Consider the following 57,324-nt stretch of genomic DNA (forward strand, 5'->3'; position numbering starts at 1 on the left):
GCGGTGTGTCAGCTGATATCCATGTCACTGAAACACCGCTTTCGCGAGCAAGCTCGCTCCCACAAGAGATCTAGGTTTGGCGGTAGGGCAACGCTGTTTTTGCTTCTTCGGCGTAGGCGAGGATGCCGGCGCGTTCCTGTTGCAGGAAATCTTTCACTGCTGCTTTCAGACCTGGATGTCGCAGGTAATGCCATGAATGGGTGATCACCGGTTCGAACCCGCGAATCAGCTTGTGCTCGCCCTGAGCGCCAGCATCGAAACGCTGATAACCCTGCGCGATCGCATAATCCATCCCCTGATAAAAACAGGTTTCAAAGTGCAGCCGATCAAACTCGGCCAGACACCCCCAGTAGCGGCCGTAGAAACTGTCGCCACCGACCAGACTGAACGCCATCGCCACCGGCCGTGAGCCCTGTTTGGCCAGCACCACGCGGATTGCCTCGGGCATGCGCTCGGCCAGCAGACTGAAAAACTCCCGCGTCAGATACGGCGTCTGGCGCCGCACCGCGTAGGTGTTGGCGTAACAGGCGTAGACAAAATCCCACTGCGCCTCATCCAGCTCGCGCCCCTCCAGCCATTCAAACTCAAAGCCCTGCCCCGCCACTTGCTCGCGCTCCTTGCGCATCTGTTTGCGCTTGCGCGAACTGAGCACGTCGAGGAAATCCTGGAAGTCGCGATACCCGCGATTCTGCCAGTGATATTGACAGCCAATGCGTTGCAACCAGCCCGGTTGTTCGGCCACCGCCGCGTCGGTGAAGGCGTCGGTGAAATTGATGTGCGCGCTGGAAAGCCCTTCGATCTCCAGATAGCCGGGCAGGCTCTTGAGCAGTTCGAAACCGTCTTCGACATTGGCCGCCAACAAGCGCGGGCCGCTCACCGGGCTGAATGGCACAGCCGTCAAAAGCTTCGGGTAGTAATCGATACCGGCGCGGGCGCAGGCGTCGGCCCAGCCGTGATCGAACACGTACTCGCCGTAGGAATGCCACTTGCGATAACTGGGTAACGCGGCGATCAGACGATCGCCCTCGACGTGCAGCAAATGCTCCGGTTGCCAGCCGGTGTGGGGGCCAACGCTACCGCTGTCTTCCAGCGCACTGAGAAAGGCATGGCGCAGAAATGGCTGGCTTTCAGGGACCAGCGCATCCCAGCTTGCCGAGGCGATTTCCGACAGGTTTTGCAGGCGTTGCAACGGCATCAACAAGCTCTCCACAACAGGACTTCAGCGCCCGGCGAGTATCGCCGATTGCACGGCATTGCACACCCGCAATCGGCCGACAGCGCTCTAGATCAATAGTTCAGGGCGAATCGATATCGTCATCAACCTGCCATCACTGTGCCACTGCTCTGTCATAAACCATCGCGATACTGGCGCCTGTTTTTAGAGCGCCGGGTTCTACCCGGACACTGTTTTCCGACGCTCGAATCGTCGGTTGTGCCCCGGATGGCTGTGCCATCCCCTCTCATCTTCGGAGATTGCTATGCGTCTTGCTTCCACGAAAACTGCGGCGGCCCTGTGCGGTGGCTTGTTGCTGGCCATGAGTGTTCCGGCCAGTGCTGCAGTCGACGCCAAACTGCTCGACATGCTCAAGGCTAACGGTTCCATTTCCCAGGCGCAGTACGTAGAACTGCAAACTGAACTGGCCAAGGATCAGAAGGCTCAGCAAATCGCGCAGCAGGCGCAGCAAGAGACCAACGAACAAGTCGCCGCCGTTGCGAAGAAAACCAACGAACAAAGCGTCTTCGACCAGAAACTGGCCTGGGCGGCCAAGACCCAGTTCAAGGGCGATGTGCGTATCCGCCAGGAAACCATCAAGATCGACGGCGAGCCGAACAACGGCGGCCGCGACAAGGATCGTCAGCGCATCCGTGCCCGTCTGGGCGCCTACACCGAGATCAACCCACAGGTCGACACCGGCATCCGCATCGCCACCGGCGGCGGCGATGACGCCCGTTCGACCAACCAGGACCAGGACAACTACTTCGACAAGAAGCAGATCTGGCTGGATCTGGGCTACATCGACTACCACCCTGACCAGATCAAGAACCTGCACATCATCGGCGGCAAGATGCTCCAGCCGTGGGTCAGCATGGGCGACGTGATCTGGGATAGCGACATCAACCCGGAAGGTCTGGCCGTTACCTACAAATACCCGTTGGGCAGCAGCGCCGAACTGTTCGGCAGCCTGGGTAACTACAACCTCAAGGACAACGTCGACGGTGATGGCGTGCAATTCCGTCACGACCTGCGCCTGACCGCCGGCCAGTTGGGTAGCCGCTTCAACATCAGCGACAACCTGAAAGTGACCTTGGGCGGCAGCGTCTACGCCTACCAGAACGACGAAGACAGCCGCTGCACCGGCACTTCCACACCGTGCGCCCTGGCAGTCAATGGCAACTCGGCCAACAACGAATTCCGTCTGTATGAAGGGTTCAGCCAGGTCGACATCGGCGGTCTGCCGATGCCATTGTCGTTCTACGGCCAGTACGTGAAGAACAACGATGCCGTGACCGATCAGGACACCGCGTGGCTGTTGGGTGCCAAGTCGAAAGTCTTCGGCCTGAACCTCGATTACAACTATCGTGACGTGCAGCGCAACGCCGTGGTCGGCGCCTTCACCGACTCCGACTTCGCCAACGGCACCACCGGTTCCCGTGGCCACAAGTTCAAGGTCGGTTACGACATCGACAAGAACTTCGCCATTGGCGCGACGTACTTCCTGACCAAGGCCGACTTCGCCAGCCGTACCCAGCGTGACGCTGACGCCAACACCCTGCAGCTGGATGCGGAAGCCAAGTTCTAAAAACAGCAGTTGCAAGCTTCGAGCCTCAAGCTGCAAGTCAAAGCATTACTTGCAGCTTGAGACTTGGCGCTTGCAGCTGACTCTCTTATAGCCCGGTGCGGGCGGAACGATCCCCATCATCCGTTCGTTTCGCTCGCGCCGGGCTATTTCTGCAGGATGCGAAAATCCCCTGTAGGAGCTGCCGAAGGCTCGGGCCGCGATCAGACGATCTTTTGATCTTGATCTTAAAAAAGATCAAAAGATCGCAGCCTCGTTTCACTCGACAGCTCCTACAGGGGATTATCTTTTCGTCGTTGCTCGGCCAGGCGTTCGGCCAGGTCATCGATGCCTTCTACCGGTTGCTCCGGCAGCGCCTTCAAGGTGGCTTGCATCAAACGCATCTGGCGAATGAAACGCCGGCAGTTCGGGCAAAACATCAGGTGATGACGCACCATCCACTTTTCGCGAAAGCTCAACTGGCCATCGAGATAATCGCTGGATCGTGCCACTTGCTCCTTGCAGGTCAACATTCTCCTGTCTCCTCAAAATGTTCTACGGTCGCGAAGACCTTCAAACGTGCCCGATGCAGCAGCACGCGGACATTGGAGAGCGAGATCTCCAGAAGATTACAGATTTCCTCCAGCTCCAGCCCCTGCCGCTCGCGCAACAGCAAAACGCTGCTTTGCAGCTCCGACAGATTCAACAAGGTGTGCTCAAGACAGTCGCGCAATTCGCTTTCGGTCAGCAGCGCTTCCGGTGTGTCCTGGTGCCAGGCGAACGGGGCGACCAGCCAATGGCCGTCACCGGGAGAAAAACGGTCGTCGTCGATCGTGCCATGGGGCGATGGCAGATCATCCATCAACACTTCGCGGCGATTCTGTTTATAGCGACTTTTCGCTGAGTTGGCGGTGATGGTCAGAAGCCAGGTCTTGAGACTGGAGCGACCTTCGAAGCTGCCGATGTGGCGCACTACGGACAGCCAGGCGTCCTGCACCACTTCTTCGACATGGCGCTGCCCGACAATCGCATACGCCACCGCGCGCATGGCGCTCTGATACGTCGTCACCAGTTCCTTGAAAGCCTGTTGCTCGCCGGCCAGCAGGCGCGCAAGCAGTTGGGTGTCGTCAGCCGCCATCCAAAAATTTCCTTGTGCCGATTCCGAAAATGACGGCGGCAGGTCTTCACCTGCCGCCATTTCCGAAAAATTACAGCGTTTGAGCCGATTCGGATGTAGGAAAAGTCGGCGCGATTAAGAGGAAATTAAACCTCTTTTCAACGCTTGCGCAGAATGACGCTGCCGATCGAATAGCCGGCACCGAACGAACTCAAGACAGCCAGCGAACCGGCAGCCAGATCGTCCTGATATTTGTGGAAAGCAATCACCGAACCTGCGGAGCTGGTGTTGGCGTAGGTGTCGAGAATCACCGGCGCTTCTTCTTCGGTGGCCTCACGGCCCAACAGTTTGCGCACGATCAGGTGGTTCATGCTCAGGTTAGCCTGGTGCAGCCAGAAGCGCTTCACGTCGCCGACGTTGAGCTGGTTCTCTTGCAGATGTTCGCCAATCAGCTCGGCAACCATCGGGCAGACATCCTTGAACACCTTGCGGCCTTCCTGCACGAACAGCTTGTCGCGGGCACCGATGCCCTCTTCCGCCGCGCGGTTGAGGAAGCCGAAGTTGTTGCGGATGTTGTTGGAGAACTTGGTCAGCAGTTTGGTGCTGACCACGTCGAACTGGTGCTTGGACGTCGCGGTGTCAGCGCGCTCGATGACCACTGCAGTCGCAGCATCGCCGAAGATGAAGTGGCTGTCGCGGTCACGGAAGTTGAGGTGACCGGTGCAGACTTCCGGGTTGACCATCAGGATCGCCCGGGCCTGGCCGAGTTGCACGCTGTTCGCCGCTGCCTGAATGCCGAACGTCGCCGAGGAGCAAGCGACGTTCATGTCGAAACCGAAGCCTTGAATGCCCAGCGCTTCCTGAACTTCGATGGCGATGGCCGGGTAGGCGCGCTGCAGGTTGGAGCAGGCGACGATCACGCCGTCGATGTCAGCGGCGGTTTTGCCGGCGCGTTGCAGGGCTTGCTCGGCTGCGCCGATGGCCATCTGGCAGAGCACCGACCATTCGTCGTTGGAACGCTCCGGCAAGCGCGGAGCCATACGTTGTGGATCGAGGATGCCGTCCTTATCCATGACAAAGCGGCTCTTGATGCCGGAAGCCTTTTCGATAAACGCAGCGCTGGATTCGGTCAGGGCCTGGACTTCGCCGCTGGCAATGGCCTCGGCGTTGTCGGCGTTGAACTGGGCGACGTAGGTATTGAAAGACTGCACCAGCTCTTCGTTGGAGATGCTGTTGGCCGGGGTGTACAGGCCGGTGCCGCTGATGACGACGTTATGCATGGTCGTTTCTCTAATCTGTTCAGGCAGAAAGTGCTGGAACCGTCGTACCAACACACAAAGGGTCTATTCCCATCCGGGGGACGCAAACCTGGCATCGCTTTATTCCGTTGCGCGACCCGGCCGAAGGCTCTGGGGCGCGAAACAGGCGTTTATGGTCGCGAAGTTTGCCATAAACGTGGACTTTTGGCGCCTTTCTCAAGCACAACCCAAATCCCAATGTGGGAGCGAGCCTGCTCGCGATTGCGTCGTATCAGTCGCTATTGAGTTGACTGACACTCTGCTTTCGCGAGCAGGCTCGCTCCCACAGGGGATTGCGCATGGCTCAAGGTCAGGGTTCGACCTGGCTCCACTGCTTGTTCAGGCGTTTGTCGGAGATCGGGACCTTGGTGCCCAACTGTTGAGCGAACAGTGAGACCCGATATTCCTCGAGCCACCAGCGATACAGCTCAAGTTGCGGGTCGCGTTTGCCTTCCTGCGCATGTTTCGCCGCGCGGGCCTGATATTGCGCCCAGAGGCCAGCGAGTTCACCGCTCCAGACGCGATCCTTCTGCACCTGCGCACCGAGTTTCTCGAAACGCTGCTCGACCGCCTTCAGGTAACGCGGCAACTCCTTGAGCCACTGCATCGGCGTCTCGCGGACAAAACCCGGATAAACCAGATTATTGATCTGCTGCTTGATGTCATTCAGCGCCACGGCTTGCGCCAGATCGATCTTGCCCTTGAAGCGTTTTTGCAGACCGTGCCAGAGCTTGAGAATCTCCAGCGTCAAGCGGGCCACGCGCTCGGCGTGCTCGGTCCAATTGCCGCGTTTGCGCTCGGCCAACGCCGCCAACCCGGCACCGTCACGGGGCAGTGGGTCTTCACCTTCAAGAATGCAGCTGTCGAGGCTCGCCAGCAGAATGTCTTCGACCAGCGCATCGACCCGGCCCAGCTCGCGATAGAGCAGGCCCAGCTCGGTCTGCCCCGGCAACTTGCCGCGCAGGAACTTGGCCGGTTCCGCCAGTTGCTGCATCAACAGACGCTGCAAGGCGCGACGATGCTGGAACTCGGCTTCAGCCGGGGTCGAGAAGCGCCCTTCCTTGACCGTGCCGCCCTCTTCGACCAGCGCCGGATACACCGTCATCGATAGCCCGGCGATCTTCTGCTGAGTCTTTTCCGCCACCGGCGCGAAGACTTTCGCCTCCACCGGTTGCTGGCTTTTCGCGCTCTGCGGCACCGCCAACGCGGCCTGACTGGCTTCGGCAAACCGTGCGGTCAGCTCGGCCAGATCGCGGCCTTCGCCGAGGAACTTGCCTTGGCCGTCGACGATTTCCAGGTTCATCCGCAGATGCCCCTCGACGCCTTGCTCGGCTTCTGCCCACGCCTCGTCGCTGACCCGCGCGCCGGTCATGCGCAGCAATTCGCGGCCCAGCGCTTGCGGCAACGAACCCTCAGCAAAGGTCATGCGATGCAATGCAGCCTTGATGAAGTCCGGCACCGGCACAAAATTCTTGCGCAGCGCTTTCGGCAGGTTGCGCACAAGGGCGATGCACTTGGCCTCGATCAGCCCCGGCACCAGCCACTCCAAGCGCTCCGGCGGCAGCATCGGCAGCAGCGGCGCCGGCACGCGCAGGGTCACGCCGTCGCGCGGGTGATTGGGTTCGAAGTGATAGGTCAGCGCCAGTTCCAGATCGCCGATGTGCAGCGTGTCCGGGTAATCGCGCGCGGTGACTTCACTGGCCTCGCGGGCCAGCACGTCTTCCTCGCGCATGATCAATAGTTGCGGGTTCTTCTGACTGTTGATGCGATACCAACTGTCGAAGGTCGCGGTCTGGTGAATCTCCGCCGGCAGCCGCGCATCGTAGAACGCATATAGGGTTTCTTCGTCGGCGAGGATGTCGCGACGCCGGGCCTTGGCTTCCAGTTCGTCGAGCTGTTCCAGCAGTTGCTGGTTGGCCGTCAGGCACTTGGCTTTGGACTGAATCTCGCCACGCACCAGACCTTCGCGGATAAACAGCTCACGGGAAACCACTGGATCGACCGGGCCGTAATGCACCGGGCGGCGGCCGACCACGATCAGCCCGAACAGGGTGATCTGTTCGAACGCCACGACCTGGCCGCGCTTCTTTTCCCAGTGCGGTTCGAAATGGTTTTTCTTGATCAGGTGCCCGGCCAGCGGCTCGATCCAGTCGGCATCGATCTTGGCGACCATGCGCGCGTAGAGCTTGGTGGTTTCCACCAGTTCGGCGGTCATCAGCCACTGCGGACGCTTTTTGCCGATGCCCGACGACGGGTGAATCCAGAAACGCCGCTGACGCGCACCAAGATAATCGCCGTCCTCGGTTTTCTGACCGATCTGGCTGAGCAGACCGACCAGCACCGCTTTGTGCAGTTTCGGATAATCCGCCGGCTCTTTATTCAGGCTCAACTGCATGTCGCGGCAGATCAGGCTCAACTGGCGGTGAGAATCACGCCACTCGCGCAGACGCAGGTAGTTGAGGAAGTTCTTGCGGCACCAGTTGCGCAGCGGGCTCGCGGTCAATGCTTGGCGCTGCTCTTCGAAACCGCGCCACAGATTCACCAGTCCGGCGAAGTCAGAATCAACGTCTTTCCATTGCGCGTGGGCCTGATCGGCCGCTTGCTGACGTTCCGGCGGACGCTCGCGCGGATCCTGAATCGACATGGCACTGGCAACGATCAGCACTTCCTGCAGGCTGCCGAGCTTGGCCGCTTCGAGCAGCATACGGCCCATGCGCGGGTCGACCGGCAGGCGCGCAAGTTGACGACCGAGCGGGGTCAACTGACTGTTGCGGTCCACCGCCGAGAGTTCTTGCAGCAGATTGAAACCGTCGCTGATCGCCTTGCCATCCGGCGGTTCGATAAACGGGAACGCGGTGATCTCGCCGAGACGCAGATGCAGCATCTGCAAGATTACGGCGGCGAGGTTGGTGCGCAGAATCTCCGGATCGGTGAATTCCGGGCGCCCATTAAAATCTTCTTCGCTGTACAACCGAATGCAGATACCCGGCTCGACCCGGCCGCAACGGCCCTTACGCTGGTTGGCGCTGGCCTGGGAAATCGCCTCGATCGGCAGACGCTGGACCTTGGCGCGATAGCTGTAACGGCTGATGCGCGCGGTGCCGCTGTCGATCACGTAACGGATGCCCGGCACCGTCAGCGAAGTCTCGGCAACGTTGGTTGCCAGCACTACGCGACGGCCCGGGTGCGACTGGAAAATCCGCTGCTGCTCGGCCGGCGACAGACGCGCGTACAGCGGCAGGATTTCAGTGTGTTTGATCTGCGCCTTGCGCAGCATGTCGGCAGCGTCACGAATCTCGCGCTCGCCTGGCAAGAACACCAGCACATCACCGGGGCTGCGGCGTTCGCTGCGCTCGTAAGCGGCGATTTCATCGAGGGTCGCGAGGATCGCCTGATCCACCGTCAGGTCATCTTCGACGCGGTTGCCCTCTTCGTCCTGCTCAAGCGTTAGCGGGCGATACCAGGTGTCCACTGGGAAGGTACGACCGGAGACTTCAACAATCGGCGCGTCATCGAAGTGCTTGGAGAAACGCTCCAGATCGATGGTCGCCGAGGTGATGATGACCTTCAGGTCCGGACGACGCGGCAGCAGGGTTTTCAGGTAACCGAGCAGAAAATCGATGTTGAGACTGCGTTCGTGGGCTTCGTCGACGATGATCGTGTCGTAGCGTTCGAGGTAGCGGTCATTCTGGGTTTCCGCGAGCAGGATGCCGTCGGTCATCAGTTTGATCAGGGTGTTGGAATCGCTCTGATCTTCGAAACGCACCTGATAGCCAACCAGCGCACCGAGCGGCGTAGCGAGTTCTTCGGCGACCCGGCTGGCGACGCTGCGGGCTGCGATTCGACGTGGCTGGGTGTGGCCAATCAGACCGTGCTGGCCGCGACCGATTTCCAGACAGATTTTCGGCAACTGGGTGGTTTTACCCGAGCCGGTTTCGCCGGCGATGATCAGCACTTGGTGTTTTTCCAGCGCTTTTTTGATCTCGTCGCGCTTGGCCGCGATCGGCAGACTGTCGTCGTAACGAATCACCGGCAGGCTGGCACGGCGCGCCAGCACCTGATCACAGGACGCCTGCATGCGCGTCACCCACTGAGCCAGTTTGGCCTCGTCGGGTTTCTTGCGCAGCTCAAGCAACTGCCGCCGCAGCCGGTGACGGTCGGCGAGCATGGCGTGATCGAGGTTTTTCAGCAGTTTGTCGATGGAGGGCGATTCGTCGGTCATCGGGTAGGCAATTCGGTCGTCTATTTATGCAGGGGGCGGATTGTCGCAGATTTGGCGGATTTGTGGCGTATCAGGGGGATTGCGGCCCTCACCCTAGCCCTCTCCCGGTGGGAGAGGGGACCGACCGAGTCAACTTTGCCAGCCTCGCCGACCTGAACGCGCATCACCGAATCCATAATCGCCAAGCTCTTTCAGGTCGATGCTTGACGCAAGACACCTCGGTCGGCCCCCTCTCCCTCCGGGAGAGGGTTGGGGTGAGGGTTTCTGGCTTATTCGTTATCCAACCCTTTACGCCGATAGGGAAAGACGTCTATGACCTTGCCGGCCCGAATCGCCTCTTGCAGGCTCTTCCAGTAATCCGCGTTATACAACTCGCCATGCAACTGATCGAACAACTTGCGCTGCCCCGAATCGGCAAACAAAAACGGTGGAAATTCCTCGGGAAACACATCCAGCGGCCCAATCGAATACCACGGCTCGGAAGCCATTTCATCCTCCGGTGTACGCGGCGCGGGAATGTGACGGAAGTTGGCTTCGGTCAGGAAACAAATCTCGTCATAGTCATAAAACACCACCCGCCCATGCCGGGTGACGCCGAAGTTCTTCAACAACATGTCACCGGGAAAGATATTCGCCGCCGCCAGTTGCTTGATCGCCAAGCCGTAATCCTCCAGCGCCTCACGCACCTGCGCATCGTTGGCGTTTTCCAGATACAGATTGAGCGGGGTCATTCGCCGCTCGGTCCAGCAGTGACGGATCAGCACCGTGTCGCCCTCGACCGACACCGTCGACGGCGCCACCTCCAGCAGTTCTTCAAGACACGCCGGATCGAACTTGCTCAACGGAAAACGGAAGTCGGCGAACTCCTGGGTATCGGCCATACGCCCTACCCGGTCGACACTTTTTACCAGCCGATACTTCTCGATCACCGTGGCGCGGTCGACGTTTTTCGACGGCGAAAAACGGTCCTTGATGATTTTGAACACGGTGTTGAAACCCGGCAGGGTGAACACGCTCATGACCATGCCACGCACACCCGGGGCCATGATGAACTGGTCATCGGTATTGGCCAGATGGTTGATCAGTGCGCGGTAGAACTCGGACTTGCCGTGCTTGTAGAAGCCGATCGAGGTGTACAGCTCGGCGATGTGCTTGCCCGGCAGGATGCGCCGCAGGAAACCGATGAATTCCGCCGGCACCGGCACGTCGACCATGAAATACGAACGGGTGAACGAGAAGATGATCGACACGTCGGCTTCGTCGGTGATCAGCGCGTCGATCTGAATCCCGCGCCCTTCGCGGTGCAGCAGCGGGATCACCAGCGGCCATTGCTCGTCGCGGGTGTAAATGCGCCCGACCAGGTACGCGCCCTTGTTGCGGTACAGCACCGAGGAAAACAGCTCGACGCTGAGTTCCGGGTCCTTGCACACCCAGTCCGGCAGGTTCTCGCGCAGTTGCGCTTCGAGGCGGCGCAGGTCGCCCGGCAGATCGGCGTAGTCCTCGCTGAAACGGTAGTCGGCAAAAATGCTCGCGAGCATCCCCGACAGCTGTCCCTGTGGTTTGTACGTGCGGGTTTGCGCAGCGCGGGCACGGCGCAGGCTCGGGCGGGTGGTGTGGATGAACATGCAACCGTCGCTGATCAGGTCGTGACTGAACAGCCCGCAGAAAATCGAGTTGTACCAGGTCTCGGACAACTCATCATCGAAGCGCAGGTCGATGACGCTGATGTAGGCACTTTTCACCAGCGGCCAGCAGCTGACGTTCATCAGCGTTTCATCGTCGAAGTAATCGCGCAGGCGGGCGATGGTTTCGCCGACCTTTTCTTCATAGAGATTGATCCGCGCCGCCGACGCCGTTTGCGTCTCCTGCCAGCGTGCCTGCTCAAAACGCTCGCGGGCGCCGTCGGTGATCCGCCGGAAATGCTCGCGATAATCGTCGAAGCCATCGAGGATCATCCGGGCGATGTCGGTGGCTGGCCATTGCTGCGGCATAGATAAGACCTCGGCGTGCGTTTGGAAATCTGTGCCTGAGCTTAGCCACGGATGCGCGCACAGGTGAAGTGCAATTTCTGCCAAATCTGCGCCGGGGTTGTACGCCAACAGCGTTTTTGCAAAGTTTTTTTAATCGACCGTTCGGTCAGTTAAGCGCCTGAGCGGTGCTGCCTCTCATCCTGCGCCAGCCCGCGAATTCTCTGGGCTTCGCATCCAATACAAAGCGGACGCGTCTAGTCCGTGGTTTTGCTGCAAATTCACGCACCCTCGGAGACGACGCCAGATTGGTCTTACCAAAATAATGGCACTTTGATATACAGCCCGCCATTACCCGCCTCATAACAAGATCCTCGCTGACGAGGACGACCTCCCCCCCTCAAAGATCAAGGAGCACACTGATGTCTATCCGGAATCTGCGCATAGGTTTGCGCGCCAGTTTGAGCTTTGCCGTTTTGGCCAGTCTGCTGGTGGTGGTCGGCCTGTTCGGTCTGGGCCAAATGAAAACCCTGCGCGAAAGTGCGGCAGTGATCGAAGAATCGTGGATGCCCAGCATCGAGAGCATTCATGACGCGGCGGCGAATATCGCCAGCATCCGCCTCGAATCCTTGCGTCTGATCGCCGTCACCCAACCCGCGGTGCGCGACAGAAGCAAAGGCATTCTCAAGGCGCAACGCGAGGAGTTGCTCAAGCGCCTCAACGATCACAAAGCCTTGATCGCCAGTGATCAGGAACAAGCGATGCTCGACGGCTTGAACGCGGCCGTCGGCAAATACCTGAGCATTCTCGATCAGATTGTCAGCCAGATTGACGCGGGGCAGAACGAGCAGGCTGCCACGCGTTTGAGCAATGAACTGGCACCGCAGGGCACTGTGCTCGACAAGACGCTGGAGCAGATGATCACCCTCAACCAACAAGGTGCGGATGCCGCAGCCGAAGCCGCTGCGGCGATGTATCAGCAGGCTTTGTGGATCGTCGCGTCGATCATCGTGGTCGCCCTGCTTGCCACCTTGCTATTGGCCTGGTTGCTGACCCGCAGCATTACCACCCCAATCAATCAGGCACTGGATGTGGCACGACGCATTGCCGCCGGTGACCTCAGCGGCCAGATCGTCAGTACTGGTAAAGATGAGGCTGCGCATCTGCTCGATGCGTTGGCCGAGATGCAGGGCAATCTGCGCTCGACCATTCGCGGTATCAGCGAATCGGCGCAGCAACTGGCTTCCGCGGCCGAGGAAATGAGTTCGGTGATGGAGCAAAGCACCCGCGGCCTGCAACAGCAGAACGACCAGATCGAACAAGCCGCCACGGCGGTCACCGAGATGAGCACGGCGGTGGACGAAGTCGCTGCCAACGCGGTGTCCAGCGCCGAGGCATCTGCTGCGTCGAACGAGGACAGCAAGCACGGCCATGTACAGGTCAGCGAAACCATCAGTTCGATTCAGGAACTGGTCGATGCGGTACTCGGTGCTTCCGAACAAGCCGAGGGCCTGGCCACTCAGGCGCAGGACATCAGCAAAGTGCTGGAGGTAATTCGCGGGATTGCCGGGCAGACCAATCTGTTGGCGCTCAATGCGGCGATCGAAGCGGCACGCGCCGGTGAAGCCGGGCGCGGTTTTGCCGTGGTCGCCGATGAAGTGCGTTCGCTCGCACAACGCACGCAGAATTCCACCGAAGAAATCGAGCTGATGATCAGCAGCATCCAGCAAGGCACCGGGGCAACAGTGGGTGCGTTGCAGAGCAGTGCCGAGCAGGCGGGTCAGACGTTGCGGCGCGCCAACAGCGCCGGGCAGGCGCTGGAGAAAATCACCGCCTCGATCTCGCAGATCAACCAACGCAACCTGGTTATCGCCAGCGCGGCCGAGCAACAGGCCCTGGTGGCGCGCGAGGTCGATCAGAATCTGGTGACCATCCGCGACCTCTCGACCCAGACCGCCGCCGGGGCGACTCAGACCTCGGCTGCGAGCCAGGAGCTTTCGCGTCTGGCGGTCGATCTCAACGGCCTGGTGACGCGCTTTGTGATCTGAGCAAAAAGTTGCATGCCCGAATAGCGGTTGCCATCGTCAGGGCACTCGGCAACACTCTCGTCCCGATCAAGGAAGGAGACCCGCCGTGAGCCCTGTCGATATTTTCCGTATGTTGTCGCTGGCAGCCATCTGGGGCGCGAGTTTTCTGTTCATGCGCATTATCGCGCCAGCGATCGGCACGATTCCGACCGGGTTCTTTCGCGTATCGATTGCGGCCGTTGGCCTGCTGGTGATCCTCGGGCTGATGCGCGTGCGCTGGGATTTCAAAGGCAAACTGAAAACCGTGATGCTGCTGGGCGTGATCAACTCGGGGATTCCAGCGACGCTGTATTCGGTCGCCGCTCAGGTACTGCCAGCCGGCTATTCGGCGATTTTCAACGCCACCACGCCGCTGATGGGCGTGCTGATTGGCGGGTTGTTCTTCAGTGAAAAACTCACCGCAGCCAAACTGGGCGGGGTGTTCCTCGGCCTGTTAGGCGTTGGCGTGCTGACCCGCGCCGGCCCCGTGGCATTTGACATGCAACTGTTGCTGGGCGCCCTTGCCTGCCTGCTGGCGACCACTTGCTATGGCTTTGCCGGTTTCCTCGCACGCCGTTGGCTCGACCAGGCCGGTGGACTGGACAGTCGTCTGTCGGCGCTGGGCAGCATGCTCGGCGCAACGTTGTTCCTGTTGCCGCTGTTCGGCTATAGCGTGATCACCGCGCCGCCGGTCAGCTGGGGCGGCTGGAATGTCTGGCTGTCGCTGTTGGGCCTGGGCCTCGGTTGCACGGCATTCGCCTACATCATCTACTTCCGCCTGCTCAGTTCGATCGGGCCGGTGAAATCGATGACCGTGACCTTCATGATTCCGCCGTTTGGCGTGCTGTGGGGGGCGTTGCTGCTGGATGAGCCGTTGTCGATGGCACATATCTACGGCGGGGTGTTGATTGCATTGGCGTTGTGGCTGGTGTTGAAGCCGGCGGTGGTGAAACCTTCGCAGGTGACAGCCCGCTAGACTTCTGGCGCTGCTGAAATGGCTATCGCGAGCAGGCTCACTCCTACAGGGGAATGCATTCCAATGTGGGAGCGAGCCCGCCTGTCGACTAGTCGAGCTTACGGAACACAAACGCCAGACCGATAATGATCAACAGCATCCCCAGCACACTCAACGCTGCAAGGCGATTGCCGAAAATCAGGTAATCCATCACCGCCGTCACCGCCGGCACCAGATAGAACAGACTGGTGACATTCACCAGATTGCCCCGCGCGATCAGCCGATACAGCAACAGCGTCGCCAGCACCGACACCACCAGCCCCATCCACAACACCGGCACGATGAAACCTGTGCTGTGTTCAAAATGAAATGGCTGGAACGGCACGAAAATCCCGCACAACAACAGCCCGGCCAGATACTGCACCGGCAGTGTGCCGAGGGGATTGTCGGTGATGCGTTTCTGCATGATCGAGCCCAGCGTCATGCTCGCCAGCGCCAGCAGACCAAACAGCATCCCCGCCCAGGACATCCCGGCCAGACCGATGCCCTGGTAAACCACCATGATCAGCCCCGCCAGCCCCAGGGCCAGACCGAACATCCGGCTCGCGGAGCGCTGCCGCTCCATCAACACCACGGTGAGAATCGGCTGCACACCCATGATGGTCGCCATCACCCCCGGGGTGACTTTGGTGTCGAGCGCCAGCAGATAGAAAATCTGGTAGGCCCCCAACAACACCACGCCCGTGGCAATCGCAAACTTCATCGGTTTGCCGCCCTTGGGCAGCTTCAGCTTGAGCAGCGGCGCCAGCAGCACGAGCCCGCACAAGGCAATCGCGAAGCGAATCAGCAGAAAGGCAAACGGCGAAGCGTGGGCCAGGCCCCATTTGGAGAAGATCGCGCCGCTGCTCCACAGCAGAACGAACAGGCTCGTGGACGTCGCCGCGAGCGCGGATTTTTTCGAAAGGACAAACATGAATACCACCTGTAGTCAGGCAAGAAGCCAACTCAGCCGAAGCTGAAATTCAGTAGGTTTTTCTGGCGGGCGCAGGGGTCAGCAAAAACTGCCGATCAGCCCGAAACGCCAACGCCCGGCGGTGATACGACTGCGCACACCGGCGTGCTACTGACAGGTGGAGGGTAATGACTGATCTGCTGGGGCTGCTGATTCCCGCACGGCACGACGCCAGCGTTGACCGCTGAATCGACTACCGCGTTGATGAGGGATGCAGGCATTTGCGCAGATCTTTTCTGAGGAGTTGGAGGGTGAGCCGTACGGCTCACGAGCGCCGACTATAACCAGCGGGTGACATGGATTGCAATGATTTGGACAAAGGGCCAGCAGGGACAGTTGGCTGCAAGGTGAATAGGCTGGATTGCAGTTGCGACACCCAACCATGGAGGACAAGGAATGCACGGGATCACATGCCAAGGGAACGGACGTATTTGCGCTACCAAGTGTATAAATCTCAGGCCAGGAAACAGGCTGGGGTTACTTTCGCAAAGCTGCACAAAGACTTATTGCAGCAAGGGATAGTGGATGTTGATCACTCCAGAGTTCGTTTCGAAGCAATCGATGCTCAAGCTCTGAGTGCCTATGAAGAGTGGTTTGATCCTCACTTCTCTTGGCAAGAAGTTGTCAGGTGGAAAGCCAAAGAACCACTTAGCTTCGATTTAGCAATCTGGTTTGATCAGGAGTTATGCGGACTTTGCTTTGCAAACCCTAATCAGAGCCGGTTGCGAGTGAAAATTGTGCGCCTGGAAGGAAAGCCCGATAACGATCACCCTCTCAAAAGCCGAGTAGCGACATTTGCTTTGACCGCCGTGACTCACTTCGCACGAATCATCGGCAGTACACAAATTGAAATTCAGGAGCCTCTCCCAGGGGTGATTTCTCTTTACCGGCAGCTGGGTTTTGAATTCGATTCGGAGGGTAGGCTTGTGAAGCTAATTTGGTAAGACTAGTATCGGACAACTGCTCATTTAATGATCAACGCCGGAGGCACCATGAAGGCTGCCATTGAAAAAAAGGCGCCAGGCGCCAGATCGATAAAAGCTGATAGAAAACGCTCTTCGGGAAAGTTGTCTGAACGGGAGTTGCACCGAATCAGAGAAGCATTGGTGAATCCAGCAGCGGAAGAGCCTGGAGGCGTCCTCGCTGGCGCCTCATTCACCTTTTCTTCATAAAAAAAACCGCTCACAAGGAGCGGTTCTTTATTGCCTGCGAATCAGCCTCAACCAAACAGCCAATACCCCAACAACGTCAACACCACCACCGCCAGCACTGGCCGCATCACGCGGTAGGCCTTCGGGTTACGGCGTTTCCACTGTTTGACCACACCACTGAACTTGTCGCTGAAGCTCTTGCTCCAGGCGTAGGCCTGGTTGATCCCGCCGACGCGCTCGTCATCAAGGTTCTGCGGTGCGGTGGCACGGCCGAGCCAGGCGCTGATCGAGCGGTTGATGCGGGTCATGAGGCGGTTGCTCAGCGGACGCTCGACGTCGCAGAACAGGATCACGCGGGTTTGGTCGGTTTCGTTCTTGACCCAGTGCACGTAGGTTTCGTCGAACATCACGTCTTCGCCGTCACGCCACGCGTACACCTGACCATCGACGAAGATCCGGCAATCGTCGGAGTTCGGCGTCGACAAGCCGAGGTGATAACGCAGGGAGCCGGCGAACGGATCGCGATGCGGATTCAAGTGGCTGCCACCCGGCAACAGCGCGAACATCGCGCCCTTGACGTTGGGAATCGCGCTGACCAGCGCCACGGTTTTCGGGCACAGGGTTTCAGCCGACGGCAGCGGTTTGTCGTACCACTTGAGGTAGAAACGCTTCCAGCCCTTCTTGAAGAACGAGCCGAAACCGGCGTCATTGTTCTTTTCCGCCGCGCGAATATAGCCTTCGTCGAACAGGTGCATGGCCTCGTCGCGAATGGTTTCCCAGTTGTCGCGCAGCACGTCCAGTTCCGGGAATTTGCTGCGATCCAGATACGGCTTCGACGGCACGCCGGAAAACAGGTACATCAAGGCGTTGTACGGGGCGAACAGCGCCGAGTGGTTGACGAACTGACGCAGAACCGGCAAACGCGCCTTGCCGCGCAAATGCACATAGAGCGTGCTGCCCAAAAAGAGCAGCAGCACAAACGCCTTGGCGGCAAACGAAAAGGTCATCAACAACTCCTTGAATAAAGACAACGCTGCGCAACGCCCTTTACCCGGCATGGCAGCCGGCCATGATAAACACTACCGGCGCCGGGCAAAACCCGCCTTACACAAGAATCAGTGTTAAGAATTGCGCAACAAAGCATTTATTAGCATAACGATCCTGAACCGCGGCTGACCTGAATCAACTGGATTACTGCTGAGTCTCCTGTTCAGTGAACAGATCGCTGAACAACATGCTCGACAGATAACGCTCACCCGAGTCAGGCAGAATCACCACGATAGTCTTGCCCTGCATTTCCGGCGTCTCCGCCAGACGCACTGCTACCGCCATCGCTGCACCGCAGGAGATGCCGCACAAAATCCCTTCTTCCTGCATCAAGCGCAGCGCCATGGCCTTGGATTCGTCGTCGGTGACCTGCTCGACCCGGTCGACCATCGACAGATCCAGGTTCTTCGGCACAAAACCGGCACCGATCCCCTGAATCTTGTGCGGACTCGGTTTGATCTCTTCGCCCGCCAGCGCCTGGCTGATCACCGGTGAGGAAACCGGTTCCACCGCCACCGACAGGATCGGTTTGCCCTGGGTATTCTTGATATACCGTGAAACGCCCGTGATGGTTCCGCCGGTGCCGACGCCGGCCACCAGCACATCGACGGCACCATCGGTGTCGTTCCAGATTTCCGGACCAGTGGTTTTTTCGTGAATCGCCGGATTGGCCGGGTTATCGAACTGCGATGGCATGAAGTACTTGTCAGCATCGCTGGCGACGATCTCGGCGGCTTTCTCGATGGCGCCCTTCATGCCCTTGGCCGGCTCGGTCAACACCAGCTCGGCGCCCAAGGCCTTGAGAACCTTACGGCGCTCGATACTCATCGAGGCCGGCATAGTCAGCATCAATTTGTAACCACGAGCGGCGGCAACAAATGCCAGGCCAATCCCCGTGTTACCCGACGTAGGCTCGACAATGGTCATGCCCGGCTTGAGCTTGCCGCTGCTCTCGGCGTCCCAGATCATGTTGGCGCCGATCCGGCACTTGACCGAATAACCGGGGTTGCGCCCTTCGATCTTGGCCAGAATGGTCACGCCACGCGGCGCGATGCGGTTGATCTGCACCAGCGGCGTGTTGCCGATGGAATGGGCGTTGTCAGCGAAAATACGGCTCATGGCTGGGTCCTTATGCAGCATTGAATTCAGCCTTTCAAGGTATGCCTGTTGCCTGGCGCAGTCCAGTCGGGTCGAACGACTGCGCGGCGTAATAGTCAATCGCTTACATCGTCAGGGAATTGCCGTCATGAAGCGTCGCTACAGTTGGCCACTAGGGATTTTCGTCGTCGTCGTTGTGCTGCTGATCGCGCTGCACATCGCCCTGCCCTACATGGTGCGTGACTACCTGAACGGCAAACTGGCGGACATGGGTGACTATCGGGGCCAGATCACTGACGTCGACCTTGCGCTGTGGCGCGGGGCGTACAAAATCAATGGTCTGAAAATCGTCAAGGTGGACGGCAAAGTGCCGGTGCCGTTCGTCAACGCGCCGTTGATCGATCTGGCGGTCAGCTGGCATTCGCTGTGGTACGACCATGCCGTCGTGGCGCAAGTGAAATTCGTCAATCCCGAGATCAATTTCGTCGATGGCGGAGCCAACAAGCAGAACTCCCAGACCGGTCAGGGCACTGACTGGCGTGCGCAACTGGGCAAGTTGCTGCCGATAACCCTCGACGAAGTGCAGATTCACGACGGCAAGATCAGCTTCCGCAATTTCAACTCAAAACCGCCAGTCAACATGAACGCCACCAACGTCGACGCGAGCATCTACAACCTGACCAACGTGGTCGACAATCAGGGCAAACGCGACGCCCGCTTTGAAGGCAAAGCCCTGCTGCTGGGGCATGCACCGCTGGAAACCACCGCAACGTTCGACCCTCTGAGCAACTTCGAGGACTTCGAATTCCGCCTGCGCGCCAAGGACATCGAACTCAAAAGCATGAACGACTTTGCCTCGGCCTACGGCAAGTTCGACTTCAACGCCGGCCACGGTGATGTGGTGATCGAAGCCCAAGCCAATAAAGCCAAGGTCAACGGCTACATCAAACCACTGCTGCGCGACGTCGAAGTGTTCAACTGGCAGCAGGACGTGGAAAACAACAACAAGAGTATCTTCCGCTCAGTCTGGGAGGCTTTGGTCGGTGGTACTGAAACCGTGCTGAAGAATCAGGCGAAAAACCAGTTCGCCACCAAAGTCGAGCTCAGCGGCAACGTGCATCAGCAAAACATCAGCGCGTTCGAAGCGTTTTTGCAGATTTTGCGCAATGGTTTCGTACAGGCATTCAATGCTCGATATGAACGGCCTAAGCCGGATGCGGGTTAGGTTTTGCGGTTGACGATATAGCGACCCGACTCCTCTGCAGCCATTGTTGAGCTTTGTTGCAGTGAATCCCAGCCCAGGCAAGCCAGCGCCAGTGAACGTGGGACTGCCTCGCGCCCATTACTGTAGCGACTGATGCTACGAGCGCTGACACCCAGCGCTTCGGCAGCCTGACTAAGAGACAGTCCCGTTCGGGCGCGCCAGTCGATAAAGATTCGCGTGTTTTCATCGGCTGCGTTTTGAGCTAGCGCATCCATGTAAAGTGTGTCTGCACCAATCTGTATATCGGGTTCAAGCCATTCGACAGTCCAGCCATAGTCATCCAATGTCGCGGTCAAAAACACCTTGGGATCGAGCAATGGCTGCAACCCTGGATAAGCTTTAATATCCCGGCAGAGATCAAGTGTCAGTTCCTGTCCATCAATAAAGGTCAGTGCCAATCGAAAGTCTGACAGTGCCTGCACTGCTGACAGGCGAGGCCTTTTCATGGGTAACATCGTTTCCAGTCCTCCAATAGTTGCGCTTGATGAGCCGAGACCCACGCCAGCGCTTCCTTGATAATCAGTGGCGGCGCCTTGCCCGTCATCACCCCAACGGTTTCAAGGCTCAGCATCACATCCACGCCGCCACCGATAAGGTGCACATGGGGCGGCGGATGATCCTTCTCGCGCAACTGAATGCGGTATTTGTCGCGAAATCGGTATTTAGTCGTCATGACCGAGAGGCTATCGCCAAATCGGCGATACCTGAATACTGGCCATCGGCCGAGACTGAGTCAACATGTGACGCCCCATTCAGAGACTGAATAAGCCGTCTGCGTTCACAGTCGACCGGCCTGCGCGTTATAGTCGGGCATCCGATTATTTCGCCCCCGCCCTGCCCGTTCAGGTCGGCGTTACCGTTCGAGGATTAGCAGATGAAGTTCGAAGGCACCCAGGCCTACGTCGCCACCGATGACCTGAAGCTGGCGGTCAACGCCGCCATCACCCTGGAGCGGCCGCTGCTGGTCAAGGGCGAGCCGGGCACCGGCAAGACCATGCTCGCCGAGCAACTGGCCGAATCGTTCAACGCCAAGTTGATCACCTGGCACATCAAATCCACCACCAAGGCCCATCAGGGCCTGTACGAGTACGACGCTGTCAGCCGTCTGCGCGACTCGCAACTGGGCACTGAAAAAGTCCACGACGTGCGCAACTACCTGAAAAAAGGCAAGCTCTGGGAGGCGTTCGAGTCCGAAGAGCGGGTCATTCTGCTGATCGACGAGATCGACAAGGCCGACATCGAGTTCCCCAACGACTTGCTGCAAGAACTCGACAAGATGGAGTTCTACGTTTACGAGATCGACGAGACCATCAAGGCCAAGAAGCGCCCGATCATCATCATTACCTCCAACAACGAAAAAGAGCTGCCGGACGCCTTCCTGCGCCGCTGCTTCTTCCACTATATCGCCTTCCCGGATCGCCCGACCCTGCAAAGAATCGTCGACGTGCACTACCCGGACATCAAGAAGGATTTGGTCAGCGAAGCGCTCGACGTATTCTTCGACGTGCGCAAGGTGCCGGGCCTGAAGAAGAAACCGTCGACCTCGGAACTGGTCGACTGGCTGAAGCTGTTGATGGCCGATAACATCGGCGAAGCGGTGCTGCGCGAACGTGATCCGACCAAGGCAATTCCGCCACTGGCCGGCGCGTTGGTGAAGAACGAGCAGGACGTGCAGCTGCTTGAGCGCCTGGCGTTCATGAGCCGTCGCGGTTCTCGCTAAGAGGCTGATGCCATGTTGCTCAACCTGTTCAATGAAATGCGTGCAGCCAAGGTGCCGGTGTCGGTGCGCGAGTTGCTCGACCTGATCAACGCGCTGAAACAGCGCGTGACCTTCGCCGACATGGACGAGTTTTATTACTTGTCGCGGGCGATTCTGGTCAAGGACGAACGCCATTTCGACAAGTTCGACCGCGCGTTCGGCGCCTACTTCAATGGCTTGGAAAAGCTCGACGATCACTTGCAGGCGCTGATTCCCGAAGACTGGCTGCGCAAGGAGTTCGAGCGCTCGCTGAGCGATGAGGAACGCGCGCAAATCCAGTCCCTCGGCGGCCTGGACAAGCTGATCGAAGAGTTCAAGAAGCGTCTGGAAGAACAGAAGGAACGCCATGCCGGCGGCAACAAGTGGATCGGCACTGGCGGCACCAGCCCGTTCGGCTCCGGTGGCTTCAACCCGGAAGGCATTCGGGTCGGCGATGCTGGCAAGCGCCAGGGCAAAGCGGTGAAAGTCTGGGATCAGCGCGAGTACAAGAACCTCGATGATTCGGTGGAACTGGGCACGCGCAATATCAAAGTCGCCCTGCGTCGACTGCGCAAGTTTGCGCGGCAGGGCGCGGCAGAAGAGCTGGACATTGACGGCACCATCGATCACACCGCCAAAGATGCGGGCCTGCTGAACATTCAGATGCGCCCGGAGCGCCGCAACACGGTGAAGCTGTTGTTGCTGTTCGACATCGGCGGTTCGATGGACGCGCACGTGAAGATCTGCGAAGAACTGTTCTCGGCCTGCAAGACCGAGTTCAAACATCTGGAGTACTTCTACTTCCACAACTTCGTTTACGAATCGGTGTGGAAGAACAACATGCGCCGCACTTCAGAGCGCACGTCGACCCAGGACTTGCTACACAAGTACGGCGCCGACTACAAAGTGATCTTCATCGGTGACGCCGCCATGGCGCCGTATGAAATCACCCAGGCTGGTGGCAGTGTCGAGCACTGGAACGAAGAGCCGGGCTACGTGTGGATGCAGCGCTTCATGGAGAAGTACAAGAAGCTCATCTGGATCAATCCGTATCCGAAAGATACCTGGGGTTATACCTCGTCGACCAACATTGTGCGTGATCTGATCGAAGATCAGATGTATCCGTTGACGTTGCGCGGGCTTGAGGAAGGGATGCGGTTTTTGTCCAAATAATCTGTGTTGCCAGTGATGGCCCCTTCGCGAGCAGGCTCGCTCCCACATTGGAATGCATTTCAATTGTGGGAGCGAGCTTGCTCCGGGCGGCGTTCCGACGAAGCTTTTAGCTATTCAGAAAACGCTGCAGATATTTGATGTGCTCACGGTGCGCAACGTCTTGCACCACCGGCCGAAACCGCACCTGCGTCCCCGGCAGACACTGCGCCAACCGCGCCAACGCCAACGGCGTCAATGCGCCCAATCGCGGATAACCACCAATCGTCTGTCGATCATTGAGCAGCACAATCGGCTGGCCGTCCGGCGGCACTTGCACCGCGCCCAATGGAATCCCCTCGGAAATCATCGGCTGGCCCTGATACTCCAGCGCCTTGCCCAGAAAACGAATGCCCATGCGATCAGCGCGACTGTCCAGTGTCCAGACGCTGTTGAATGCATCGAACAGACTCTGCCCGCTGAACTGGCCGATCTGTGCGCCAAGCACCAGATCCAGCGGCGCATTCGATTTCAAATCCGGCTGTAATGCCAAAGGCACTTCGCGCAGCAACAGCGATTCACCGCGATAACTCAGCGTCGCGCCCTTCGCCAATGGTAAGCCCATGCCATCCGGACCACCGAGTTCTTCACGTACAACCGTGGCGCTGCTGCCCAGCACCTTCGGTGCATCAAAACCACCCGGCGCTGCCAGGTAAGCCCGGGCACCGAGCAACGGCTGAGTGAGGCGCAACGTCTGCCCTTTGCCCAATTTGAAACTGCGCCACGGCGCCAGTGGCTGCCCGTCGATCTGCGCGCCAAGATCTGCGCCAGCCAACGCCAGCCAACACGCCTCTTCGGCCACCACGGCAAAGCCGCCGAGGGTGATTTCGATCACCGTTGCATCCAGCTCGTTGCCGAGCAACCAGTTGGCCCAACCCATCGAACACCAATCCGCCGCACCACCCTGGGTCACGCCCAGATGCCGCACGCCGAAACGTCCTGCGTCCTGCAACAGGCACAGTGGCGTGCTCGCTGCAATTGTCAGTCGACTCATGCCAGTGCCTCCAGTGGCGTGTCATCGCCGCCCAGATTGATGAACTCGGCATGACTGACCGCTTCGAAGCGCACCGTGTCGCCCGGTTGCATCAGGCTGTAGCCATCGCGATTGCGGTCGAACAACTTGGCCGGGGTACGGCCTATCAGGTTCCAGCCGCCGGGAGAGACCACGGGGTAAGCCGCCGTCTGCCGTTCGGCAATGCCGACGCTACCGGCAGCGACTTTTTTGCGTGGCGTGTTCAGGCGAGGCGCGGCAAGCACTTCTTCGACCAACCCCATAAACGCGAAACCCGGCGCGAAACCAAGGGCGAATACCTGATACTCACGTCCGCTGTGGCGACGGACCACTTCATCCACCGCCAGACCGCTGCGCTCGGCCAGCAAACTCAACTCAGGGCCGACGCTAAAGTCGTACCAGACCGGCAGCACATGGCATTGGCCAACGGTTTGCGCATTCGGTGACAGATCGATCAACGCTTCGGCGATCAATTCCCGCGCCTGACTCGGACTCAATGCGGTCAAATCGTAATGCACCATCAACGTCGTATAAGACGGCACCAGATCGATGAGTTGCTCACCGAATACCGCACGCAAACGCTCACTGGCAGCGAGCATCCACGGCATGTTGGCTTCGGCGATCTCATCAAACAGACGCAGCATCAGGCAATCCAGTGCCACCACTTCTATCCTTGGGTTCATGAGGCGCTCTGCTGATTCAAGGCTTCGCGAATGCGTTGCACGGCGGCCACCGAACTGGCGTTGTCACCGTGCACGCAGAGGGTGTTGGCGTGCAGGCGCAACGCGCTGCCGTCGCTGGCGGTGAGGTTGTCGCCACGGGCAATGGTCAGGGCTTGCTCGATGATTTTTTCCGGGTCGTGATGCACCGCGCCCGGCAATTGTCGTGAAACCAGTTTGCCGGCACTGTCGTAAGCACGGTCAGCGAAGGCTTCGAACCACATTGTCACGCCATACTCATCGCCGATCTGCTGCGCAGCGGAGTTGTCGCGAGTGGCCATCAGCATCAGCGGCAGGTTGCGGTCATAAGCGGCCACTGCCTGAATCACCGCACGCAATTGCGCCGGGTTGGCCATCATGTCGTTGTACATCGCGCCATGGGGTTTGACGTAACTGACGCGCCCGCCCTGCGCCTTGCAAATGCCGTCGAGGGCTCCGATCTGGTAATGCAGGATGTCTTGCAGCTCTTGCGCCGAATACGCCATGGAGCGGCGGCCGAAGCCGACCAGATCCTGATAGGCCGGGTGTGCACCGATCTGCACGCCGTGGCTGAACGCCAGGCTGACGGTCTTGCGCATGATGCTCGGATCACCCGCGTGAAAACCACAGGCCACGTTGGCGCAATCGATGAAGGGCATGACCTCGGCATCCAGACCCATGGTCCAGCTGCCGAAGCTCTCGCCAATGTCGCAATTCAATAGCAGGCGGCTCACGGTGAACACTCCTGTAGGTGCTTGTCTTTTTATCTGTAGGACTGTGCTGCGCAGGTTATCAGTTACTGCGCATCGAGTTGCTTGCCACGGGTTTCCGGCAGGCTCAATGCCGCGATAATCACCACGCCGTAAGACACCGCCGCAAAGGCGCCAATACCTACGCTCAACGGTACTTTCTGGCTGAGCAGACCGATCAGCAGCGGAAACAAAGCGGCCAGTGCCCGACCGATGTTGTAGCAAAAGCCCTGACCCGAGCCGCGAATTCGCGTAGGGAACAGTTCGGTCAGAAACGCGCCCATACCGCTGAAAATCCCCGAGGCGAAGAAGCCCAGAGGGAAGCCCAGCCACAGCATCACGCCGTTGCTCACCGGCAGCTGCGTATAGAGCAGAACGATGGTGAACGAGCCGACCGCGAAGAGGATGAAGTTCTTTTTCCGCCCGAGCAGGTCAGTCAGATAAGCGCTGATCACGTAACCGACGTAGGAGCCGACAATCACCATCGCCAGATAACCGCCCGTACCGAGCACGCTCAAACCGCGTTCGTTTTTCAGAAAGGTCGGCAGCCAGGAAGTGATCGCGTAATAACCGCCCAGCGCACCCGTGGTCAGCAGCGAAGCGCGGAACGTGGTGAAGAGCATGCCGGGGGCGAATATCTCGTAGAACTTCGACTGAGTCTCCGGCGTTTGTTGGGCCTTGGCTTCGCGGTAGATCTCCGGATCCTTCACCAGACGGCGGACAAAAATCACAAAAATCGCCGGCACGATGCCGAGGATGAACAGTGCGCGCCAGGCATCTTCCGGCGGCAGCACCGAGAACAACAGCGCATACAGAATCGCCGTCAGTCCCCAGCCCAGCGCCCAACCGGATTGCACCATGCCCACCGCTTTGCCACGGTCCTTGGCGCGAATCACCTCGCCGATCAGTACCGCACCGGCGGTCCACTCGCCGCCGAACCCGAAGCCCATCAGAGTGCGCGCGATCAACAGTTGTTCGTAGTTTTGCGCGAAGCCGCAGAGGAAGGTGAAGAAGGCGAACCACAGCACGGTCAGTTGCAGGGTGCGCACACGACCGATGCGGTCAGAGAGAATCCCGGCGACCCAACCGCCGATGGCCGAAGCGATCAAGGTGCTGGTGTGAATCAGCCCGGCCTCACCGGTGGTAATGCCCCACATCGCGATCAGCGTCGGCACGACGAAGCTGAGCATCTGCGTGTCCATGCCGTCCAGACCGTAGCCGATCTTGCAGCTCCAGAACGTGCGACGCTCTTGCTGGTTGATGTTGCGATACCAGTCAAACGGCCCCGGACGCGCCGTTGCCTTGGGTACTTCTAGGGTGTCGGGAGCACGCATGGCTTATCTCCGCAGGTTTTTTATTGGTCTTGTTCGTAGCCCCGACGACGCCTATCGTGGGGACCGGATGCGTCGATTTTTCGTCGCGCGGCCCTGCTGCGTCCAACGAATAAAAACCCGCCTTAGCCATAAGAAAAATTTGTCACCCGAGCCTTGCCCATGAACCTGAAGTTTCTCGAGACCTTTGTCTGGGTCGCCCGACTGAAGAGTTTTCGCCTGACCGCCGACAAGCTGTTCACCACCCAGGCGTCGATTTCCAGCCGCATCGCGGTGCTGGAAGGCGAGCTGGGGGTGAAGCTGTTTTTGCGCGATTCACGCGGTGTCAGCCTGACGCCCGAAGGGCTGAAAGTGCTGGAGTATGCCGAGCAGATGCTCGACACCATGTCGGCGCTGAAACAGTCGATCGAGACCCGCTCGAGCAAAGTCGGCCGCGTGCGTATCGGCGTAATGGACACGGTAATCCACACCTGGCTCAGCCCGTTGGTCGCGCAGATGACCGATTTGTATCCACGGGTGGAAATCGAGCTGGTGGCGGATACCTCGCTGAACCTCTGCGATCAGCTGCAAAAAGGCTTTCTCGACATCGTTCTGCAAACCGACCTGATCCGCCATGAAAGCGTGCGCAGTCTGGAGCTGGCCAGCCATCCGCTGGGTTGGATTGTCGCAAGCAATTCTATCTACAACCGCGATTACGCCGACCTCGCCGAACTGGCGCAGGAGCGGATCATCACCTACTCGAAAAACTCCCGGCCGCATCAGGATCTTCTGGCGTTGATGCAAGCCAATGGCGTACTGGCGCCACGTTTGAATTGCGTGAACTCGGTGTCGGCGATCACGCGGTTATTGCGTGATGGATTTGGGATTGGTGTGCTGCCACCGGTGTTGGTGGCTGAGGAGCTGGCGCGGGGGGAATTGACGTTATTGGATATTGATCAGCGACCGCCAAACCTGCAGGTGGTGGTGTCGTGGCGGGTGGGGGTTGAGTGGGTCGAGGAGATTGTGACGTTGTGTCAGCAGGTGCTTGAAGGGTATGCACACAAGGTGGGCAAGGACTACATCACCCTGACACCATGATCGTTCCCACGTTCCGCGTGGGAATGCCGCCCGGGACGCTCCGCGTCCCTTACAAAAGCCGAACGCGGAGCGTCCGTTGAGGCATTCCCACGCGGAGCGTGGGAATGATCATCAGAGGCCACGTACGTCGCGGTCTTCGATCGGCCGGCTCTGGCGCAAACGTCGGCCACCGAGCACGACCCAGTCGATCAAGCGGAACAGGCATTCAATGCCGAACGACAGCAGCAACGCCCCGCTCATGCCCCAGATCATCGCTTCCGGGGTCAGCAGGATCTGGTAGCTGTAGCCGTTCCAGGTTTCCTTGCGAATATCCGGGTCAGCGGCCAGCACCACTTGCAGGAAGCGGATGTACCACGGGCCTTGCATCGCCTGGAACTGCTTGTCCAACGCCACCTGACGCGTGAGCAAGGTGTTCAGACTGTCGGCGTCGCTGCGGAAGATCGGATCTTCACTGGCGCGGTAATGCGCGACCAGTGCCTGCATATCGCCCTTGAAGAACTGCTCGGCAGTCCCTTGAAAACCGCGCAAACCGGTCTGCGCTTCGATCAGATGCGCCTCGACACGTTTGGCGTAATCGTTGATGAACCCCGGCACCTGGACACCGATCAACAGGCCCGCCGCAAACAACACCAGCCGTACATAACTGAGCAACATGGGGTGCAATCCTTATTCGGTCTTGCCCTGGCTGACGCATTCGCCGCGTCGCCACAGGCTCCATTGGCCCGGTTCGTAACGGGTCCAGGTTTCGTTTTCGGTCAAAGGTTCGGTGGCGATCACCGTGACCACGTCGTTGGGCGTGGTCTCCGCCTGAAAATCGACGATCACGTCGACATCCTTCAGACGCGCCGGGCCGAACGGTGCGCGGCGGGTGATCTGTGCGAGTTTGGTCGAGCAATAGCAGAACAGCCAGTCACCATCGCTGAGCAGGCAGTTGAACACGCCTTTGCTGCGGTATTCGGCGCACGCGGCGACCAGATCCGGCAACAGCTCTTCTATATCAACCGGCTCCGGGAATGCTGCACGCACACGGTTAAGCAAATCGCAGAACGCCGCCTCGCTGTCGGTATCGCCGACCGGGCGGTAGAAACTTTTGATCGGAGTGAAATCGGCGAGCTGGCCGTTGTGCGCGAAACACCAGTTGCGCCCCCACAGTTCGCGGACGAACGGGTGAGTGTTGGACAGGCAGACCTTGCCGACGTTGGCCTGGCGGATGTGGCCGATGACCACTTCGCTCTTGATCGGATAACGCTGCACCAGATTGGCGACTTCCGACTCGCAACTCGCCGCCGGATCCTGAAACAGCCGTAAGCCACGGCCTTCATAGAAAGCGATGCCCCAGCCGTCACGGTGCGGGCCGGTGCGGCCGCCGCGCTGCATCAGGCCGGTGAAGCTGAACACGATATCGGTCGGCACGTTGGCACTCATGCCCAGTAATTCACACATGTGCGGACTCTCGGGTTACAGACGCGGCTCGACCCGCATGCGCTGCGGATTGTTCGGCACTGGCGGGCGACCGTAACGGTCATCACCGGCGCCGCCGAACGGTTGATCGTCATCGCGGTCATCAGCGCGGGCTGCCGCTTTCGCTGCCTCGGCCTGCTCTCGACGCGCTCGCGAAGCGCGCTCGAGCGGGAAGCGGATCAACACGAAAATCAGGTAAATGCCGAACGCGATCATGCCGTACATGAACAGATCGGAGACTGCACGCCAGGCGTTGTTGCCAACCTTGAAGGCCAGATCCAGCGCGGTGATGGCAATGGCCGGCGCGACCTTTTCCTTGACCGGGTCAATGATGGTCGGGCTGAACAGCAACACCGCCATCAACACGCGCAGCGGCTCGCGTAACCAGCGCCACATCCAGGTAGTCAGGCGCATCCATACCAACAGGCAGCCCACAGCGGCAAAGGCGTAGAGGCCCCAGGCGATCAGATAGTCGTTCTCGGTCATGGTGTCCATGGCAAGGCAGGCAAGTCGGGTAGAGACAGACCATTACTGGTCTGCCTCCCCCTAAGAACCGTACGTGCGCCTTTCAACGCATACGGCTCAAGTCTTTAGTAAGCCCCGTTTGGAGCCGGCTTGTTTACTGTCAATCCACGGCTGTGTAGCTGCTGATGACAAACTGGGTGCAATAGTACTCGGTTATCCAAGGTGTCTCCACCGCCTTGGGAGCGGTGAATTATGTGGTGGTCATGCCAACCGCTATCCTTGGTGATCGGCTGCTTGCACAGTGGACATAGACCTTTTTGGGTTTGGAAAAGCCTCACAATCTGTTTACGGTATTTCAGCTTTTTGAGCATTCGTACCATTCGCAGTTTCTCTCCCATTTCCTCCATGGAAGGATCAAAGGGGTTGTAACCCCCGCTCACCTTTCTATGCCGCTCGATCGCGGTACTCGCAATTGAGTACAGAGGTGCTATTGCTTTCGTTCCGTCAACCTTCATTGCCGTGGTGGCAAATACCCAATTTCTGCCTTCGTGAGCCTGAAAATAGTTTCTCCTGACCCACTCCAACGATTTGTTTGGGTGTCGCCTCTTCGCCCAGTACCAGAGAGCATGGAAAACAGAGTTATCCATTCGGCTAAACGCCTTCTTGGCCACAACCGGCTGGTGATAAACCGCCCAACCTCGCAGTATCGGGTTAAGCAATCGAATCAGATCCTCTTGCCGAGCCGTTGTATTAGCGCTGATGACTGTCTTCACTTTGCGATAGAACGCTTTCACGTTTTTCTTGCTCGGTTTGATCAGGAGTTTCCCGTCGTACTTGCGGAAATTCCATCCCAGAAAGTCGAAGCCTTCGTCTATGTGAACCACGCGGGTTTTCTCGAGTGACAACTGCAGCCCCCTTACAGCGAGAAACTGCTCCACCCAAGGTCTGATTTCGCTTTCCAGCACCTCTTTCGAGTCTCCGGTAATCACAAAGTCATCCGCGTAACGCACCACGTTGATTTTCAGCTTCTTGGCCTGTGTCACGCCCAGATGTTGCTTGAGCTGTGATTCCAGGCCATCCAGCACCATATTTGCCAAGGTGGGCGAGATAATCCCGCCCTGCGGCGTCCCAGCATTCGTTGCCTGCAGTTGGCCTTTATCAATTACCCCGGCTTTCAACCACTTCCGAAGGATCTCTTTGTCTGTAGGGACATTGGCGATCAGCCAGTCATGATTGATGTGGTCAAAGCAGCCTTTGATGTCCGCCTCCAGTACCCATTGGGCCGAAACCTTTTTGGACAGGCAGACGAACAGCTGTCCCATTGCATCCGCCGTCGAACGTTCGATCCTGAAGCCATAGCTATTTGGATCACCGGTGGTTTCCGCGATGGGCGCCAGAGCCAACAAATACAGGGCTTGCATAGCTCTGTCTGTCATGGTCGGAATGCCCAGAGGGCGCTCCTTTCCATTCGACTTCGGAATAAACACTCGCCGTAATGGCCGAGGTTTGTATCCGTGGCGCTCCAACCCATTTGCCGCTTTCCATTTGGCATCGGGTGTATCCCAGAGCACGCGGTCGACTCCCGCCGTGCGCTTGCCCTGGTTTTCAGTGACTCGCCGAACGGCCAAGTATCTGGCCGATCGAGAGCGGGTCAGCATCCGTTGCAAGGATTTAACCTTGCGCCAGTCGCCTTCCCGACAAGCCTTCGCAATCCGCACCTGCATTGCCCGAACGTTCCGCTGGACACGACGCCAATCGATGTCATGCCATTGCTGCGGAGCGCTGGAGGGCGCAGACACGGCCATAGGGCTATGTACTAGCATGCTGCCTTCTTCTCACATTGCCTGAGCTGAAGACGTACGCATCCCCTGACGGGAATGGACGTCCCGTCAGGGCTGGATTAATGGGAAACCTAAACACAGGTTTCTGAAATTATTGAGACAGGCTCAGTCAGAGTTCATACGACAAAAGACCACGCAGAAGTCTGCCCGGTTTCCCGTGGGGTGATGTTCCAACCCCTATTCGATTCATTACAAATCGACTTTCGCTTTCTCTGCGATCCCATACCCGCACGGCCAACAGATCCCCTTGCGGTTCACCTGCCCGAAGGCAGCCATACGGACTTACCACGTTCCCTGCCTGTCACACGATTGGGTTAGGGCCTGCCTTTCCGCCGGTGATCCTGATGACGACGTACCCCCAGCCTCTACGGAGGTATCCGATCACTTTGCCTGTTGGCTCAAGCCTGACAGCAGTTTTGGCTTGTTTATAATTACGACGTTTATCAGCAGTTCACATATGTTGCCCATTCCGATCAGCCTAGCGTCTCAACCCGGTTCTGCTCCGAGCATCCCCGCATCCCCTCGCGGAAAATGCAGGCCCTTTCGGGGACTACGTTGTCAGAAAAGCTTCACACCTCATCGTTGCCAATGACGCATGTTTTCCTAGGCTATCGTTGGTCGCACAACGAGTCCGCTGCTAACTTGCAAGCAAGTTAGATGGACAATGACAGACAGAGCTTTCGCTCGCGTCTTCAGATGGATAGGAGCGGGGACTGCCTAAGCAGCATGCTCTAAGGTTTGTTTCCTCCTGTTTCAGAAGCAGGAGAAAACCCCTGCGGGGATTCTTTCCCGCGTGGGTTAGGTTCTGAGAAGAACCGATGATTTGAGATGCATTCCAGAAAGAAAAACGCTTTCTGAGGGCGAGTTTTGAATGCTGTATCGACCCTTTTGCATACCCCGCCGCAGCGGCAAGCCCTTGAAGGTATTGGACTTCTGGGACAGATTTGTTTCCTAGGAGGCGATACCTAGGCTTCGACTCCAGTCAAGGAGCCCCTCAAGATGATCTGACACCTCGAGGTCTTGAAGACACGCTACGCGTGTCGCACAGAGGCGCTTATAGTAACGACTTTTCGCCCGTGCGGCTTGTCCCAATACCAGACGGCCAGCAGCAAACCCTGTGGGAGCGAGCTTGCTCGCGAAAGCGGTGGGTCAGTGAAACCAATGTCATCTGACCGGACGACTTCGCGAGCAAGCTCGCTCCCACAGGGGGCTGCGACGGCTTCACGATCCGCGAAAGCCTTTATTCCGTACATTGTCCGAGAGCCTTCCATGCCCCAATCCGCCAACGTCATCAGTGCCCCGATTGCTCACAAGGCGCCCGGTGCCGACCCGTATGCCTGGCTGCAGGAGCGCGACACCGACGCGGTGCTCGATTACCTCAAGGCCGAAAACGCCTGGCAAGAGGCGCAAACCGCCGATCAGGCCGAGCTGCGTGAAAGCCTGTTCGAAGAGATCAAGGGCCGGATCCTCGAAACCGACCTGTCCCTGCCCTCGCCCTGGGGTCCATACCTGTATTACACGCGCACCACGGCGGGCGACGAGTACGCCCGGCATTACCGCTGCCCACGGCCGGCAGACGACAGCCTGACCCTCGACGAAAGCCGCGAACAACTGCTGCTCGACCCGAATGTACTGGCCAACGGCGGGTTCTTCTCGCTGGGTGCGTTCAGCATCAGCCCGGACCATCAACGTCTGGCCTACAGCGTCGACGCCTCGGGCGATGAGATTTACACGCTGTTCGTCAAGGAACTGTCCAACGACAAGGTCAGCGAACTGGAATTCGAAGACTGCGACGGCAGCATGACCTGGGCCAACGACAGCCTGACCCTGTTTTTCGGCGTACTCGACGACACCCATCGCCCACACAAACTGTTCCGTTATCGCCTCGACGGCACCGCTGCCGAAGAAGTTTTCCACGAGCCGGACGGGCGTTTCTTCCTGCATTGCTACCGCTCCAGTTCCGAACAGCAATTGCTGCTGTCGCTGGGCAGCAAGACCACCAGCGAAGTCTGGGCGCTCGACGCCAATCAGCCACACCTGCCGTTCACTTGCCTGGCGCCGCGCGTCGAGGATCACGAATACGATGTCGATCACGGCCTGCTCGATGGCGTGTGGACGTGGTTTATCCGCACCAACCGCGACGGCATCAACTACGCCCTGTATCAGGCCCCGGACAGCGGCACCGCGCCGACCGAAGCCGACTGGCAGAACCTGATCCCCCACAGCGACACGGTGATGCTTGATGGCGTCAGCCTCAACACCGAGGCCATGACCCTGAGTCTGCGCGAGGGTGGCCTGCCGATCATCGAAGTGCACCCACACGGTCTGACGCCTTATCGCGTGCAATTGCCGGACGCGGCCTACAGCCTCTATGTGCAAAACAGCCTGGAATTTGAAAGCGACCGCATTCGTCTGCGCTACGAGGCGTTGAACCGTCCGGCACAGGTTCGCCAACTGATCCTCGCCAGCGGCGAACAAGCGGTGTTGAAAGAAACCCCGGTGCTCGGCCCGTTCGACGCCGACGCTTACGTCAGCCAGCGCCTGTGGGCGACCGCGCCAGACGGTACGCAAGTGCCGATAAGTCTGGTGATGAAACGCGAAATGGTCGGCAAACCGGTGCCGCTGTATCTGTACGGTTATGGCGCTTACGGCTCGAGCCTTGATCCGTGGTTCTCCCATGCCCGTCTGAGTCTTCTGGATCGTGGCATGGCCTTCGCCATTGCTCACGTGCGCGGCGGCGGTGAACTGGGCGAGGCCTGGTATCGCGCCGGCAAGCAGGAACACAAGCACAACACCTTCAGCGACTTCATTGCCTGCGCCGAATTTCTGATCCTCAACGGCATTACCACTGCGGAAAAACTGGCGATCAGCGGTGGCAGCGCCGGTGGTTTGCTGATTGGTGCGGTGCTCAACCAGCGTCCGGATCTGTTCGCCGTGGCGATTGCTGAAGTGCCGTTCGTCGACGTGCTCAACACCATGCTCGACCCGGAACTGCCACTGACCGTCACCGAATATGACGAATGGGGCAATCCCGAAGAGCCGGAGGTTTACGAGCGAATCAAGGCTTACGCGCCCTACGAAAACGTCAGCGCGCAGGACTATCCTGCAACGCTGGTAATCGCCGGCTACAACGACAGCCGCGTGCAGTACTGGGAAGCGGCCAAGTGGGTGGCGAAACTGCGCGCGACCAAGACCGACAACAATGTGCTGCTGCTCAAGACGGAACTGGGCGCCGGGCATGGCGGGATGAGCGGGCGTTATCAGGGATTACGTGACGTAGCACTCGAATACGCATTTGTTTTCAAGGTTTTGGGCCTGGCCTGAGGAACTCCGTCGGTCACTTGGGTCTTAATTGCAGACCCAAGAGGCCGATACCCCCAAGATCCCCTGTAGGAGCTGCCGAAGGCTGCGATCTTTTGATTTTTTCAAAGGCAGGATCAAAAGATCGCAGCCTTCGGCAGCTCCTACAAGGGATCGTGTGAAGCCTGAAACAGTGAAAACAAAAAGACCGTGACGACATGTCAGAACCGACCTTACTGAACAACGAAATCCGCGACTGGCTGATGGACTGCGGCCTGTTCGATCAATTGCAGCTGGCCGACTTTGCGGCCGCTTCCGGCTACTTCAGCATCAGCACCGTGGCTGAAGGCGAGGCGATTTTCCGTGAGGGCGATGCCGGCAGCTTCATGTGCATCCTCCACACCGGCCAGGTCGCCGTGCAGAAAACCGGGCCCGATGGTCAGGTGATCACCATGGCTACCCTGCGCAGCGGTCGGGCGTTTGGTGAAATGGCCGTGCTCGACGGTGAACGCCGCTCGGCCACCTGCATCGCCGCGACTAACTGCCAACTATTGAACCTCGGCAAGGATTCGCTGGAAAAAATGCTCAACGACGCGCCGAAGATCGCCGCGAAGATCATCCGCGCCCTCGCCGTCTCCCTGTCGAAACGCCTGCGTATGGCCGACGGCCAACTGGCGGCGCAACAGGTTTAACCGCCGGGAGATTTTGCCTTGGTGCCGCTCGGTTCAATGCCCGGCACCGGTTGATCCTTGCTCGGCGGGCTGGGCATTTCGATCGGCACCAGCGGTGGACTGCCACTGCCGGCACCGGACTTGGGAATGTTGATCGGCGTGATCTGCGGATACGGCGTCGGTGTCGCGGTGCCGGGCGAGCCGGGTTGCGGCGCCGGGCTGACCGGAATTATCTGTTGCGCCTGCACTGCAGTAATCGAGAGCGCGGCCAGGGCAATGACCGTTAGAATGGTGCGCTTCATCAAGGGCTCCGTTTGGCCTCTAGTCTGCGCTCAGGCTACTCCCAACGGGCCTGCTTGCCTTCCCCCTTGTAGAGATTTCCATGAAACGTTTCGTTCTGCTCGACACCACCCCGATCCCTGAAAGCGGCGGTGCCCTGTGCCTGTTCGAGTATGGCGAGGATTTCGTCATCAAGATCCAGGGCGGCGACGGCGGGCAATTGATGAACACGCGCATGCACGGTTCCGAAGATGCACTGGCCGAAATCCCGTGCCGCAAGGTCGCTGGCCGGCCGGATTCGCGAGTGCTGATCGGCGGTTTGGGCATGGGTTTCACCCTCGCCTCCGCGCTCAAGCATCTGGGCAAGACTGCCGAAGTGGTGGTCGCTGAGCTGGTGCCCGGCGTGGTCGAGTGGAACCGTGGCCCGCTCGGCGAAAAGTCCGGTCGACCGCTGCTGGATCCGCGCACGGTGATCCGTCAGGAAGACGTGGCCAAGGTCCTGCAAAGTGAGCCGAACGGTTTCGACGCGATCATGCTCGACGTCGACAACGGCCCCGAAGGCCTGACTCAGAAGGCCAACAGTTGGCTGTACTCGGCCGCTGGTCTGAATGCCTGCGCCAAAGCCCTGCGCCCGAAAGGCGTGCTGGCGGTATGGTCGGCCAGCGCCGACCGGCTGTTTTCCGACAAATTGAAGAAGGCCGGTTTCAAGGCCGAAGAAGTCCAGGTCTTCGCCCACGGCAACAAGGGCACGCGGCACACAATCTGGATTGCCGAGAAGCTCAAGGGCTGAGCTAAACTCTGCGCATAACCGTCATTAGTCTTTTACAAAGGTGAACCCATGAGTTCGTCCACCCCAACCAACACGTCGAAGCTGGATCGCATCCTCGCCGACAACCAGCGCGACAAGGAAATGGGCTACCGCGACAAGGCCCTGAAAATGTACCCGCACGTCTGTGGCCGCTGCACCCGTGAGTTTTCCGGCAAGCGCCTGAGCGAACTGACCGTGCACCACCGCGACCACAACCACGACAACAACCCGCAGGACGGCTCGAACTGGGAATTGTTGTGCCTGTATTGCCACGACAACGAGCACTCGCGCTATACCGATCAGCAGTATTTCAGCGAAGGCTCGCTGAGCACGCCGAAGATTGCCAAGGCGACGCACAACCCGTTTGCCGCGCTGGCCGGTCTCATGAAAAAAGAAGACTGATCTTCATTGCCTGAACTGGCCTCATCGCTGGCAAGCCAGCTCCCACAGGTATCTCGGGTATACACAAAATTTGTGAGCGATCCAAATCACTGTGGGAGCTGGCTTGCCAGCGATAGGGCCAGAGCAGACACCGCAGATCTCGAACCTGCCACCCCTGCCCCAATCCCCGTATAATCGCCCTCTTTTTCCCGAAGGCACCCCGCTCGTGGCAGACAAACGGTACAGCTGCATTGGTTTGTATAACCCCAAATCACCAGAGAACGTCGGTTCGGTGATGCGCGCCGCAGGCTGCTATGGCGTGGCGTCGGTGTTCTACACCGGCAAGCGTTATGAACGCGCCGCCGACTTCGTCACCGACACCAAGCGCGTGCACTACGACATCCCGCTGATCGGCATCGACGATCTGAAAAAGATCCTCCCGCTCAACTGCGTGCCGGTCGCCGTGGAACTGGTCGAGGGCGCCCGCCCGCTGCCGGAATACACCCACCCGGATCGCGCCCTGTACATCTTCGGCCCGGAAGACGGCTCGCTGGATAAAGAGATCCGCGACTGGTGCGAAGACGTCGTGTACATCCCGACCACTGGTTGCATGAACCTCGCCGCCACGGTCAACGTCGTGCTCTACGACCGTATGGCCAAGGGCTTGAACACCCGCTCCGGGCCAAAATTCCGCTAAAGCGTCGCACATCCGATGGAACGAGCTGACCGCTCTGGCAGTCAGCTTGTTTATCGATTACTCATTGCCTGGAGAAAGATCATGACCGAGCTCAAACGTGTCGAACGTATCGAATCCACCCCGTTCCAGAGCCGTTCCGAGCAGAACGTCGAAGGTTGGGAGCGTATCGGCTCGCTCGCGGGCGGCGTGATCATGGTCGGTAAGGGCCTGCGCCGTGGCGGTGTGTTCGGCTTGATTCAGGTGGCGATTGGCGGCGTGGCCATGGCGCGCGGGATTACCGGGCACAGTTCGGTGAAGAGCCTGTTTGAGAAAAGTCGTCAGGACATGAACAACGTGCGGGCGAAGATCGAAAGGGCCGGGGAAGAGTTGAGCAAGCTCAAAGCCAATGCCGAGGCGGCGACCAGCACCGCCACCGTGACCGGCAATGATTCGGTGAAATCGCCGAAAGCCGGGGTTTGATCCGAGATTTGCGGTGGGGCTGACGGCCTCATCGCTGGCAAGCCAGCTCCCACAGGTTCTGTGGAGACCACAGAATTTTTGCCCAGCCCCAAATCGGCTTATGGGTTGTGCACTGATTTTGTGCCCATCCCAAAACACTGTGGGAGCTGGCTTGCCAGCGATAGCGGTGTCACTGAAGCAACGCGGTATCGAGGACTTTGGAAGACTCGCCGAGCACACTCTCGGCCAGTTGCACAAACTCCTTGGTACTCACCGTCCCCAGATGCATCGCTCCACGCAAGACATCATCCAGCGAACGCTTGTTGCGCGTCTTCAAACGAATCTCGCCATCCAGTTCCTGCAACAGCACCACCGCTTTCGCCACCTGCGCCGGGCTGATCTGCTCGCCGCGCAAGGTCGTTACTTTCTGGCTGTCCCTGGCCAGTTTCGCCTGCAAACTCTGATAACGCTCATCGCTCATGCCACCCGCGCGGCGTACCAGTTCAATGGCGTAATACTCGGCAAAGCCTTCGCTGATCCAGTCACTGCGCTGCTCGTCGTTAATACGCCCGAACACCTGTGCCAGCTCACGCACCAGCGCACTGCTGCCGCTTTCGCTGACCAGCGGCAATCGCGTATTCACGTAAATGGATTCATGCGCACCGAGGCTGCCGCGCCACATCGGGTCGCTGGCACCGACGATCAACAGCTTGCTCGGATGTCGCGGGTACACGGCCTGCACCTGCGGCCAGACGAACGTCAGCAAGGTCAGCACGTCCATACGCCGCATGCCCTGCCCTTGCGGTGAGGCCACGGTGACCTCGGTTTCACCCAAGCGAGTGCGGCGGCTGCCGAGGTGGCCGGCGAGCATCCACCCGGTCGGGCGGTCGAACAGGCGCGAAGGATTGTCGATACGGAATTTGTTTTTGCCGATGCGCGGCCAAGCGGTTTCGATGCTCTTCCAACCGTCGGGCAATTCGAATTGCAGACGCGCGACCAGCTCGGTGCCGTCCTGTTGATCGAGTTTGGCTGGTGGCACCAGTTCATCGCCGCGCATCAACGCCCAGCTTGGGGTCATGCGCGTGTCGAAACTGCCGTTCTTGCGACCGTGGCTGACGCGTACGCGGTAGGTCAGGCTGGACTTGTCACTGGTCGGGCGCCAGACGCCCCGTGCCTGTTTGCCCGGGGTCAACAGCCACTGGCCGTCAGCCTTGAAGTCGCTGTAATGGCTGCCGTCGCCAAGATCGAAATCGAGACTGCGCACCGCCTCGCCTTTGGCCAGGGTCAGGCGTACTTCGGCCTGATCGCTCTGTGGCAACAAGCGCACGTGATAATCCAGATCGACTTTCTTCGCCGCCCATGCCGGCGTGTTCAGCGCCAGCAGCGCAATCATCAACGCTCGCGACAATCCGACAGCCATACGCACTCCTTGGTAAAGCTTGAATCAGCAGGTATTCAGCCCGCGCGGAAAATCAGGTGATCTTCCCAGTCATCTTCCGGCACGCTGCCTTCGGCAAGCATGCGCCCGGACTGGGAAATGCGCTCGTGGTGCACCGCGTCGCGATCGCCACAGACCAAGTGGTGCCACAACGGCAGATCCTTGCCTTCGCTGACCAGTCGATAACCGCAGGTCGGCGGCAGCCATTTGAACTCTTCGGCCTGGCCCGGGGTGAGCTGGATGCAGTCCGGGACAAACTTGAGGCGGTTCGGGTAATCGCTGCACTGGCAGGTTTTCAGGTCGAGCAGTTTGCAGGCGATGCGCGTGTAATAAACGCTGTTGTCTTCTTCATCCTCGAGTTTCTGCAGGCAGCACAGACCACAGCCGTCGCACAGCGATTCCCATTCCTGATGATCCAGTTGATCGAGGGTTTTGCGTATCCAGAACGGTTCGACTTTGGCGGCCATGGCTCAAGCATCAACATCAGGTGGTGAAAAGGCCGCCAGTCTAGTGCCCAAGGCCCGGCGGGCCAAGCGTTGGCGACTGCCGGTTGTGCGGGACTTGTCAGTTTTTGTGGCGGCGCGTAGCTTTGCCAGTCGCAAGGAGCCTTGCCCGCAAGCCATTAACGCTCGACCGCGTTGCATTGTGGTGAACCCTCAGGCTCGGAAAACCCCATCGTTCAGCGCAACTGATCCCGCCGGGTTTTCATTCAAATCCCTGACTCAACCGTAGTAAGGAATCTCTCCATGAGTGCCAACCCTCGCGTTGCCGATTACGCCATTCACCCGCAATTCACCGACCGCTGGTCGCCGCGCGCCTTCACTGGTGAAACGATCCCGGAAGAAACCCTGCTGAGCTTCTTCGAAGCCGCGCGCTGGGCGCCTTCGGCGTATAACTCGCAGCCGTGGCGTTTCCTCTATGCGCGTCGCGATACGCCGAACTGGGAGCGTTATCTGGGTCTGCTCAATGAATTCAACCGTAGCTGGGCGCAGCACGCATCGGCGCTGGTGATCGTGATTTCGAAAACCACGTTCACTGCACCCGGCGCGACGGAAGAAACCCCAGCGTTGTGGCACACCTTCGACACCGGTTCGGCGTGGGGCCATTTGGCGTTGCAAGCAAGCATCAGCGGCTGGCACACCCACGGCATGGCCGGTTTCGATCAGGAGTTGACGCGCAAAGAGCTGAATATTCCTGAAGGTTATGCGCTGCATGCGGCCGTTGCCGTTGGCAAACTCGGTGACAAGGCAACGCTGGCTGAATACCTGCAAGCCCGTGAAGAGCCGAGCCCGCGCCGCCCGCTGAACGAACTGGCGGCAGAAGGCGACTTCAGCCTCTAAGCCAGCACAAAAACAAATGTGGGAGCGAGCCTGCTCGCGAAAGCGCTGTGTCAGACAACGATGATGTTGGCTGACACTCCCCCTTCGCGAGCAGGCTCGCTCCCACATTTTTATTCGGCGAACATTCAATATCCGCGGTTGAAATCCACTTCCCCGCGCAATGCCTCACCCGCCTGATACGCCTTCAGGTTCTCGACAAACAGCTGCACCATCAACGCCGGTGACGTCGGCGCCGAACTGTGCCCGGTCAGCAGCAAGCCCCAAGCGGTCCAGAATGGATGGCGTTGCGGCAGTGGCTCCTGACGGCAAACGTCGATCACTGCCCCCGCCAGATGGCCTTCCTTCAACGCGTCCACCAGATCGGCATCAACCACCGCGACACCCCGTCCGGCGTTGATAAACAACCCGGTCGGTTTGAATTGCTTGAACAGCGCCGCATCGTAGATATCGTGGGTGTGCTCGGTGTTCGGCAACAGATTGACCACGTAATCCACTTCGCCCACCAGCCGTGGCAGATCGGCCATCGAGCCGACCTCGACAAACGGCGCCTGCTCGCGGGCGCTGCTGGCGATGCCGTACAACTCAATGCCAAATGGCAGCAGGAACTGCGCCACGCTCTGGCCAATATCACCGGTGCCAACGATCAACACCTTGCGCCCGGCCAGGCTCTGGCCGCTGCGGTGGTCCCACTTGCGTTCGACCTGGCTGACCAGTCGTGCGAGCACTTCGCGCTCATGGCCGAGGATGTAGGTCAGCACGTACTCAGCCATCACCTGACCGAAAATCCCCACCGCGCGGGTAAGACGGTAGTCACGGCGCAAACCGTCCGCGAGCAACGGCGTGATGCCAGCCCAGGTCGATTGCAGCCATTGTGGCTGGTGGCCCTGGCGCAGCAGGGTCGCAAGCAGGTCCGGCTGGCCCAGCCACACCGGGCAATCGGCGGCCTGACGGGCCAGCTCGGCGGAGTCGCCACTGGTCAGTACTTCAAGCTCCGGCGCTGCCTGACGCAGCAGCCGGGCGTAAATCGCGTGGTCGTGTTCGGCAATCAGAACGCGCATCTTCAAACCTTTCGCAAACCGTGCAGATGGCCGCCGGATTCGGACGGCCATCGCGGTAAAAACAGTTCCAGGGTAAACCGAGACTCAGAACAGAGCCGCGCAGATCAGACCGGGTCGTTGCGTCGCAGCAACTCTTCGGGCAAGTGCTCGATGTACTCGTCCTCGGCCGGTGGCATTTGCAGGTGGTAGCCCTGCTTGTCGAGGTTTTCCAGAACCACGACGATGTCCTCGCTGGCCAGTTTGCGCTCGGGCGACAGCACCAGGTCGAAGGAATGCTTCGGCTTGCCGAACGCCAGCATCAGCGCTTCCGGCACACGCTCAAGCGCATCACTTTTGAGCACATAAAGGTACATGCCGCTGCGCTTGGAGCTTTGGTAGATGGAACAAATACGTTTCAAGGCTGTTCTCCGGCGGTGGCCAGGCTGTCGAGCAGCTTCTGGCCCATGAGTTCGCGGCGCCAGCCACGCAACGACTCAGGCAATTGGTAAGGACCCTCGGGATAACCGCTTTTGACCAGGGCTTCGAGGGTTTTCTTGCGCAGCATCAGTTCCGGGGCAATGCCCAGACGCTCGGCCTCAGCCTGGCCCAATGCGCGCAATTGTTTGATCAACGCGGCGGCTTCGATCGGCAATGGCTCCGGCACCGCTGGCGGCCATTGATCAGGCCCCACACTGCCAGAGCGCTTGATCAGATCAAGCAGAAATTGGCCGTCCTGACGCACGGTACGCGGGTGCATGTCTTCGATCTTGCCCAGCGCCGCAAGGTTGTCCGGTTGTGTGCGGGCCAGCGGCCACAGCGAATGCTCACGGACGATGCGGTTGCGCGGCAGATCGCGGGCGCGGGCCTCTTTTTCACGCCAGGCGCACAGCTCACGCAGTACCGCCAGTTGTGCGCGCGAAAGTTTCCACGCCAGCTTGGCCTCGCGGTAGAGCTCGTAAGGATCGGTTTCGCGGCGCAGGTTGGCGACCAGTTCGGCACCGTCCTCCAATACCCAGGCAAATTTGTCGTCAGACAGTTTCGGCCGCAGCTGTACGAAAACCTCCGCCAGATGCACGGCATCTTCGGCGGCGTAGCTGATTTGCGTCTCGGACAACGGGCGCTGCAACCAGTCGGAACGGGTCTCGCCCTTCGGCAGTTCGATGCCAAGCACTTCCTGCACCAGCCGCGAATAGCCCATCGAGAAACCGAGGTTCAGGTAGGCGGCAGCCAATTGCGTGTCGAACATCGGCGCCGGCAGGCTGCCGGTCAGACGCAACAGCACTTCGAGGTCTTCGCTGCAGGCGTGCAGGACTTTGAGCACCGCCGGGTTTTCCAGCAAGGCGGCCAGCGGTTGCCAGGCGTTGATGGTCAACGGGTCGATCAGGTAGGCGCGTTTACCGTCGCCGACCTGCAACAGGCCGGCAATCGGGTAGAAGGTGTCGACCCGCATGAATTCGGTGTCGAGGGCAACGAAGGGCAGCTGCTGCCACTCGGCGCAAAACTGCGCGAGGCTTTCGTTGTCGCGAATCCAGTGAATATCGATGGCCACACGGCTCTCCCTTGAAGAATGGCGCGCAGTATATATCGCCACCGGCGATTTACGCGCCTGTGAAGGGCAAGAGCTGTAACGAAATGTCCTGCCGGAGAGCAAGAATAGTCTGACAGAAGAAGCAGAAAGCTCCGTCGTATCAGAACGACGGAGCCGATTGGACTCAGTCCTTGGCGAGTACGCCGTCGATCACCGCACCACGGCAACCGGCAAACATGTCCAGATCCGGCTGATAGACCTTGCTCTTGACCTCGAGCAGGCCAAGCATCGAGTGGAACAGGTTGTCCTGGCTCAGCGGTTTATCGCGGCTCATTTGCAGGCAATGGGTATCGACCGAATAGGCCTTTTGATAGCTGTCGCTGAACCACGCCAGCATCGCTACATGCTTTTGTTGCTCTGGCGCCAACATGTAAGGCGTACCGTGCAGGAACAAGTTGTATTCGCCCAGCGACTCGCCGTGGTCCGACAGATACAACATGGCGGTATCGACTTTGTCCTGATTGCTGCGCAATACATCGATCAGGCTCGATAGCACATGGTCGGTGTACACCAGCGTGTTGTCGTAACCGTTGACGATACTTTCACGGCTGCAATTGTTCAGCGCGTTACTTTCACAAACAGGCGTGAAGTGCTCGTATTCCTTCGGATAACGCTTGAAGTATTCCGGGCCATGGCTGCCCATCTGGTGCAAAACCAGCACGGTATCCTTGTCCAGATGGTCGATAAAACTTTGCAGACCTTGCAGGAGGATTTCATCGCGGCACTCGCTGTTGGCACACAGTGCCGGATCTTTCAGGTTGCTCACATCTTGCAGAGTGACCCGATCACAAGTGCCTTTGCAGCCCGACTGATTGTCGCGCCAGATCACATCGATACCGGCACGCTTGAGCACGTCGAGCAGGCCTTCTTCATTCTTCGCCTTGCTCGCGTCGTAATCCTTGCGGCCCATGTTGGAGAACATGCACGGCACCGAAACAGCCGTTTCCGTACCGCAGGAGTGCACATCGGTAAAGGCGATCAACCCGGCTTCCTTGTCCAGTTGCGGGGTGGTGTCCCGGTCATAACCGAGGATGCCGAAGTTCTCCGCTCGGGCGCTTTCGCCCACGACCAGCACGGTCAGGGATCTACGCGGCTGAAGCTGCACTTCGGGATTGCGCCGGGCATCTTCGCCGATCTTGATGAACGGTTGCTGTGCCGAGACAACTTGCTCACGCAGGTAACCGGCCGAAGCGCCGATGTAGTTGCTGGGCACCAACATCAAACGAATTTCGTGGTGATTGCGAAACAGCGAGGACAGGCCCTGATAGTTGACCAATGCCACCGCGCCAATCACCGCGACCGAAACGACACTGACAATAACTTTGCTGATCAACTCGCGGTGCCAGCGACGATAGTTGACTGGCACTTTCCACAGTAACAAGGACGGTAAAACACCGAGCAACAGAATATAAGCAAACAACTTCAACGAGAGCAGGTCACGCACTTCCGTGGCATTGGTTTCGGCAAAGTTACGAAACATGCCGGCATCGATCATGACGCCATATTGGCTCATGAAATAAGCCACACCGGCGCTGATCAGAAATATCAGCGTCAAGAGCGGTTTGAGCACTGGACGAAAAGCCAGAACCGTCAGCACGATGTTGAACGCGGCGAGGATCATCACCCCGAACGCCAAGCGCATGGCGAGGCCATTGCCATCGGCAGCGGTGATCTCGAACAGGTGCTGCCAGAGCACAACATTGCAGCCCAGTAAAAGAAAGGCACTGGCAATCAACGTCACCCATTCCGGGCGCACGGCTTTTAACTTCAACATAGAAGGGGTCATTCCTGAAAAGACGAGCCTCGGTCAATGATGGAAAATTCAATTGTGAAAATTTCATTAACTAAGGCATGTCAAACTTTAAGCAGGCAATCATCAATTTTTTGTGAAAAAGACGCCAATGATTAGTTGGCTTATACCTTTACGCTGAAACTTGTGAAGTATTTGAGAATGGTTCAGGTTTTATTCAGTTTTAGCCATCCGTTAAAACCTGTGGGAGCGAGCTTGCTCGCGAAGGCGTCCGGCCATCCAACACCTGCGCTAATTGGAATTCTGCATTCGCGAGCGAGCTCGCTCCCACAGTGAATTGAGGGGTTATCGAATTTTTAAATACTGCTGTGGATTTTCTGGTTTGCCCGGCACAAGCGGTTCCGCGCCTAATCGTTGGCCCCGCTCAAAGGTCTGATGATGGAAAACCTCCGCGCCACCGCCCGCCCCGCTGTCTGGTTGATGTTCGCCATCATTCTCGTCGGGCTCAATTTGCGTCCGTCGATGGCGGCGGTCGGCCCCCTACTGTCGGCCATTCGCGGCGACATCCCGCTGAGCTTCAGTGTCGCTTCTTTGCTGACCATGCTGCCGGTGATGGCCATGGGGCTGGCGATGTTTTTCGGCATTGGCATCAGTCAACGGCTGGGTGAGCAACGGACGGTATTGCTGTCGTTGCTGATCATTGGCCTGGCGACGCTGTCGCGACTGTTTATCGAATCGGCAGCCGAACTGATCGCCAGCGCCGTGCTGGCCGGCATCGGCATTGCATTGATTCAGGCGTTGATGCCGGCGCTGATCAAATCGCGCTTCGCCGACAACGTCGCGCTGTGCATGGGCTTGTACGTCACGTCGATCATGGGTGGCGCCGCGCTTGCCGCCTCGCTGGCGCCACTAGTGATGGTGCAAACCGGAAGCTGGCGCAGCGGTCTGGCCTTCTGGGCGATTCTGGCTTTACTCGCGATTGTGTTCTGGTGGTTCCAACGCCGCCAGCAACCCTCCACGGAAATGGCGGTAGCCAGAAAAGACTCGTTCTTCGCCAATTCCCGCGCCTGGTTACTGGCAATCTTCTTTGGTTTGGGGACAGCGTCCTACACCTGTGTGCTGGCCTGGCTCGCCCCGTACTACGTGGAAAAAGGCTGGAGCGAACAAAACGCCGGACTGCTGTTAGGTTTTCTGACGGCCATGGAGGTGATTTCCGGCCTGGTGGTTCCCGCTATCGCCAATCGCAGCCGGGATCGCCGCGTGATTCTGATGGCGTTACTGATGCTGATCATCGCCGGGTTTTGCGGCCTGATCCTCAGCCCGCACCAATTCAGCCTGCTGTGGCCATGCCTGCTGGGATTGGGTATTGGCGGTTTGTTTCCGATGAGCCTGATCGTCTCGCTCGATCACCTTGACAACCCACAACGCGCCGGTGGCCTGACCGCCTTCGTGCAGGGCATCGGCTACCTGATCGCTGGCCTCTCGCCGCTAATGGCTGGAGTGATCCGCGACCGACTCGGCAGCTTCGAATGGGCATGGTGGTCGCTAACGGCTGTGATGGGGGTGATGCTGTTGATGGTGTGGCGCTTCGATCCCAGGCATTACGCCCGACACTTTCCCTCGTCGAGATAAAGGCTTCTGGCCACCTTACAGCGGTTTTGTCGGCGACGTCGTGTTAGTAAAACTTTCTGTCCCACAACTGACCGTGAAACGTCCTACAGGGCTTTGTCCTGGCACCATCGTTCCGTTAGGATCGTTCGCACACGTTTGCGCGGATTCAGCGCAAGGAGCACAGCGAGACGGAACGGATGCTGAACAGTAACTTGCTACGAAAGCTCGACATGCAGGATCTCATGGTGTTTATCGCTGTTTATGAGCAAAGCAGCGTTACCGACGTGTCAGAAACCCTGTTCGTCAGCCAGTCCACCGTCAGTTACTGTTTGAAAAAACTGCGCACCAGTTTCGAAGACGAGCTGTTTATCAATACCCGTACCGGCATGCGTCCGACCTACAAGGCCAGCACCATGTACGGACATGTGCAGAAGATCCTCGAAAGCATCAACCTGTGCCACGCCGGCGCCCCCACGTTCGACCCGACCCAGCAAGCCGTCACCTTCAACATCTGCGCCCCGGAATACTTCGAGCAACTGATCCTGCCGCGCCTGCTCAAGCGTTTCGATTTCGATGATTTGCCGGTGATGGTCAACATGCACAAGTTCGAGACCGACGTCCCGGCGGATGAGTTGCGCGACGGCAGCCTCGATCTGGTGATCAGCTTCGGCCCCAACTTCCACCGCCATCACACCGACCTGAAATCACGGATGTTGCTGGAGGATGATCTGGTCTGCGTCTTCGACAAACGTGCCACGCCACTGGAGCCGCGCTTGAGTCTGCAGGCCTTTACCGAACGCCGGCATGTGTTCCCGACGCCGTGGACGTCGACCACCAACATGGTCGATGGCTGGCTGGCGCGGCAGGCGCAGAAGCGCCAGATCGTCGCGCGCTCGAACAGCTACAGCGCGGCATTGAAAATGATCACCGGGACCGACTTCATCCTCACCCTGCCCCGCCGCATCCAGCGCTTGCTGACCAACGAGGCGGTGTTCAATCACTGTGAGGCGCCAAACGGCTTGCCAGGCTTCACCCTCGACATGCAGTGGAGCCAAAGCGTGGATCAGGACAGCGCCAACCTGTGGTTGCGCGAGCAGGTGGTCAAGGTGTGCAGCGAACTTGAAGCGGCCTGATTCCTACATGCCAATCGCGGTTTTGCTGTAGGACTCGCGATCCATGTCGACCAGCTCAACGCACAGCTGCACTTCGACACCGGCCGGCCATTCGCACAGGTCCTGCAAGACTGCCAACAGGCTCTCTGACAACTGCTTCTTGATCTGCGGCGAACGCCCGCTGAGCAGCGCCAGCTTCACATAGACGAAGGCGCGTTCGGCCATGGCGGTACCGACCTTGAAGGTCTCGACTTTCACCGCACGACTTTTGATATCGAACTCCGCCGCGAACTGACCGGAGCCCACCAGCGTGTTGTTGAGGCGGATCAACGCGACGTCAGCGTTCAACTGCGGCAGGTTGGCGGTGTATTCCATGTGCAGGTGTGGCATTGCAGATCCCCAGTCAGTTGGCAGAAAGGTCGTACATATAGCACAGCTCTGCCCTACCTTTCCGGGGACTTTCACATATCAATGTGGGAGCGAGCTTGCTCGCGAATGCGATCATTCAGCGCCGCTAAAGGTGCCTGATACGCCGCTTTCGCGAGCAAGCTCGCTCCCACAAAGTGTATGTTATGGCTCAGGATGAGGTCAGTGGCCTTTCACTCATGAACTGCTCCAGCCTGGAGCGCAACCAGCGCTCCGCCGGATCGCTGTCGACGTGACTGAGCCAGACCATCGACAAATCCAGCGTTGGCGTCTTGAACGGAAACGGTTCCTTGAACAGTAATCCGGAAGTGGCCATGGCCGCCGCAGTGTAATCCGGCAGACTGGCGATCAGGTCCGTACCCGCCAACAGCGCCGGCAACGCGCTGTATTGCGGCACCGACAGCACCACTTGGCGAGTACGACCGAGTTCGGCCAGCCACTCATCGGCGAAACCACTGACGTTGGCCGTGTGCGAAACCAGCACATGCGGACGTGCGCAATATTCATCCAGCGTCAGCGGCGTATCACTGGCGTCGGCACGCAGGATGCTCGGCTGAATATGCCGCAGCAATTTGCGCTTGGCATTGGCCGGCAGACCTCGGGTCTGGCTGATGCCGACAGTAATGTCGCCAGCGGCGAGCAGATCGGGAATCCGCCAATAATCGACGTGTTGCACCACGAACACCACGTTCGGTGCCTCCTGACGCAGTGCACGCAATAGCGGCGGCAACAGGCCGAACTCGACGTCATCGGACAGGCCGATACGGAAAGTCATGGTACTGACCGCTGGATCGAAATCGCGGGTCAGGCTCAGCGCCACTGATAGCGAATCCAGCGCCGGCTTGAGATGGCGAAAGATATCTTCGGCACGGGCCGTCGGTTCCATGCGATGGCCGACGCGGATGAACAGCGGATCGTTGAGCATCGTCCGCAAGCGGTTGAGCGCCGAGCTGATGGTCGGCTGGCCGAGAAACAGCTTCTCGGCCGCCCGGGTCACATTGCGTTCAAGCATCAAGGTTTCGAACACCACCATCAGGTTGATGTCGGCTTTGCGTAGTTCATTGCGGTTCATCCATTGCCCCCTGCTCCCCGGAATACGGGCAGTGTAGAAAGGCCTTGGGCCCGGCGTCCATCAACCTTTGCACGGCCGGCCGAGCCTCAGCGAACGGTCAGCGATTTCAGCCCCAGCCCCATCACCCGAGCATCATCGTTCAACCCCAGATTGCGTGGACTGGTGGCATCGGGCAAATGCACCTGGATCGTCACGACCCGGCCATCGACCAGCGTTTCGCGGACAGCCGGGTTGAGCGGAATTTCCAGCAGATTGCCCTGAACCTGCGTCAGGCGAGTCGACAAGACTTCAACGCCATTGACACTGACGATGACCCGTTGAGTCAGTTTGGGCGGCATGACGAAAGCCAGCACGTCGATGACAATCGAGCGGGTATCTGGCGCCACACGCAGCGCGATTTCGGCGTCTTGCCCTTCACTCCAGGTGCCCCACGCTTCCGGAGCGGCCCAGCCTTTGACCAACTGCCGGCTCTTGCGATTGAACGCTTGCACCAGGCCGGGCTGGCTCAACGGAACAGCTGACATCGAGCGCCCCTCATCGACCATCGCCACACATTGATCACAGCGCTTCCAGCCTGGGGCCAGTACGACAAAGTCATCGACCCGGGTCAGCAGATCGGTATCGCTGTGAACATTCTGGATGGCCAGGTCCAGCGAATCATCGTCGAGGATGTACAGCGAATCGGCTTCGTATTGGCCGGCACTCAGCCGGCGTTGCGCGTCACGCTGAGCCTCTTCGAGCGCCTTGGGGCTCATGCGCCCCATATAAACTGCATCGGTCTTCAAACCATGAGCCGCGGCAAAATCGGCTAGGACCTGCCACTGATCCGACTGGTTTTTGGGGATCAACGCACGGATATTCTTGTAGTGAGCGGCCGCACTGTTCCAGAACGGATCGTGCATCGGGCTGGCCCAGGCCGAAGTTTGCGGGACCATTTTTGTCGCTCTCAACCCCGCCCAGGCAATTCGCGTATCGACGATCTGTGTCGTCAGCGCCAGCGCCAGCAGCCCCATGGCGAACGCCGGTCGATAGCCACGCACCACCAGAAACGTAACCAGTAAAACGATGGCATAGAACACCGGCCAGAACATCCGGCCCGAGGCACGGAAGATACTCGCCAGCCCCTCAACGGTTTTCGGCAGCGGATAACTGAACGTGTGAGCGCCCAGGCCAATTTGATTGGACAAGGCAAATACCGTCAGCCCGAGCATCGCCAACATTAGCCATGGCCAACGGCTCAGCAACGCCTTGACGCGAATATTGCTGCGCAGCATGGCAAAACCCGCGGCGGGTACCAGCAGCAGCACCCCAAGGCCCAAATAGTTGAAGCCCTCGTAGTCGCCGCCGCCCGTCGCGAAGCTTGGCAGTACGTATGACCACCCCTCAGCGTCGAACAGGGATATCAGATTCATCCGATACCAACCGAAACCGCCACCACCGGCGCCGTCGACAATGCTGAAATAACCCGCCTGCCAGCAACATACGCTGACCAGGGCAAATAGACTGCCGAACTCTGTCAGCCCCTGCCGACGATTCAGAGTGCCGAGCATGACTTTGCCAAACAGATCGGCTATCCAGATCAAAGCCACCATGACCAACAGGTAGGCATGCACCAGCGCGGTGGCTGCAAGCAAGGCACCCCATGCCAGTCGCCGTCGCGTCAGCGCCGGATGCAAGGCCAGATACAGAGCAGCCAGGATCAGAAAGTGGCCGGCCAGAGAAAGATGCCCACCGGTACGCACAAACATCGGCGGCGAAAACACCAGCAAACCGGTGCCCAACAGGCGCAGCACGGGGTTGTCGCTGATGAGTCCGAGCAGCTTCCAGGCAAACCACGCTTGCAGGACAAAACAGGCCAGCAACCAAAAGCCGAAATACTGGAACGTTTCCGGTAACCAGCCATTGAACGGTTTGAACAACAGTGCCAGCAGTGGATTGGAGTCAGAAAAAATGATCGCACTGCCCAACTCCAGTCCATAAGACGGGTTGAGCCCGAGCGGAAACGTCCAGGGCGAGTGCCGGAAATACACCCAGCCCAAGTAATGCGTCGCCGGGTCACCGTCCTTCAGCCAAGCGATGTTCTGCGGATCCAGGGCGCGCGGGCCGATCACCAGAAAAAACGCCAGCACACCGAGCAACAATGGCAGCAGCGCGAGGGCCGGATGCTTGTTCAATGCCCTCATCGGTACGTCCAGAAGTTGTGCAGTACGAAGGTGAATGCCGGGATCGTCAGCGCCACCGCGCCGATGCCCAGCAAATAGTGGAGGCCGGCCATTTGCGCAGCCCAGGCGACGAACATCGCCAGAAAAAAACCACCGACCGAAACCAGCAGAAACCGCACCAGGGTCCGCCCATGCAATCGGGCCGAGAAGCTCCAGGTGGTATTGATCACATATGACACCACTGTCGCCACGGCGAACGCCACACCGTTGGCGAGGGGCGGCGGCGCACTGATGAAATGGATAAACAGCACCGCGACCAACGCATGCAACGCGGTGACAAACACACCGGTCACGGCAAAACGCAAACCCCGCTGGATCAACGCTGACTTTTCAGCTGAGGTCACGGCTTTTGCGCCAGCACAAAAACGCTCAAACCTGCCAGACGGTTCATACCCATCAACGGTAATTCAAGGCTGCAAAGTGTTTTGAGCAACGTATTCACCAGCGGATGATGACGCTTGAGTTGCGAACGCGGTGGCTGGGTTTGTGCGCCTTGCGGCAACAAGCGCAACGCCGCCGCAATCGGAAACACCGCGCCGAAATAATACGCACCGCGCTGCACCGACAAACCGGCAGCGCGCGCCAGTGTTTCGAACTGCGCCAGGGTGTAGCGGCGCTTGTGTTCGAGAAAATCATCGTGCCCGCTCCACAAGAACTGGAACGCCGGCACGGTCATCAGAAAGCGGCTGCCCGATGGCACCTTGTCGACATACATCTTGAGCAGACCGAGGTCGTCATCGACATGCTCCAGCACGTCCATCAACAGCACCAGATCGGCATCGATGGTTTCAATCCCGCGACGGTAATGCACGGGTTTGCCGGCGGTGGTCGCGCTGGAGTCGGCGCTATAGCTGATATCCACGCACCACGCTTCGCGTGCATCGGTATGCGTCAGCAAGTGGTGGGAGAAAAACCCCGAGCCGGCGCCGACATCGAGGATTCGGCCGATGGCTGCATCTCCCAGCAAACGCCGGGTGGCCGCGGCTTTCGAGCAGTAATACCAATGCTCGTTGATGCTGTCGCCGAGGATGTCGGTTTCCTTGAGATCCATGAATCAGTCCTTGGAGTCGTAGACGCGGCGCACCAGAAAAACCGGTCGGCGTTTGGATTCGATATACGTGCGGCCCAGGTACTCACCGAGCACCCCGATGCCGATCAATTGCAACCCGCCGAGAAAGGTCACGGCCACCATCAGCGAGGCGTAACCGGGCATGTCGACACCGTGAATCAGCGTGCGCACCACAATGAATATGGCGAAAGCAAAAGACACCAGCGACACCAGCGCGCCGACATACGTCCAGATCCGCAGCGGCTCGGTGCTGAAACTGGTGATGCCTTCCAACGCAAAATTCCACAGGCGCCAGCCGTTGAACTTGCTCTGCCCCGCCACGCGCTCCGGGCGTTCGTAATCGACGTGGGTGGTGCGAAACCCGACCCAGGCGAACAAGCCTTTCATAAAGCGCCGGGATTCGGGCAGCGTCAGCAACGCATCGACGACGCAGCGATCCATCAGACGAAAATCGCCGACGTTTTCAGGTAAAGGCTGTTCGGCAATTTTGTTGTGCAAGCGATAGAACCAGTGGGCCGACGTCTGCTTGGCCCAGGTGTCGCTGCGACGGCTGATGCGATGACCGAGCACCACCTCAAAGCCTTCTCGCCAGCGCTCGATCATCTGCAGAATGACTTCGGGCGGGTCCTGCAGGTCAGCATCGATCGGGACCACGATCTGCCCGGTCGCGGTCTGCAAACCAGCGGACAACGCCGCTTCCTTGCCGAAGTTGCGGCTCAGGTCGACGATGCGCAGGCGTGCATCGTGTCGCTGATGTTCGAGCAGGCGTTCGAGCGTGGCATCGGTGCTGCCGTCGTTGACGAACACCAACTCAAGATCGATCAACGTCTGCGTCTTGAAGACTTCATTGATGCGCCGCAAAAACGTGTCGAGGCTGTCCTCCTCGTTAAAAACGGGGACCACCAGCGATAACGTCACCTGCCTGTGCTGTTGCGTTCCGTGCTCAGTCAAAAGGAATGCTCTTTTTATAGTGTTTGTCGGTCGTCGAACGATATTCGACGCCATGAGCCGTCCCGTATTAAGCAGCAGCGTCGACGGTGTTGCAAGGCGCAGACGGCGTCATTTTGGCCAATCCACAGGCCTATTGCTGCGCTCTAGCCCGCGCCCTTCAGAAACATCCGCGAACGATTGGAAACAAATGTCCGATAGCCAAAAAAACCGTCTGCGCTAGGCTTGCGAGCATGCGCCACACAGGCTGTCGCACAAATGAATCGCATGGAGCGAAACGAATGTATTTCGAGATTTACAGGCAATCCAGAGGCACCCCGAGCACCGGCAAAGGGCAATGGCGCTGGAGATTGCGGGCGGGTAACCACGAGACCATCGCCAGCGGCGAGTCGTATGTGAACAAGGCGGATTGTTTGCACGTGATCGGGTTGATCAAGGCTGTGCAGGGGGAGACTCCGATCAAGGAGATCTAACCGCTCAGCACGATCCTGCAGATATGAAAAAGCCCCACAGTTTCAAGGCTGTGAGGCTTTTTTTCGGGCCGGTATCGAAAGACATTGAAGAAGCAGCGCGCAACGCTGGCCTCTTGTTCAGTCCGCCAGCCAGGCGTTTCGCCACGCCAACAGATGTTCGTCCTTGAGCATCCAGTGATTGAGTACAACGCTGCGCAGGGCGTCTCCAGCCTTGGCGCTGGCATCGGGCTCAGCCAGATGTTCGCGAATAGCGGCAATCCAGTCTTGCGAACGGTTCCTGACTCTCGTCACCGGGAAATCACCACGATAACAAGGGATGTCCGAGCAGATCACGGGGAAACCACAAGCGCCATATTCCAACAAGCGCAAATTGCTTTTGCAGGCGTTGAAAAAGTTGTCTTTCAGAGGTGCCAAAGCCAGGTCCAGGTTCAGGCCGGCCAGTCTTTGCGGGTACTTTTCAATACTCACCCCCCTATGGAACTCATGGACATAAGGCCGCAGTGCTGGTGGGCACATCCCCATGAACACCCATTCAACTTCTCCTTCCAGCGCACGAACCACTTCGGCAAGGACTTGCAGATCGGCGCTGTGACTCGAGCCGCCGGCCCAGCCAACCCGAGGCTTGCGACCTTGTTGGCGATGGCTGGTCAGGTCGCTCCACCAATGGCTCGGCAGACGGTTTTCCATCACCCGGATGTCGGCGTTGAAACCCTTCAGCGCATTGGCCAGCGGCTCGGTCGACACCACCAACCGATCGCACAGCCCTACGGCTTTCTTCAAGCGTTTGGTGATGTCTTTGGGAAGCAATTCGTGGTTCAAGTTGCCAGCGGGCACGTCAAGAATATAGTCATCCAGCTCGTAAACCTTGAACGCCCTGGAGAATGCCTTGGTGTCCTGCATGTACTCCAGATGAGGCGTTGTGTGCTGCCCCTGGAAAATAATCGTGTCCGGCGCAATGCGCTCCAGTTCTGTCGGTTGCAGCCCCTCGTCGCTCACCGCTCCGCCGATCAGCTGCGCGGCTTTCAGGGCAGCGAAAGGCTGACGCACGCGGTAGTGCCCACTGCCGAAAGAGTCGACGGGATGACACAGCACGTGAGGCAACTCACGACTGGCAAACGGGTGCCAGTCGGTATCGGTGCGGTATTTGGAGGAGAAGCCGTTGCCCTCCAGGGTCAGGTTGCGGTTGTAGGCCGGATCGTTGGCGATTTGCCCAAGCCAGCGCTGGTACATCACCGACTGCTCGCCCTTGAACCTTTTACGCTTGGCTTCTTCCTTGGTCGTGTCGACGTTGTTCTGGCTCACACTGGCTTCGTGAACGAGCAGCGCATAAGGCGTCCAGACAATCAACCGCCCGGCCTGGCCGACTTTCAGGCACAGATCCACATCGTTATAGGAAACGGCCAGGTCGACCTCGTCCATTCCACCCACTTGCAGGTACAACTCGGTGCTGATCATCAGGCAGGCGGCGGTGACCGCGCTGTAGTTTTGATCAAGATGCAAGCGGTGAAGGTAGCCGTTGGACTGCATTGAATCGCCGATAAACGGGTGGTCTGCAACGCCACGCAACCCGAGTACCACGCCTGCATGCTGAACAGTCCCGTCGAGGAATAACAGCTTGGCGCCGACTACCCCCACTTCTGGCCGCTGGGCGTGATGGAGCATCGCACCAAGCCAGTCGCCATCAATGACCACCGTGTCATTGTTGAGCAGCACCAGGTAATCGCCGCGGGCATGGTTGACGGCAAAATTATTGATCGCCGAATAGTTGAACGGATGCGGATAACGCAGGATGCGCACCTTGGGATTGTTCAACAGCTCCATACCGTTGAACCAGTCCCGGGCTTCGTCGGTTTCGCTGTTGTTGTCGACGATGATCAGTTCGTAATTCGTATAGCTGGTTTTCTCCATGATGCTTTCGATGCAGCGCAGCAGCATCGGCAGGCAGTCCTTGGTGGGAATCAGGATCGAGACCAGCGGTTGTTCCGCATGTTGGTAGACCACACGGTTGGCCATTGGCAAAGGTCCGGCCTGCAGCTCATGAGCCACGCCCAGCCGCTGCAAGTGCGCCCCGACGATGGCAGCCGAGTTCGCGATGACTTGGGGTTCACCGAGCCACTGGGGGAAATTGATGGCCTGGTGCACCAGCACATCCGCGAGATGCCCGACAGTGCCCAGACCGTGATTTTCAATCAGCCGGAAAAGCAAATCATGGGGCGCCAGTTCGCTGAAGGCGGGATCAAAGCCGTCAGCAGACAGCGCGGCCTCGCGACTGAAAGCCAGTGCGCGGCCGACATACGGATAACTGCGCAACATATCCAGATTCAAATCCGGCTTGAATACCGGACTCTGGCAGCCTTCAGCGGTCAGTGAATCTTCATCGCTGTAGCAAGCGCTGACACCGGGATTGAGGGCGATGCCTTCGGCGAGCAAAAGCAGCGCATGGGGATCCAGTTCGTCTCCTCCGCGCAACAGATACCACCAGTCAACGTCGATCTCCTGCAACAGTTCATTGAGCTGGCTCGGCCAGGATTCGGCCAACGGCAGCCAGACCAGATTATCGGCTGGCGTCACGCCTACAGGTTCGGCATTGGACAGCACCACGATGGCCGCCGCCCGATAAAGCTGGCGGTCGATGCTTGCCAGGCTGGAACGCAACAGTCCGATATCACCCGTCGTGTCGGTCAACACCAACAACACATCCGGTTGCCGCGGCCAGCTCGCCAGTCGCGCGGGCAAACCTTCGACCTCGACGGCAGCCAGTTGCCGACTCGCCAGCCAGCGCTGATAAAGGTCGATATTGCGCTGCTGACGGCCAACATTCGCCAGAACGCCGAAATACCGCTCTAACGTGTGTGCCAGGGTACCGTCGAGCTGGCCACATTCAACTTCGAAATCGCTGCCCGTCAGTTGAATCCGCTCCAGAGGCGTAAACACTTCAATGCGCGCAAAGAACATGGTGCCGGCAAAATAATCCGCTTCATTGATGCCTTGCGGATCAATGCCGCCACGCTCGGCCAAGGTGACAAGCAACGCACGGTTGCTTTCGCTGAGGAATCGGGTGACTGGCACCAGGTATCGCTGAGGACCCAGCATTGGAACGTGCACCGGG

General features: G+C 58.9%; 52 protein-coding genes (1 of these 52 only partly in view). 18 read left to right on the forward strand and 34 right to left on the reverse strand.

The features are described 5' to 3' along the window. Positions 1-70: 70 nt before the first annotated feature. Positions 71-1,195, reverse strand: coding sequence for a GNAT family N-acetyltransferase (locus tag ACW9IR_RS08815; RefSeq protein ID WP_457462783.1), 1,125 nt, complete (start codon positions 1,193-1,195; stop codon positions 71-73). 283 nt (positions 1,196-1,478) lie between these two features. Between ACW9IR_RS08815 and ACW9IR_RS08820 the strand changes: the two genes are divergently transcribed. After that, positions 1,479-2,801 carry a putative porin gene (locus ACW9IR_RS08820; RefSeq protein WP_457462785.1) on the forward strand — a complete coding sequence of 441 codons (1,323 nt, stop codon included), beginning with the start codon at positions 1,479-1,481 and terminating at the stop codon, positions 2,799-2,801. Between the two features lie 269 nt (positions 2,802-3,070). Here ACW9IR_RS08820 and ACW9IR_RS08825 read toward each other — a convergent pair whose 3' ends face one another. From ACW9IR_RS08825 to aceK, 5 genes are all read right to left on the reverse strand, one after another. Then, positions 3,071-3,310: an anti-sigma factor family protein gene (locus ACW9IR_RS08825; RefSeq protein ID WP_110720049.1), complete on the reverse strand. Its 240-nt coding sequence runs from the start codon at positions 3,308-3,310 to the stop codon at positions 3,071-3,073. Next, positions 3,304-3,915: an RNA polymerase sigma factor gene (locus tag ACW9IR_RS08830; RefSeq protein WP_457462788.1), complete on the reverse strand. Its 612-nt coding sequence runs from the start codon at positions 3,913-3,915 to the stop codon at positions 3,304-3,306. The genes ACW9IR_RS08825 and ACW9IR_RS08830 overlap by 7 nt, the downstream gene beginning before the upstream one ends. A gap of 137 nt (positions 3,916-4,052) precedes the next feature. Continuing rightward, positions 4,053-5,174 (reverse strand): beta-ketoacyl-ACP synthase III, encoded by a 1,122-nt coding sequence (locus ACW9IR_RS08835; RefSeq protein ID WP_457462790.1) that lies wholly within the window; start codon positions 5,172-5,174, stop codon positions 4,053-4,055. A gap of 328 nt (positions 5,175-5,502) precedes the next feature. Next, entirely contained in the window at positions 5,503-9,414 is a 3,912-nt protein-coding gene (hrpA, locus tag ACW9IR_RS08840; protein WP_457462792.1) for an ATP-dependent RNA helicase HrpA, read from the reverse strand. A 269-nt stretch (positions 9,415-9,683) separates the two neighbouring features. Then, positions 9,684-11,405 (reverse strand): bifunctional isocitrate dehydrogenase kinase/phosphatase, encoded by a 1,722-nt coding sequence (gene aceK / locus ACW9IR_RS08845; RefSeq protein WP_102900292.1) that lies wholly within the window; start codon positions 11,403-11,405, stop codon positions 9,684-9,686. Positions 11,406-11,803: 398 nt separating this feature from the next. On the opposite strand from aceK, the gene ACW9IR_RS08850 reads away from it, so the two are divergent. Next, positions 11,804-13,429, forward strand: coding sequence for a methyl-accepting chemotaxis protein (locus ACW9IR_RS08850; RefSeq protein WP_457462793.1), 1,626 nt, complete (start codon positions 11,804-11,806; stop codon positions 13,427-13,429). Positions 13,430-13,514: 85 nt separating this feature from the next. Beyond that, positions 13,515-14,423, forward strand: a complete 909-nt coding sequence (locus ACW9IR_RS08855) for a DMT family transporter (RefSeq protein ID WP_150708181.1) — start codon at positions 13,515-13,517, stop codon at positions 14,421-14,423. Positions 14,424-14,511: 88 nt separating this feature from the next. Here the strand turns inward: ACW9IR_RS08855 and ACW9IR_RS08860 are convergent, their stop codons facing one another. Beyond that, positions 14,512-15,375, reverse strand: a complete 864-nt coding sequence (locus tag ACW9IR_RS08860; protein WP_110720056.1) for a DMT family transporter — start codon at positions 15,373-15,375, stop codon at positions 14,512-14,514. A 449-nt stretch (positions 15,376-15,824) separates the two neighbouring features. On the opposite strand from ACW9IR_RS08860, the gene ACW9IR_RS08865 reads away from it, so the two are divergent. Beyond that, on the forward strand, positions 15,825-16,358 hold the full coding sequence (locus ACW9IR_RS08865) for a hypothetical protein (protein ID WP_102900288.1): 534 nt from the start codon (positions 15,825-15,827) through the stop codon (positions 16,356-16,358). Between the two features lie 20 nt (positions 16,359-16,378). Here the strand turns inward: ACW9IR_RS08865 and ACW9IR_RS08870 are convergent, their stop codons facing one another. From ACW9IR_RS08870 to cysK, 3 genes are all read right to left on the reverse strand, one after another. Further along, on the reverse strand, positions 16,379-16,600 hold the full coding sequence (locus tag ACW9IR_RS08870; RefSeq protein ID WP_146033675.1) for a hypothetical protein: 222 nt from the start codon (positions 16,598-16,600) through the stop codon (positions 16,379-16,381). Between the two features lie 33 nt (positions 16,601-16,633). Then, on the reverse strand, positions 16,634-17,572 hold the full coding sequence (locus ACW9IR_RS08875) for an aspartyl/asparaginyl beta-hydroxylase domain-containing protein (RefSeq protein WP_102900287.1): 939 nt from the start codon (positions 17,570-17,572) through the stop codon (positions 16,634-16,636). A gap of 184 nt (positions 17,573-17,756) precedes the next feature. Next, entirely contained in the window at positions 17,757-18,731 is a 975-nt protein-coding gene (cysK, locus tag ACW9IR_RS08880) for a cysteine synthase A (RefSeq protein WP_095119080.1), read from the reverse strand. A 127-nt stretch (positions 18,732-18,858) separates the two neighbouring features. On the opposite strand from cysK, the gene ACW9IR_RS08885 reads away from it, so the two are divergent. Beyond that, positions 18,859-19,935 (forward strand): DUF748 domain-containing protein, encoded by a 1,077-nt coding sequence (locus tag ACW9IR_RS08885; RefSeq protein ID WP_110720058.1) that lies wholly within the window; start codon positions 18,859-18,861, stop codon positions 19,933-19,935. Here the strand turns inward: ACW9IR_RS08885 and ACW9IR_RS08890 are convergent. Both ACW9IR_RS08890 and ACW9IR_RS08895 read right to left on the reverse strand, forming a co-directional pair. Then, a complete protein-coding gene (locus ACW9IR_RS08890) occupies positions 19,932-20,429 on the reverse strand; it encodes a helix-turn-helix domain-containing protein (RefSeq protein ID WP_457462797.1) in 498 nt (165 codons plus the stop codon). The genes ACW9IR_RS08885 and ACW9IR_RS08890 overlap by 4 nt on opposite strands. Next, on the reverse strand, positions 20,417-20,647 hold the full coding sequence (locus tag ACW9IR_RS08895; protein ID WP_150795739.1) for a DUF4160 domain-containing protein: 231 nt from the start codon (positions 20,645-20,647) through the stop codon (positions 20,417-20,419). Before ACW9IR_RS08895 ends, ACW9IR_RS08890 begins: the two co-directional genes overlap by 13 nt. A gap of 201 nt (positions 20,648-20,848) precedes the next feature. Between ACW9IR_RS08895 and ACW9IR_RS08900 the strand changes: the two genes are divergently transcribed. Further along, a complete protein-coding gene (locus ACW9IR_RS08900; protein WP_457462800.1) occupies positions 20,849-21,694 on the forward strand; it encodes an AAA family ATPase in 846 nt (281 codons plus the stop codon). Positions 21,695-21,706: 12 nt separating this feature from the next. Then, positions 21,707-22,885, forward strand: a complete 1,179-nt coding sequence (locus ACW9IR_RS08905) for a vWA domain-containing protein (RefSeq protein ID WP_007911295.1) — start codon at positions 21,707-21,709, stop codon at positions 22,883-22,885. Between the two features lie 106 nt (positions 22,886-22,991). On the opposite strand, the gene ACW9IR_RS08910 is transcribed toward ACW9IR_RS08905, so the two are convergent. From ACW9IR_RS08910 to ACW9IR_RS08925, 4 genes are all read right to left on the reverse strand, one after another. Then, on the reverse strand, positions 22,992-23,915 hold the full coding sequence (locus tag ACW9IR_RS08910; RefSeq protein ID WP_457462802.1) for a 5-oxoprolinase subunit C family protein: 924 nt from the start codon (positions 23,913-23,915) through the stop codon (positions 22,992-22,994). Then, entirely contained in the window at positions 23,912-24,616 is a 705-nt protein-coding gene (gene pxpB / locus ACW9IR_RS08915; protein ID WP_457462804.1) for a 5-oxoprolinase subunit PxpB, read from the reverse strand. The genes ACW9IR_RS08910 and pxpB overlap by 4 nt, the downstream gene beginning before the upstream one ends. Further along, positions 24,613-25,365, reverse strand: coding sequence for a 5-oxoprolinase subunit PxpA (locus ACW9IR_RS08920; RefSeq protein WP_457462806.1), 753 nt, complete (start codon positions 25,363-25,365; stop codon positions 24,613-24,615). Before ACW9IR_RS08920 ends, pxpB begins: the two co-directional genes overlap by 4 nt. Before the next feature lie 62 nt (positions 25,366-25,427). Beyond that, positions 25,428-26,714 (reverse strand): MFS transporter, encoded by a 1,287-nt coding sequence (locus ACW9IR_RS08925; RefSeq protein WP_034153180.1) that lies wholly within the window; start codon positions 26,712-26,714, stop codon positions 25,428-25,430. A 159-nt stretch (positions 26,715-26,873) separates the two neighbouring features. Here ACW9IR_RS08925 and ACW9IR_RS08930 point away from each other — a divergent pair, with 159 nt between their 5' ends. Next, positions 26,874-27,788, forward strand: coding sequence for a LysR family transcriptional regulator (locus tag ACW9IR_RS08930; RefSeq protein WP_457462808.1), 915 nt, complete (start codon positions 26,874-26,876; stop codon positions 27,786-27,788). Positions 27,789-27,899: 111 nt separating this feature from the next. Here ACW9IR_RS08930 and ACW9IR_RS08935 read toward each other — a convergent pair whose 3' ends face one another. The 4 genes from ACW9IR_RS08935 to ltrA all read right to left on the reverse strand — a co-directional run bounded on the left by ACW9IR_RS08935 (position 27,900) and on the right by ltrA (position 31,537). Then, entirely contained in the window at positions 27,900-28,442 is a 543-nt protein-coding gene (locus tag ACW9IR_RS08935; RefSeq protein WP_034153178.1) for a DUF2937 family protein, read from the reverse strand. 12 nt (positions 28,443-28,454) lie between these two features. Next, complete coding sequence (locus ACW9IR_RS08940; RefSeq protein ID WP_007911322.1) at positions 28,455-29,231, reverse strand: class II glutamine amidotransferase; 777 nt, start codon at positions 29,229-29,231, stop codon at positions 28,455-28,457. A gap of 15 nt (positions 29,232-29,246) precedes the next feature. Beyond that, on the reverse strand, positions 29,247-29,744 hold the full coding sequence (locus tag ACW9IR_RS08945) for an MFS transporter (protein ID WP_102900279.1): 498 nt from the start codon (positions 29,742-29,744) through the stop codon (positions 29,247-29,249). A gap of 95 nt (positions 29,745-29,839) precedes the next feature. After that, positions 29,840-31,537, reverse strand: a complete 1,698-nt coding sequence (gene ltrA / locus ACW9IR_RS08950; RefSeq protein ID WP_457462811.1) for a group II intron reverse transcriptase/maturase — start codon at positions 31,535-31,537, stop codon at positions 29,840-29,842. A 1,287-nt stretch (positions 31,538-32,824) separates the two neighbouring features. On the opposite strand from ltrA, the gene ACW9IR_RS08955 reads away from it, so the two are divergent. Together ACW9IR_RS08955 and ACW9IR_RS08960 are read left to right on the forward strand one after the other, a co-directional pair. Beyond that, positions 32,825-34,879 carry a S9 family peptidase gene (locus ACW9IR_RS08955; protein ID WP_457462813.1) on the forward strand — a complete coding sequence of 685 codons (2,055 nt, stop codon included), beginning with the start codon at positions 32,825-32,827 and terminating at the stop codon, positions 34,877-34,879. Between the two features lie 194 nt (positions 34,880-35,073). Continuing rightward, a complete protein-coding gene (locus ACW9IR_RS08960; RefSeq protein WP_095119089.1) occupies positions 35,074-35,547 on the forward strand; it encodes a cyclic nucleotide-binding domain-containing protein in 474 nt (157 codons plus the stop codon). On the opposite strand, the gene ACW9IR_RS08965 is transcribed toward ACW9IR_RS08960, so the two are convergent. Continuing rightward, positions 35,544-35,828: a hypothetical protein gene (locus ACW9IR_RS08965; RefSeq protein WP_212622758.1), complete on the reverse strand. Its 285-nt coding sequence runs from the start codon at positions 35,826-35,828 to the stop codon at positions 35,544-35,546. The genes ACW9IR_RS08960 and ACW9IR_RS08965 overlap by 4 nt on opposite strands. Positions 35,829-35,908: 80 nt before the next feature. Here ACW9IR_RS08965 and ACW9IR_RS08970 point away from each other — a divergent pair, with 80 nt between their 5' ends. The 4 genes from ACW9IR_RS08970 to ACW9IR_RS08985 all read left to right on the forward strand — a co-directional run bounded on the left by ACW9IR_RS08970 (position 35,909) and on the right by ACW9IR_RS08985 (position 38,150). Then, the gene (locus tag ACW9IR_RS08970) at positions 35,909-36,595 is read left to right on the forward strand and encodes a spermidine synthase (RefSeq protein ID WP_007911335.1); all 687 of its coding nucleotides are present in this window, start codon (positions 35,909-35,911) and stop codon (positions 36,593-36,595) included. A 48-nt stretch (positions 36,596-36,643) separates the two neighbouring features. Then, positions 36,644-37,015 carry a YajD family HNH nuclease gene (locus tag ACW9IR_RS08975; protein WP_007911336.1) on the forward strand — a complete coding sequence of 124 codons (372 nt, stop codon included), beginning with the start codon at positions 36,644-36,646 and terminating at the stop codon, positions 37,013-37,015. A gap of 205 nt (positions 37,016-37,220) precedes the next feature. After that, positions 37,221-37,691 carry an RNA methyltransferase gene (locus ACW9IR_RS08980; RefSeq protein WP_007911337.1) on the forward strand — a complete coding sequence of 157 codons (471 nt, stop codon included), beginning with the start codon at positions 37,221-37,223 and terminating at the stop codon, positions 37,689-37,691. A gap of 81 nt (positions 37,692-37,772) precedes the next feature. Then, positions 37,773-38,150, forward strand: coding sequence for a YgaP family membrane protein (locus ACW9IR_RS08985; protein ID WP_095049253.1), 378 nt, complete (start codon positions 37,773-37,775; stop codon positions 38,148-38,150). Positions 38,151-38,319: 169 nt separating this feature from the next. On the opposite strand, the gene ACW9IR_RS08990 is transcribed toward ACW9IR_RS08985, so the two are convergent. Further along, a complete protein-coding gene (locus ACW9IR_RS08990) occupies positions 38,320-39,549 on the reverse strand; it encodes a hypothetical protein (protein ID WP_457462817.1) in 1,230 nt (409 codons plus the stop codon). A gap of 35 nt (positions 39,550-39,584) precedes the next feature. Then, a complete protein-coding gene (locus ACW9IR_RS08995) occupies positions 39,585-40,034 on the reverse strand; it encodes a YcgN family cysteine cluster protein (RefSeq protein ID WP_102900275.1) in 450 nt (149 codons plus the stop codon). A 279-nt stretch (positions 40,035-40,313) separates the two neighbouring features. Between ACW9IR_RS08995 and ACW9IR_RS09000 the strand changes: the two genes are divergently transcribed. Next, positions 40,314-40,907, forward strand: a complete 594-nt coding sequence (locus ACW9IR_RS09000; protein WP_457462819.1) for a nitroreductase family protein — start codon at positions 40,314-40,316, stop codon at positions 40,905-40,907. Positions 40,908-41,032: 125 nt separating this feature from the next. Here ACW9IR_RS09000 and ACW9IR_RS09005 read toward each other — a convergent pair whose 3' ends face one another. The 4 genes from ACW9IR_RS09005 to ACW9IR_RS09020 all read right to left on the reverse strand — a co-directional run bounded on the left by ACW9IR_RS09005 (position 41,033) and on the right by ACW9IR_RS09020 (position 45,306). Next, positions 41,033-41,965: a D-2-hydroxyacid dehydrogenase gene (locus tag ACW9IR_RS09005; RefSeq protein ID WP_110720068.1), complete on the reverse strand. Its 933-nt coding sequence runs from the start codon at positions 41,963-41,965 to the stop codon at positions 41,033-41,035. 104 nt (positions 41,966-42,069) lie between these two features. Then, complete coding sequence (locus ACW9IR_RS09010) at positions 42,070-42,363, reverse strand: YcgL domain-containing protein (RefSeq protein WP_007911350.1); 294 nt, start codon at positions 42,361-42,363, stop codon at positions 42,070-42,072. Beyond that, positions 42,360-43,493 (reverse strand): ribonuclease D, encoded by a 1,134-nt coding sequence (gene rnd / locus ACW9IR_RS09015; protein ID WP_457462822.1) that lies wholly within the window; start codon positions 43,491-43,493, stop codon positions 42,360-42,362. The genes ACW9IR_RS09010 and rnd overlap by 4 nt, the downstream gene beginning before the upstream one ends. Before the next feature lie 163 nt (positions 43,494-43,656). Further along, positions 43,657-45,306 carry a phosphoethanolamine transferase gene (locus ACW9IR_RS09020; protein WP_457462824.1) on the reverse strand — a complete coding sequence of 550 codons (1,650 nt, stop codon included), beginning with the start codon at positions 45,304-45,306 and terminating at the stop codon, positions 43,657-43,659. 414 nt (positions 45,307-45,720) lie between these two features. Between ACW9IR_RS09020 and ACW9IR_RS09025 the strand changes: the two genes are divergently transcribed. Both ACW9IR_RS09025 and ACW9IR_RS09030 read left to right on the forward strand, forming a co-directional pair. Beyond that, on the forward strand, positions 45,721-46,914 hold the full coding sequence (locus ACW9IR_RS09025) for a cyanate transporter (RefSeq protein ID WP_457462826.1): 1,194 nt from the start codon (positions 45,721-45,723) through the stop codon (positions 46,912-46,914). Positions 46,915-47,090: 176 nt separating this feature from the next. Continuing rightward, positions 47,091-48,026 carry a LysR family transcriptional regulator gene (locus ACW9IR_RS09030; RefSeq protein ID WP_034153164.1) on the forward strand — a complete coding sequence of 312 codons (936 nt, stop codon included), beginning with the start codon at positions 47,091-47,093 and terminating at the stop codon, positions 48,024-48,026. Positions 48,027-48,029: 3 nt separating this feature from the next. Here the strand turns inward: ACW9IR_RS09030 and ACW9IR_RS09035 are convergent, their stop codons facing one another. From ACW9IR_RS09035 to ACW9IR_RS09060, 6 genes are all read right to left on the reverse strand, one after another. After that, the gene (locus tag ACW9IR_RS09035) at positions 48,030-48,395 is read right to left on the reverse strand and encodes a 5-carboxymethyl-2-hydroxymuconate Delta-isomerase (protein WP_102900269.1); all 366 of its coding nucleotides are present in this window, start codon (positions 48,393-48,395) and stop codon (positions 48,030-48,032) included. Positions 48,396-48,582: 187 nt separating this feature from the next. Then, complete coding sequence (locus tag ACW9IR_RS09040; protein ID WP_034153162.1) at positions 48,583-49,503, reverse strand: LysR substrate-binding domain-containing protein; 921 nt, start codon at positions 49,501-49,503, stop codon at positions 48,583-48,585. Between the two features lie 86 nt (positions 49,504-49,589). Next, positions 49,590-51,686: a DUF6311 domain-containing protein gene (locus ACW9IR_RS09045; protein WP_457462829.1), complete on the reverse strand. Its 2,097-nt coding sequence runs from the start codon at positions 51,684-51,686 to the stop codon at positions 49,590-49,592. Then, entirely contained in the window at positions 51,683-52,069 is a 387-nt protein-coding gene (locus tag ACW9IR_RS09050) for a GtrA family protein (protein ID WP_095119099.1), read from the reverse strand. The genes ACW9IR_RS09045 and ACW9IR_RS09050 overlap by 4 nt, the downstream gene beginning before the upstream one ends. After that, positions 52,066-52,776 carry a class I SAM-dependent methyltransferase gene (locus ACW9IR_RS09055; RefSeq protein WP_102900267.1) on the reverse strand — a complete coding sequence of 237 codons (711 nt, stop codon included), beginning with the start codon at positions 52,774-52,776 and terminating at the stop codon, positions 52,066-52,068. Before ACW9IR_RS09055 ends, ACW9IR_RS09050 begins: the two co-directional genes overlap by 4 nt. 3 nt (positions 52,777-52,779) lie before the next feature. Then, positions 52,780-53,745 (reverse strand): glycosyltransferase family 2 protein, encoded by a 966-nt coding sequence (locus ACW9IR_RS09060; RefSeq protein ID WP_095119101.1) that lies wholly within the window; start codon positions 53,743-53,745, stop codon positions 52,780-52,782. 278 nt (positions 53,746-54,023) lie between these two features. Between ACW9IR_RS09060 and ACW9IR_RS09065 the strand changes: the two genes are divergently transcribed. After that, positions 54,024-54,215 carry a YegP family protein gene (locus tag ACW9IR_RS09065; RefSeq protein ID WP_095119102.1) on the forward strand — a complete coding sequence of 64 codons (192 nt, stop codon included), beginning with the start codon at positions 54,024-54,026 and terminating at the stop codon, positions 54,213-54,215. A 117-nt stretch (positions 54,216-54,332) separates the two neighbouring features. Here ACW9IR_RS09065 and ACW9IR_RS09070 read toward each other — a convergent pair whose 3' ends face one another. Further along, positions 54,333-57,324, reverse strand: the 3' portion of a protein-coding gene (locus tag ACW9IR_RS09070; RefSeq protein WP_457462833.1) for a glycosyltransferase. It continues 509 nt past the right edge of the window; only the last 2,992 of its 3,501 coding nucleotides appear in the window; its start codon lies beyond the right edge, outside the window — the gene reads right to left on this strand; it ends in the stop codon at positions 54,333-54,335.

This window comes from Pseudomonas sp. SDT291_1_S447, from assembly GCF_054070155.1.

Coding starts and splice junctions, on each gene's coding strand:
- ACW9IR_RS08825 (WP_110720049.1), bottom strand. CDS start 3,310: ATGTTGACCTGCAAGGAGCAAGTGGCACGATCCAGCGATTATCTCGAT.
- ACW9IR_RS08890 (WP_457462797.1), bottom strand. CDS start 20,429: ATGTTACCCATGAAAAGGCCTCGCCTGTCAGCAGTGCAGGCACTGTCA.
- ACW9IR_RS08940 (WP_007911322.1), bottom strand. CDS start 29,231: ATGTGTGAATTACTGGGCATGAGTGCCAACGTGCCGACCGATATCGTG.
- cysK (WP_095119080.1), bottom strand. CDS start 18,731: ATGAGCCGTATTTTCGCTGACAACGCCCATTCCATCGGCAACACGCCG.
- ACW9IR_RS08865 (WP_102900288.1), top strand. CDS start 15,825: ATGCCAAGGGAACGGACGTATTTGCGCTACCAAGTGTATAAATCTCAG.
- ACW9IR_RS08985 (WP_095049253.1), top strand. CDS start 37,773: ATGACCGAGCTCAAACGTGTCGAACGTATCGAATCCACCCCGTTCCAG.
- ACW9IR_RS08910 (WP_457462802.1), bottom strand. CDS start 23,915: ATGAGTCGACTGACAATTGCAGCGAGCACGCCACTGTGCCTGTTGCAG.
- ACW9IR_RS08815 (WP_457462783.1), bottom strand. CDS start 1,195: ATGCCGTTGCAACGCCTGCAAAACCTGTCGGAAATCGCCTCGGCAAGC.
- ACW9IR_RS09025 (WP_457462826.1), top strand. CDS start 45,721: ATGGAAAACCTCCGCGCCACCGCCCGCCCCGCTGTCTGGTTGATGTTC.
- ACW9IR_RS08850 (WP_457462793.1), top strand. CDS start 11,804: ATGTCTATCCGGAATCTGCGCATAGGTTTGCGCGCCAGTTTGAGCTTT.
- ACW9IR_RS09020 (WP_457462824.1), bottom strand. CDS start 45,306: ATGTTGAAGTTAAAAGCCGTGCGCCCGGAATGGGTGACGTTGATTGCC.
- ACW9IR_RS09030 (WP_034153164.1), top strand. CDS start 47,091: ATGCTGAACAGTAACTTGCTACGAAAGCTCGACATGCAGGATCTCATG.
- ACW9IR_RS09000 (WP_457462819.1), top strand. CDS start 40,314: ATGAGTGCCAACCCTCGCGTTGCCGATTACGCCATTCACCCGCAATTC.
- ACW9IR_RS09055 (WP_102900267.1), bottom strand. CDS start 52,776: ATGGATCTCAAGGAAACCGACATCCTCGGCGACAGCATCAACGAGCAT.
- ACW9IR_RS08930 (WP_457462808.1), top strand. CDS start 26,874: ATGAACCTGAAGTTTCTCGAGACCTTTGTCTGGGTCGCCCGACTGAAG.
- ACW9IR_RS08990 (WP_457462817.1), bottom strand. CDS start 39,549: ATGGCTGTCGGATTGTCGCGAGCGTTGATGATTGCGCTGCTGGCGCTG.
- pxpB (WP_457462804.1), bottom strand. CDS start 24,616: ATGAACCCAAGGATAGAAGTGGTGGCACTGGATTGCCTGATGCTGCGT.
- ACW9IR_RS08945 (WP_102900279.1), bottom strand. CDS start 29,744: ATGGACACCATGACCGAGAACGACTATCTGATCGCCTGGGGCCTCTAC.
- aceK (WP_102900292.1), bottom strand. CDS start 11,405: ATGCCGCAGCAATGGCCAGCCACCGACATCGCCCGGATGATCCTCGAT.
- ltrA (WP_457462811.1), bottom strand. CDS start 31,537: ATGCTAGTACATAGCCCTATGGCCGTGTCTGCGCCCTCCAGCGCTCCG.
- ACW9IR_RS08935 (WP_034153178.1), bottom strand. CDS start 28,442: ATGTTGCTCAGTTATGTACGGCTGGTGTTGTTTGCGGCGGGCCTGTTG.
- ACW9IR_RS08875 (WP_102900287.1), bottom strand. CDS start 17,572: ATGACCTTTTCGTTTGCCGCCAAGGCGTTTGTGCTGCTGCTCTTTTTG.
- ACW9IR_RS08835 (WP_457462790.1), bottom strand. CDS start 5,174: ATGCATAACGTCGTCATCAGCGGCACCGGCCTGTACACCCCGGCCAAC.
- ACW9IR_RS08960 (WP_095119089.1), top strand. CDS start 35,074: ATGTCAGAACCGACCTTACTGAACAACGAAATCCGCGACTGGCTGATG.
- ACW9IR_RS08925 (WP_034153180.1), bottom strand. CDS start 26,714: ATGCGTGCTCCCGACACCCTAGAAGTACCCAAGGCAACGGCGCGTCCG.
- ACW9IR_RS08905 (WP_007911295.1), top strand. CDS start 21,707: ATGTTGCTCAACCTGTTCAATGAAATGCGTGCAGCCAAGGTGCCGGTG.
- ACW9IR_RS08970 (WP_007911335.1), top strand. CDS start 35,909: ATGAAACGTTTCGTTCTGCTCGACACCACCCCGATCCCTGAAAGCGGC.
- ACW9IR_RS08830 (WP_457462788.1), bottom strand. CDS start 3,915: ATGGCGGCTGACGACACCCAACTGCTTGCGCGCCTGCTGGCCGGCGAG.
- ACW9IR_RS08820 (WP_457462785.1), top strand. CDS start 1,479: ATGCGTCTTGCTTCCACGAAAACTGCGGCGGCCCTGTGCGGTGGCTTG.
- ACW9IR_RS08965 (WP_212622758.1), bottom strand. CDS start 35,828: ATGAAGCGCACCATTCTAACGGTCATTGCCCTGGCCGCGCTCTCGATT.
- ACW9IR_RS08975 (WP_007911336.1), top strand. CDS start 36,644: ATGAGTTCGTCCACCCCAACCAACACGTCGAAGCTGGATCGCATCCTC.
- ACW9IR_RS08955 (WP_457462813.1), top strand. CDS start 32,825: ATGCCCCAATCCGCCAACGTCATCAGTGCCCCGATTGCTCACAAGGCG.
- ACW9IR_RS09045 (WP_457462829.1), bottom strand. CDS start 51,686: ATGAGGGCATTGAACAAGCATCCGGCCCTCGCGCTGCTGCCATTGTTG.
- hrpA (WP_457462792.1), bottom strand. CDS start 9,414: ATGACCGACGAATCGCCCTCCATCGACAAACTGCTGAAAAACCTCGAT.
- ACW9IR_RS08900 (WP_457462800.1), top strand. CDS start 20,849: ATGAAGTTCGAAGGCACCCAGGCCTACGTCGCCACCGATGACCTGAAG.
- ACW9IR_RS08895 (WP_150795739.1), bottom strand. CDS start 20,647: ATGACGACTAAATACCGATTTCGCGACAAATACCGCATTCAGTTGCGC.
- ACW9IR_RS09040 (WP_034153162.1), bottom strand. CDS start 49,503: ATGAACCGCAATGAACTACGCAAAGCCGACATCAACCTGATGGTGGTG.
- ACW9IR_RS08885 (WP_110720058.1), top strand. CDS start 18,859: ATGAAGCGTCGCTACAGTTGGCCACTAGGGATTTTCGTCGTCGTCGTT.
- ACW9IR_RS09005 (WP_110720068.1), bottom strand. CDS start 41,965: ATGCGCGTTCTGATTGCCGAACACGACCACGCGATTTACGCCCGGCTG.
- ACW9IR_RS08860 (WP_110720056.1), bottom strand. CDS start 15,375: ATGTTTGTCCTTTCGAAAAAATCCGCGCTCGCGGCGACGTCCACGAGC.
- ACW9IR_RS09035 (WP_102900269.1), bottom strand. CDS start 48,395: ATGCCACACCTGCACATGGAATACACCGCCAACCTGCCGCAGTTGAAC.
- ACW9IR_RS09065 (WP_095119102.1), top strand. CDS start 54,024: ATGTATTTCGAGATTTACAGGCAATCCAGAGGCACCCCGAGCACCGGC.
- ACW9IR_RS08995 (WP_102900275.1), bottom strand. CDS start 40,034: ATGGCCGCCAAAGTCGAACCGTTCTGGATACGCAAAACCCTCGATCAA.